Below are 49,100 nucleotides of genomic sequence, written 5' to 3'. Positions count from 1 at the left end.
AGAGTCGAATTTATATCGATACCTATTATAATCCAGTAAGAAGACATGGGACTCTAGGTGGAGTGAGTCCCATGGACTTTGAACTAATCAACTAAACCCCTGTGTCTACTTTTTAGGGGCCATATCATATCTCGTATCTCGTATCTCGTATCTCGTATCTCGTATCTCGTGTTTCTATAGCGCTTTTTGAGTGAAGAACTGTTTGTCTTCCCAGCGAAGTACCGTCAACTGACCACCCCAAACGCATCCTGTATCTAAACCAATCACATCTTTTCCTGAGTAACCTTCTAGCGCAGCCCAGTGTCCAAAAATAACTGTTTTATCCAGCTTTATACGTTGTGGTAGGTCAAACCAAGGCATTAACGGCTCAGTGGTAATTTCGCTTGGCGGAAGTTTACAGGCCATATCGAGTCGACCATCAGTAAAACAGAAGCGCATTCTAGTCAGGCTGTTAATCGCATAGCGATAGCGCTCAATCCCTTCTAAATTTTGACGCCATAAGTCAGGCGTGTTGCTGTACATATTCTCGATAAGCCATTGCCACTTATCGGATTTTAATAAGGCAGTTATCTCTCGATTTTCAATCCGTGCTCGCTCTAGATCCCATTGAGGTGAGATACCAGCATGAGACATTACGAACTCTGGATGTTCTTGAATCAAAGGCTGTTGTCTTAACCATTCGAGCAGCTGTTCTCGGTCTTCTGCATCAAGAATGGGTTGAGTCTTGTCTTTTGCTTTAGCTGGAAATAGCCCTAAAGAAACCGCAAGTAGATGCAAATCATGATTGCCTAATACAACCTTAGCTGCATCACCAAGGTTGCGAATAAAGCGTAGTGTCTCCAATGATTTAGGACCTCGAGCGACCAAATCACCAGCGACCCATAAGGCATCTTGTTGTTTGTCAAAGTTGACGGTTTCAAGCAGTAATTGAAGTTCGTCGAAGCACCCTTGGATGTCTCCGACAATATAATTCGACACAATAATTTCCTGTAGATACGGATGTACGGCTAATTAAGAATATTAGGGATCGCGAGTCTAAATGGATCAACTTCAGTTATGAAGTCGATGCCTTTGTTATCAGTCATCACATAATGACCTTGCATAACACCCACAGGAGTTTCGATGACGGTACCACTGGTGTAAGTGTATTCGTCGTTGGCTTCAATCACGGGTTGTTGCCCAACCACGCCATCACCTTCTATGGTGAGTTGTTTGCCGTTGGAGTCGGTAATCAGCCAGCGGCGAGACATTAGTTGAACCGTTGTTTTGCTGAGATTTTTGATGGTAATAATGTAGGCGAAGACGTAGCGGTTCTTCGTTGGTTCAGATTGTTCCTCTATGTATTTAGAGTGAACCTGACATTTGATACAAGGCGTAGATATATCCATATTCGCACCTTTTGTTGTTGGTATACTTTAAAGTATTACATAAAAAACAGGCTCCTCACCGAAGTGTAGGAGCCTTTTAGAATTATTTGTCAGTGCTGTGAGTGTCGTACAACCAGTTAGCCATGTCGACAAACTGCTCGAGCGTTAAATTCTCAGGACGCATGCCTGGGTTAACACCCAACTCTTCAAGTACTTCCTTGTCGATTAGGCTCTTGTAGCAGTTACGAACCGTTTTACGACGCTGGTTAAAGCCTTCACGACATACACGATCTAGCCATTTCAGATCTTTTGCCGGGTAAGGTAGCACTTCGTATGGCTGTAGGCGTACTACTGCAGAATCTACTTTCGGTGGCGGAACGAAGGCCGTTGGTGGCACTTCTAGCACAGGCGTCACTTTACAGTAGTATTGAGCCATTACCGTAAGACGACCATAAGCTTTAGTACCTGGGCCGGCCGCTAATCGGTTAACCACTTCTTTTTGAAGCATGAAGTGCATGTCTTGCACGTCTTTATGGAACTCAAAAAGGTGGAACATCAATGGTGTCGAGATGTTGTATGGCAAGTTACCGAAAATACGTAGCTTGTTGTTTGGCTTAACAAGTTGTTCGAAATCGAACTTCATTGCATCGCCTTCATAGATCGTTAGCTTATCAGCCAGATCGGGATGGTTGCGAAGACGTTCAGCCAGGTCTCTATCCAATTCGATAACTGTAAATTTATCGACAAGCTTACCCACTGGCTCAGTAATTGCGCCTAGACCAGGACCGATCTCTACCAAGTTTTGACCTGGTAGTGGGTTAATGCTCGATACGATGCCATCAATAATGTATGGATCGTTAAGGAAGTTTTGACCAAAACGTTTACGCGCTTTGTGCCCTAAGTGGACATCATTTCTCATTGCTTTTTCTCTACTAATTCAATGGCGTGCGTGAGCGCTGTTCTAAAGCTCCCTGTATCGGCTTGGCCTTTCCCTGCCAAGTCTAAGGCGGTACCGTGGTCGACTGATGTGCGAATAAACGGTAAGCCAAGCGTGATGTTCACTGAGCGACCAAACCCTTTGTATTTCAATACCGGGAGTACTTGGTCGTGATACATACCTAAAACAGCATCTGCATCTTGCAAATATTTTTCATTAAAGATGGTATCTGCTGGCAATGGGCCAACTAAATTGATGCCATCTTTTTGGCGAATTTTTTCTAGCGTCGGGGTGATGGTTTCTATCTCTTCACGTCCTAAGCAACCATCTTCACCTGCATGTGGATTCAAGCCACACACGTAGATAGTTGGTTTCTCAATAGCAAATTTTTCAACCAAATCTTTATTCAGAATTGCAATAATTTGCTCTAATCTGTCTTCGGTCACTGCTTGAGATACATAAGCTAGTGGGATGTGCGTTGTTACTAGCGCAACACGCAGCCCTTCTGTTGCCAACATCATCACCACCAGTGGTGTATTGGACTTCTCTGCAAAGAACTCGGTATGGCCGCTAAAAGCAACGCCAGCTCGGTTAATTACACCCTTGTGAACAGGGCCGGTGACAATAGCATCAAATTCATCATTCATACAGCCAATTGCGGCGGTTTCTAAAGTATTTAATACGTAATGACCGTTCGCTTCATTGAGTTGACCCGCAACGGCGACTTCAGCGAGTGGAACATGTTTCACAACTAGTGTTCCGGAGCGTTGAGGTTGCTTGGGCGCAGTTGAATCGTAATCCAACAGCTCAACCTCGATCCCTAATATTTCAGCTCGCTCTGCTAGTAGGGTTTTGTCCGCACACACCACGAGCTGATGTGGCCAGCTTTCTTGAGATAAGGCGAGAGTTAAATCGGGCCCAATTCCCGCCGGTTCACCTGCCGTAATGACAAGGCGCTTAGTTGTCATCTTGGTCATCCTCAACCATTTCAACAAAAGCACTCGCTCTTACTTCTTGTAGCCAAGCGCCAGCTTCTTCGTTGAATTTACGGTTAAATAAAATTTGGTATGCTTTGTTTTTCAAAGCAGAGTCTGTACGGTCTACTTCTCTGCGGTCTAGTACTTCAACAATGTGCCAACCATGCACGGTTTTAAATGGTGCGCTGATCTTACCTTCAGGTAGCGTTTCTACTTGGTGCTTAAATTCAGGTACATACAAATCCGGTGTTTGGTAGCCTAGTTCACCATCTTGCACTGCAGAGCCTGGGTCTTGGCTGTATTGCTGCGCAAGTTCACCAAAGCTCGCTTCACCCGCGTTAACACGACGCGTGATTTCCTTTAATTGCTCCTTGGCACCGTCGTCACTTAAGATGACGGTCGGCTTAATTAGGATATGACGAGCATTAACTTCCGTTACCGCTACCGTTTCCAAGCCTTTCACATCTTCAATTTTCAAAATATGGAAACCAACGCCGCTTCGGAAAGGACCGATGATGCTGCCTTTATTCTGCATTTTGATTTGGTCTGCAAAAATGGTAGGCATCTCTTCTTTACGCATCCAACCCCAGTCACCACCTTGTAGAGCTTTAGGGCCTTTTGAATAAGTATAAGCCATGGTGCTGAAATCTTTGCCTGAGTTAAGCTCCTCAACCACTTCTTTAGCTTGAGCTTCTAGCTCTTCTTTGGTTTGGTCATCATTAAAGCGAAGTTGGATGTGTCCGATTTTGTATTGAACGGTCGCGTTAGTCTCTTGCGCCAAGATATCCGCAAGGTTATCGACTTCAGCTGGAAGAATATTGATACGACGACGCACTAAGGCGTTACGCGCTTCACTTGCCGCAATCTCTTTTCTTACTTGTTCGCGAAATGCATTGTAACTAAGGCCTTCTTCAGCAACCGATGCTGTTAATTGTTCTACAGTCTGGTTGTTGTCTTTCGCGATGCCTTCGATTGCTTGATCAAGTCGAGCATCATCAATACGAACGCCAATACGTTCCGCTTCTTGTGTTTGAATGGTATCGATGATCAGCTTTTCAAGCACTTGCTCATTGAGCACGTCTTGCGATGGTAGTGTCTGGCCGCTTTTCTTAGCATTTGCGCGCAGCGTCTTCATTGAAGCATCGATGTCACTTTGTAAGATAACGCCTTCGTTAACGATAACTTTTACGCTGTCTAGTTCTACCGGTGCTGCGTAGCTTACTGATACAGTACAAGCCGCTGCGATGGCAATTAATGTGCGTTTCCACAATGTCATGTGTAATCCTTTAAATTTACTGACGTTTTATCAGTAAAGAAAATTAGTTGTTTAAGAAGAATGGACGGCCGTATTCTAAAGAGTTTCCAGAGCTATCAAAGCCTGAAATGTTTGATCCCGATCCCGCCGATGTACCGAAGCCCACAATACCAAAATTGACACTAAAGTTGTTTTCGTAGACAGGATCAGCATTGATGTCTGAATAGCCGCTACCAGTCCAGCTTCGGAGTTCGTTGCTATAGGTAACTCCCACGTACCAACAATCATCTTTATAGCGCAGGTTAGCTAACCACTCGATAGCAATGTTTTCGTTCATATCATGGTAGTACTGGGCGCTGGCGTACCATTTCGGAGTGAATTGATAACCTGTGACTAAACCTGCTTGTGAGATACCTTCCCGTGTAATCTCATCAATATTAGTAATTGTCTCGCCGACATTATCTTCAATGTACTCTTTAGTGACGTAGCGGTAGTTTGCTTGAACAAAACCGTTACTGTCTATTCGATATTCAATTGTACTATTAGCTAGTTGCATTTCTGCTGAGTCGATATCGTATTGAACGCCACCATGGTAAAAAAGGTAGTCATCGTAATTAAAGTCGACCTCAACTGCCCAAGATGAATAATTAGATTTTTCTGTTGAATCGTTGTTGCCAGTTGATTGCTTTGTTTCTTTATCGATATAAAAAATTTGACCGAAAGAAATATTAAGACGTTCTTTGTACTCGTCATCAAAGAAGCGAGAAGACGCACCATAGCTTAGCTGATTTGCAGATGCTATAAAATCAACCCCACTGTATTTCCTACTTCTAAATAAGCCGTAATAATCTGTCTGTAAAAGAGTAGTATCGTAGCGAGCAATGTTATTTTGTTCTTCTTCGGGAACGTAAAGGTATTGAACTTGTGGTTCAAGAGTTTGTGTGTACCCGTTCATTAATGTAGTGTCGCGCTCAAGTACAATACCGGCATGACTTCTAAATTCGGGTATAACTCTGCTAACACTTTCTTCTAAATCAGCATACTCTGCTACAGATGTATCTACACCACTCAGGTCTTGGTTATAGTATGTTCCAAGTAGGCGAGCCTCGGTTGTCCATGTACCCCAAGTTGTACTTAATGGTACTTTTAACCCTGGTTCTATGTGCAATCGTGTTGCTGTTGGTTTTCCTTTTGCATCTGTATCAAATTGAGAGATATGACTAATCATATCCACCTCTACAGAGTCCCATATAATAGGAGCGTAATAGTTAAATGTTAGCTGCGGCATTAAACGATAGGCTTGGTTATCTCCATCGGTAAGTACTTGGAAGTCACGAACTGCGATGGATGCATCCCAGTTTAGAGATCGGTAAGTAACTTGTCCTGATTGTAAAAGCTGACCGTCTTCTCTATTACCGATATTTGAATCCACATCTGAAAAATAATTAACATCACTAACCTTTGAATAGTCGATGTCAAACTTCCATGCTTGTTGATAGATCCCTTCAAAGTTGAACTGCCCACCCCAACGACTGCCTTGTTCCGGGTATTTATCATCACTTTCTAGGAACTCAAACTTTAAGTTACTTTCACCAAAATCACTTAAATGACGGAACTCGTTATTCAGTTGCGTTCCACGTTCTGCCATATATTTAGTTGTGATAAGTAGATCGTAGTTTGGTGCTATATTCCAATAAAATGGTACTTCGGTTTCGAAACCATCACTAGAGCCGTATGAAATCGTTGGGTACAAAAAGCCAGTTTTACGTTTATCACCCACTGGAACGGTGAGATACGGCAGATAGAAAACAGGAACATCTAGAATTTCAAAACGCGGATTGTAGAATGTGGCTTCTTCTTCATCTTGATCGAGTTCAATACTAGAAGCTTTTAACCTCCATGATTTATCACCTAGTGGGCAGGATGTGATAGATCCGTCTTCCATGGTATAAACCGCTTTGCCAGTGCGAGATATATATTGGGCATCTCCTCGGCCTGGTTCACAAAGAAACTGATATTGAGTGTTCTCTAATTCGATTTGATCAGTATTTAGATTATTTGTCGCTTTATCGGAAATGGATTTTATTTGACCATCACTAAAGTTTACGTTGCCTTCAGCTACAACGATATTTTCTTGTTGGTGTAGGGTCACATTATCAGCAAGGATGATCTTGTTCCCTTGCGTAACTCTTACGTCACCCGAATAGATTGCCTTGTCACCATTGATAGCTTCTAAGCGATCTGACTCAACATGAGCGGGTAGCTGTGTCTCGTTTTCTGCAGCGGGCTCGATCAAGCATTGATCTATAGAGGGCATTTCCTGCACACTACTATCGGTGATTGTTTCAGCTTGAGTTGTCGACACGTATAATGCCGTACTTATAGACGCGGCTAACAAGGTGCGGGAAAAAGATTGCATGAAGTTGAACTATCCTGTGTCACTAGATGAAGGGTTGATCTAGTATCAATCCAATTAATAAAGCATTTTCCTTATGATAAAGGAAATATTAGCATTCAGCATCATCAGACAGCGTTACTCAGATAAAATTCATAGATAGAGAACACATAATGCAAATATTTGGCAAAATTTTGGGCGCGTTTTTTGGCTTTTTATTTGGAGGGCCGCTCGGTTTAGTTTTTGGTCTGTTTTTAGGGCATCAATTTGATAAGGCTCGACGTTTAAGCCAATCGGGCTTCAATAGCTCTGGTTTTGGCCGAGGTCCAAGCCAAGCTGAAAGACAAAACGAGTTTTTCAAATCTGCTTTTGCAGTTATGGGACACGTTGCTAAAGCTAAGGGGCAGGTTACACCAGAAGAGATTCAGCTCGCTTCTACAATGATGGAGCGTATGAACCTGCATGGTGAACAACGTAAAGCGGCTCAAGATGCTTTCCGCGATGGCAAAGAGAGTGACTTTCCATTAAGTGATGTACTTGAGCGTGTGAAAATCTCATCGGGTGGTCGTTTTGATCTTCTGCAGTTCTTTTTGGAGCTACAAGTCTCTGCCGCATTTGCTGATGGAAGCTTGCACCCAAGTGAGCGTCAGGTTCTTCATAAGATAGCGCAAGGGCTTGGATTTTCTGCAGAGCAGCTAGAACGCCGCTTGCAGATGCAAGAAGCAGCGTTCCGGTTCCAACAGCAAGGTGGAAGCTTTGGAGGCCATCAAGGGCATGGGCAGTCATCAGGTTGGCAACAAGCTTCACAACAGAATCAGCTTGGCGACGCATATAAGGTTCTTGGTGTGAGTGAAAGTGCCGAAGGCAAAGAGGTGAAGAAAGCCTACCGTAAACTGATGAATGAACATCATCCAGACAAATTGATGGCGAAGGGTTTACCGCCAGAGATGATGAACGTCGCGAAAGAGAAATCACAAGAAATTCAAAATGCTTATGACCTAATTAAGAAGGTCAAAGGTTTTAAGTAATCGAACATTAGATCTAGTAATAACAAAATTACTCGGTTTTTATTGAAGGGAATTATATGACGGTAACGTATAAGGATGTTTTAGAGTTTTGGTTCGATGAGCTGACGCCTAAGGACTGGTTTACTGGCGGTGAAGAAATTGATGTTTTGATTAAGACTCGATTCTCTGAATTACATAAAGTCGCTGTACAAGGTGAGCTGTTTGAATGGCGTCAAACCGCGGAAGGTCGTTTGGCTGAGATTATCGTTCTGGACCAGTTTTCTCGAAATATTGGCAGAAGCAGTCCGGCTGCATTTTCAGCAGACCCGATGGCACTAGCTTTAGCTCAGGAAGCGGTCGCTGGTGGTTTCGATCATCAGTTGAATCAACAACAAAAAAGCTTCCTGTATATGCCTTATATGCACAGTGAGTCTTTGCTGATGCATGAACAAGCGGTTCTGCTTTTTTCCCAGACAGGCTTAGAGAATAACTTGGATTTTGAGTTTAAGCATAAAGTGATTATTGATCGCTTTGGTCGCTACCCTCACCGTAATGAGGTGTTAGATAGAGCTTCGACTCCCGAAGAGGTTGAGTTCTTGCAGCAACCTGGCTCAAGCTTTTAACTGTTGAAATCCGGTTCAATAGATAAAAAAGAGGTTAGAGGTTAATAAAAACCTCTAGCCTCTTTTTTGTTTTGCTTCATTCATGAGCTTTAACGCTAAAACTAGTTTGCTTGGTTAAGTGACCAATCATAGTCATAACTGATTTTTTCAGTGTTCGTCACCGGCTTTGTTCGATACTGGTCTAGGTGTTGAATGAGTTGCTTTTCTGTACCAAAATCCACAGCAAACCATTCGTAGATGGATGACAATTCAAGATCATTACTGTTGACTAGCACACCTCTATCACTGTTTATAAACTCGGTCGCCGCTTGTTCTAGTAGCATTTCTGTATTGTCAGCAATAAAGGCCTGAGGCTGTAAGTTAGGGCAACCTAAACTCGCGCAATTTACCGCGTAATGCGTGCGCGGATCTTGCCAAATCGGTCTTAGGATTCGATGTTCAATATCATTGAGTGTCAGCGACTTTCTATTTACCTTCACTACATCATCTCCCCACGGTCCAAAGCTAAACAGTCCGCCGAGCTTGGTGATGGATTTTATTGGGTAGGCATCAAGAATTAAATCGACAGTCACGGCGTTATATAGATTAACCCAGTAGGCATACTGCTCCGCTCTTGAATAGTCGAGTGGGTTGATCTGCTCAAGTCGGTTTATGTACTGGTTTAACTTTGTCTTGTCTGAAGAGCTCACCGCTTGATATCTCACTAGGGTGTGCTGTCCTTGTTTTACTAAGTAGCTATCGAGGAATTGCTGCCAATCTTGATGAGACACCTGTGTTGAGTTCGCTTCATTACTTTGGTTCCAGTATGGCCAAAGTTCGGATTTAGGTGCAGACCAAGCTAAGGTTGAGAAAAGTAGGCTGACAATAAAAAGTAGTTGTTTCATGGCATTCTCCTGATGACTGACTACTAAGACCTTATGCTTTACGATTTTCTTTCATAGCTCTTCAGTTAAATAGCGGAACTGCTCTAAATAAAGGGCAGAGCTTAATAAGCACATTAAGTTAAGCTAAAAGCTCAGCCAAATAAAAAAGGTTGGCACTAGGCCAACCTTTTTTATGAACACAAAACTATGTGACTCTACTTCAAGACTTCTTTATTTCAGGAAGCTAGGAATCTTAGCTTCAAATTCTGAAATCTTATCTGCGTGTTGAAGCGTTAGGCCGATGTTATCTAGGCCATTCAGCAAGCAGTGACGACGGAACTCATCAATTTCAAACGAGTATTCTTTTCCATTGGCAGTGACTTTTAGTGCTTCAAGATCAACTGTAATTTCTGCGCCTTCGTTTGCTTCAACGAACTGGAAGATTTCATCAACTTCCTGCTCTGTAAGACGAACAGGAACCATCTGGTTATTGATCGAGTTACCGTAGAAAATGTCTGCAAAGCTTGGCGCGATCATCACTTGAATACCGTAATCTGCAAGCGCCCAAGGTGCATGTTCACGAGATGAACCACAACCAAAGTTTTCACGAGCCAGTAGAATTGAAGCGCCTTTATAGCGTGGTGCGTTCATTACAAACTCAGGGTTTGGCTGTTGGCCTGCGTCATCTAGGAAGCGCCAATCGTGGAATAAGTGCTTACCAAAACCGATACGGTTCACTTTCTGTAGAAACTGCTTTGGAATGATCGCATCAGTATCGATGTTGGCCGTATCTAGAGGAACGACTAATCCGGTGTGTTGTTGAAAACCTGACATGTTAAATCCTCTAATTAAAGTTCACGAATATCGACAAAGTGACCAGCGATTGCTGCTGCTGCTGCCATTGCTGGGCTAACTAGGTGCGTACGACCATCACGGCCTTGGCGACCTTCAAAGTTACGGTTTGATGTAGAAGCACAGCGTTCTTGTGGACCTAGACGGTCATTGTTCATTGCAAGACACATAGAGCAGCCTGGTAGGCGCCATTCAAAACCTGCTTCGATGAAGATCTTATCTAGGCCTTCAGCTTCAGCTTGCGCTTTTACTTGCTCAGAGCCTGGAACGATCAATGCTTGAACATGTTTCGCTACTTGGCGGCCTTTTGCTACGGCAGCAGCTGCACGCATGTCTTCGATACGAGAGTTAGTACAAGAACCCACGAAGACTTTATCGACGTTGTAATCCGATAGCGATTTACCCGCTTCAAGACCCATGTAAGCCAAAGCTTTTTCTGCAGATGCCTTTTCAACAGGGTCTGCGAAGCTTTCTGGTGCAGGGATTGGTGTGTCTACTGAGATCACCTGGCCTGGGTTAGTACCCCAAGTGACTTGTGGTTTGATGTCAGCCGCTTCTAGCGTTACAACAGCATCGAACTCTGCATCAGCATCGGTTTTCAATGTGTTCCAGTATTCAATAGCGGCTTCTAAGTCTTCGCCTTGTGGAGAGAACTTACGACCTTTGATGTATTCGTAAGTGGTTGCATCTGGAGCAATTAGACCCGCTTTAGCGCCAAGCTCGATCGCCATGTTACATACCGTCATACGACCTTCCATTGTAAGGTCAGTAATTGCTTCACCGCAGAATTCAACCACATAGCCTGTACCGCCAGCGGCTGTTGTCTTGCCGATGATAGCTAGTACGATATCTTTTGCAGTAATGCCTTCAGCGACTTTGCCTTTTACTTCGATTTTCATGGTTTTAGCGCGAGCTTGTTTTAGCGTTTGAGTTGCTAGAACGTGCTCAACTTCTGAAGTACCGATACCGAATGCTAATGAACCAAATGCACCGTGTGTTGCTGTGTGTGAGTCACCACATACGATGGTCATGCCCGGCAGAGTAATACCTAGCTCAGGGCCCATTACGTGAACAATACCTTGGTATTTGTGGTTTAAGTCGTAAAGCGTGACACCAAACTCTTCACAGTTTTTCGATAGCGTTTCCATTTGGATACGAGCCATCTCACCAGAAGCGTTGATGTCTTTCGTTTGTGTCGATACGTTGTGATCCATGGTTGCAAAAGTTTTGCCTACTTGGCGAACTTTACGACCTTTTTCACGCAGGCCATCAAAGGCTTGTGGCGACGTTACTTCGTGGACTAAGTGGCGATCGATATAAAGAATTGGCGTTTCGCCTTTTGCTGCAACTGCAACGTGAGCGTCATAAACTTTTTCGTATAAGGTTTTTGCTTGCTGGTTTGTCGACATAGCTTTTCTTCCTTGGGAGCATCAGTCCCAGTGTTTGTTTCTAGCCAAGTCATACTGTTTAAGCTGACTTGGCTTGATATTATTCTTATGTACTTACTTCTAATCTAAGCATCTAGCTTATGAAGCTAAGATGTACTCAGCGATCTTGTCACCCATTTCAGAGGTAGTCAGCGCTTGGTTTTTGCCTGCAAGGTCAGCGGTTAGCTCGCCTGCAGAAAGTGCTTTAGACACCGCTGTTTCGATATCTTGAGCTGCGGCTTCTTCACCTAAGCTGTAACGAAGCATTAGCGCCGCAGAAAGAATTTGCGCTACTGGGTTCGCGATGTTCTTGCCTGCGATATCTGGCGCGCTGCCACCTGCAGGTTCGTATAGGCCGAAGTTGCTTTCGTTCAAGCTTGCAGAAGGAAGCATGCCCATAGAGCCGGTGATCATTGCACACTCATCAGAGATGATGTCACCGAAGATGTTCGAACAAAGCATCACGTCAAACTGAGATGGGTCTTTGATTAGCTGCATGGTCGCGTTGTCGATGTACATGTGGCTCAATTTCACATCTGGGTAGTCTTTCGCGACTTCTTCAACCACTTCACGCCATAGAATAGAGCTTTGTAGAACGTTCGCTTTATCGATTGAGTAAACGTTTTTGTTACGTAGACGAGCAGATTCAAACGCAATCTTTGCAATACGTTCGATTTCGTAACGGTGGTAAACCTCAGTATCAAAGGCTTTTTCAGTTGCGCCTTCGCCTTCACGACCTTTAGGTTGGCCGAAGTAGATACCGCCTGTTAGTTCACGAACAACAACGATGTCGAAACCATTACCTGAAATATCAGCACGTAAAGGAGAGAAAGACTCTAAACCCTTGTGGATTTGCGCTGGACGTAGGTTACAGAACAGTTGGAAATGCTTACGCAGAGGAAGTAGGGCACCACGCTCTGGTTGATCGTTTGGTGGAAGGTGTTCCCATTTAGGACCACCAACTGAGCCAAAAAGTACCGCGTCAGATTCTTCACAGCCCGTGACTGTCGCTTCTGGAAGTGGACAGCCGTGATTATCAATTGCAATACCACCAACATCATACTCTTCGCGAGAAAAGCTAATCGCGTGCTTCTTTTCGATCGCGTCTAACACTTTATGTGCTTGTTGCATTACTTCTGGGCCAATGCCATCACCAGGTAGTACGGCAATTTTGTATGATTTATCTGTCATGTTAATCCTTTAATTCTTGTTACTGAGCGGTTTGGCTCGTTTTAAATTTTGTCCCTAAAGCCAACAACATCGGCTCTAGGGCTCTGTTATTGGGGTCTTAAACTGTCGCGAATTTTTGCTGCTTCATTTCAGCAATAGTGTCTGCGCGTTGAATGCTATTGATAACGTGTAGCAACGCTTGACCAGAAGCTTCAACGATATCCGTTGAAACGCCCGTACCGTGGTACTTACGGCCTTTATAGTTAGCAATGATGTCAGCTTGACCTAAGCCATCTTCGCCTTCACCTTTCGCAGTAAGGTCGAATTTATCCAACGCGATTTCGTAGCCTGTTAAGCGGTAAATACATTGGTATAAAGCATCAACAGGACCGTTGCCGACAGCCGCTTCGCATTTCTCTTCATCACCACATTGCAGCTTGATGCTGGTGGTAGACATAACACTACCAGATTGTACGCTTAGGTAGTTAAGTTTATAGAAGTCATCTTCATCACGTAGATTCGCGAAGTGCATTAATGCTTCTAGGTCGTAATCGAAGACTTGTCCTTTACGGTCAGCAAGCTTCAAGAAGTCTTCGTACAATGAATCTAGGTTGTACTCATTATCTTTATAACCCATTGCGTCCATGTGGCTCTTAACTGCCGCACGGCCACTACGGCTGGTTAGGTTCAAGGCTTTGTTTTTCAAACCAATCGACTCAGGTGTCATGATCTCGTAAGTGTTTTTGTTCTTAAGCATGCCGTCTTGGTGGATACCTGAAGAGTGGCTAAATGCATTTGCACCAACGATGGCTTTATTGTCTTGAATTGGCATGTGGCAAAGTTGGCTAACCAACTTACTGGTACGGTGAATCTCTTTATGATCCAAGCCGGTGTGAACCCCCAAAAGCTCTTGACGAGTTTTGATGATCATTGCGATTTCTTCTAAAGAACAGTTACCCGCACGTTCGCCAATACCATTGATTGTGCCTTCAATTTGACGAGCGCCCGCTTGCACAGCAGCAATTGAATTTGCAACCGACATGCCTAAGTCATCGTGACAGTGAACAGAGATGATAGCTTGGTCGATATTTGGTACGCGATCGAATAGCGTTTTGATGATGCCACCAAACTCATTCGGTACTGTGTAGCCAACGGTGTCTGGAATGTTGATGGTTTTCGCGCCCGCGTTAATCGCGGCTTCAACCATGCGACATAGGTTATCGATAGGGGTACGACCTGCATCCTCACAAGAAAACTCCACATCGTCAGTGTAGTTACGCGCATGTTTGACGGCTTTCACTGCCATCTCGACAACATCGTCGTAGCTGCGGCGTAGCTTATCTTGTACGTGTACCGTCGATGTTGAAATGAAAGTGTGAATACGGAATTGGTCCGCTACTTTTAGTGCTTCTGCAGCGGCGTCGATATCTTTAGCAACTGCACGAGAAAGTGCACAAATACGGCTGCCTTTGATGTGTTTTGCAATCGTTTGAACCGATTCAAAATCACCTGGAGAAGAGATAGGGAAGCCAGCTTCGATAACATCGACACCCAGTCTCTCAAGAGCATAAGCGATCTGTAACTTCTCTTTTACCGTAAGGCTTGCTGCCAATGCTTGCTCGCCGTCACGTAAGGTAGTATCAAAAATTATTACTTGATCGTTCATGGGTGCTTCCTTATATCGATAATGAATCGATTGCTATCCAAATTATTATTAAGAATGATGTTCTTTTAAAAGTGCCAGTTACAAAAAAACCCGCTCAGTGCGGGTTTTAATATTTGTGTAGTTCTTGACCCACAACTTACCCGCGCGATTGGTTCACGATAAGGAGAAGTTTCAGCAGTAGAGAAGAAGAAAAAATCATTACACAAATATCCGTAAATAAACTGTTAACACCATATTTACCGTAATTTATTCTGAGCGTCAAACAAGAAAATCCAATATCAGCGTACATTGGCAGTGTTTTGGTTTGGTTTGTGCTGTTTTTCATCTCCTCGTTGGCTAAATCGACTGATTGGTGGTTTTGTATTGGCGGGTTAGTTTATCGTTTGGCTGATGTGTAGGTTAAAACTTTGTAGTAAATCTTTTTGATGGAACGATTCACCAAAAAAATTATAAGTGTGACCCAATTAATTAATCACTTGATTAAATAGTGAGTAATTAATCTTCTACTGTTACGTCTGTTTATCTCTATAATTAATCGGATGATTAATTATAGAGATGGATTTTTGCCATGACGGCACGAAAAGCGGGGCGGCCTCAGCAGAACTTAGATGTTCGACAGTTATTGATTGAGCATGCTCGCGATCTGTTTGTTGTTCAGCCATACGACAAGGTCTCGACACGCCTGATCGCTGAGCGTGCGGGTGTGAACATTGCGATGATCCGTTATTACTTTGGCAGTAAGGCTGGGTTATTTGAGGCGATGCTACGTGAAACCCTACGACCGATGCAGCTACAAATGCAGAAGTTAGTTGAAGAGAGCAGTCATGAAAACTTTCTCGATTTAATGCGGACTTACTACAAAGAGATGGTCAAGGTGCCCAAGTTTCCTCGCTTGATTGCCCAAGTGATGAATATGCCTCCCTCGGAAGTGCAAAGAGAGTTGCTCGAAAAGGTTTTCCTCGATGTGGCGAAGCCAGCCCAAGATGTCATTTTTGAAAAGTTGGTGGCACAAGGTGTCTTGAGAAAAGAGATGGATCCCAAGCTCTGTCGCGTGTCGTATATAAGCTTGATGGTATTTCCATTCATTGCGCCGCCCCCTTTATTAGCAATCCATGGTATTGAGATTAATGAAGAATTTCTTAACCGTTTAATCGAACACAACATTCAATTGATGACAGAAGGCTTTATAAACACGCCTAGCCCTTCTTCCGTGCAGGACCAAAGATAATGAAAATAAATAAAAAACTACTCTTCTTTCCGGCACTTGCGGTTGGTGTCATTGGCCTTGTGGTTGCGATTAACTTGAAGCCGGATCTTCCAACCAAGCCTGCGGGTGATAGAGCTCGTTTAGTTGACACAGTAAGCCTAGAGCAACAACTGATAGCACCGTTAGCGGTTGGTTTTGGCAAAGTGGTGCCGAAAGTCGAATGGAAAGCGATTGCCGAGGTGACAGGACAGATCGTTTATCGTCATCCGGATCTTGAGAAAGGTCAGGTGATCCCTGCGGGAACGGTCGTGCTCAAGGTTGATCCACTGGATTACGAATTGAAGCTGATACAAGCAGAGGCCGATCTTAAATCAAGTCAAACCTCATTAGCGAAATTAAATCAAGAAGAAGACAACCTGAATCAGACTCTTAAGATCGAAAAGAATCGCTTAGTGATCAGCAACAAAGAGCTACAACGTAAACAAGATCTGCGTAAGAAAGGGCTGACTTCTCAATCGGATGTCGACCTGCAACAGCAAAGTGCACTGTCTCAACAGAAGCTAGTGTTGGATATCGCGAACCAAATCGCTTTAATGCCTGATGAAAAACGAGTTGCGGAAGCGGTGATAAAGGTCAATGTGTCTAAAGTGAAAGAGGCGCAGCGATCTCTCGATAAGACCACCATCATTTTGCCAAGAGCGATGCGAATTGCTCAGGTTGATATCGAACAAAATCAAGTGGTTAACCTTCAGCAAGAGATGTTTGTTGCTCACGGGATTAATGTCATGGAAGTGGAGGCGCAACTTTCTATTCACGATATGCAAACTTTAGCCTCGAGCTTTAATCAGTTCCCTCGCGATGCTGCAGGGATCCCTAATCCTTATGAAGCGCCAATCAAAGCGACGATTCAACTTAACAGCGGCAACCTGAACCTGAGTTGGCCTGCGAAGGTGGCAAGAATCAGTGAGACGGTTGATGAAAACCAAGCGACAGCAGGGATTATTCTCGAGATCGCTCAAGACTATTCACAACTGCAGCCAAGCAATGCGACCCCGTTGGTCAACGGCATGTTTGTAAAAGCTGAGATTGAAGGTGTTGCGAATCTAAGTTGGGTGGTTCCAGAGCGAGCATTGCACGGTGACAAGGTTTACCTGATGGATGACAATCAGCGCTTGCAAGTGGTGAATGTTGAAGTGCTTTATCGCAGAGATAACCAAGTGGTTGTGAGTGGCGAGCTACAAACTGGAGATAAATTGGTTCTTAATGACATCCTGCCAGCTATCGAAGGCATGTTACTGAAAGAATCGAACTCTGAAGAGGTTAAGCTTGAATCTGATACTCAGGAGAGTGCGTCATGATCAAGTTCTTTTCTAGGCACCCAACAGCGGCAAACTTGTTGATGCTTGGGTTATTGATCATGGGTATCAGCTCATTATCAACCATCAAGCGTGAAACCTTCCCCGCTTATGAGCCGCCTTATATTATGGCTGCCATCGTTTATCCCGGTGCATCACCACAAGAAGTGGAAGAAAGCTTGTGTGTACGAATGGAAGATGCGATAGATGGTTTAGCCAACATTGAAGAAACTCAGTGTGAAGCTATCGAAGGTAGCGCACGTCTAATCCTGAAGTTGAATGAGAAAGCGGATATTGGCCGAATGCTGGTGGACGTACAAACTCAAATCAATTCGATCAATGACTTTCCAAGCGAGATTGAATCTCCGGTTGTTCAAGAGCTGGATTGGAATGAACCGGTTGTTGATATCGCGATTACAGCCGAAACCTCATGGCCAGAGCTTAAGGCCTACGCTGAAGACCTCAAACGTATCATGAAGCTTGATTATGATGTTTCACTGGTCGATGTTAGCGGCTTCTCTGATCATCAATACCGTGTGGAACTGGATACCCAAGCCATTCGCCAGTTAGGTTTGAGCGTCGGCGATATCGCAGACCAAATTGGTCGTCAGAATGTAAAGCTGCCGAGTGGTAACGTTGAAACACCAGATAAAAACTTCCTGATTCGTTTTGATGAAAGACGTATCACACCTGTTGAATTAGAAAGTATCGTCGTTGGATCTGCGCCGAATGGTTCAGTGATCCGTTTGAGGGATATCGCGAAGATCACCGATCGCTTTGAACTGGATGAACAGAAGGTTTTGTTTGATGGCAAGCCATCGGCTCTGTTGAAAATCAGTAAAAACAAAGAAGATGATGCGCTACGAATCAAAGAGAATGTAACACGATTCGTTGAAGATCAAAGCGCGATTGCCCCTGATGGTGTGACGCTACAAATGACCAACGATCTCTCTTCTGTGCTGTGGGATCGCCTCACCATGATGGTACGTAACGGCTGGCAAGGTATTGTGCTGGTATTTGCCACCATGTGGCTGTTCTTCAGCTTACGCTATTCATTCTGGGTTGCGGCTGGTTTGCCTGTTGCCTTTCTTGGAGGCTTGTTCTTAATGGCGAACTTAGGTTTGTCGATTAACATTATGTCGCTGGTCGGACTGTTGATGGCGATTGGTATCATGATGGATGACGCCATCGTGATTGCCGAATCGATAGCGTCCCATTTAGATCGGGGGCAAAACGTTGATGATGCGGTGTACAACGGCGTTAAGAAAGTGCTTCCCGGAGTCTTATCTTCTTTCTTAACTACGGTGTGTATTTTCGGTAGCTTGTTGTTCCTCGATGGAGAGATGGGCGCGGTACTTAAGGCTGTTCCTCAAGTATTGATATTAGTGCTCTCGTTGAGCTTGATTGAAGCCTTCCTGATTCTACCTAATCACTTGTCTCATTCGTTACACAAAGAAAAGAATGACAAGCCAGCGCTGCGCTTCAAAGTGGTGTTGCTTGAAAAATTTGAGAACTTCCGCAATACAACTTTGATGAACATGGTCGAGAAGGTCGTGACGTTTCGCTATGCCTTTATGGGCGGAGTGCTGACACTGTTGTTACTTTCTATTGCCTTGATTGCGGGTGGTGCTGTTAAGTTCCAACCCTTCCCCGAATTGGATGGAGACATCGCTGAAGCGCGTATCATTCTTCCGCCGGGTGCGTCATTGTCTCAAACCGAGAGAGTCGTCGATAAAATAGTCGCGTCTGCTGAACGTTTGAACGTGCAGTGGAGTGAAGAGGTCGAAGAGGGCAATGAGTTGGTGGAACACATCACGAGCCAATTCAATGCTAATGCTGATGCCAGTGAGTCAGGCCCACATTTAGCCACTGTGCGTTTAGACTTACGCGGTGCAGAGAGCCGTAACACGGTTATCGATGATTTCATCAATGCATGGCGCGAAGATATCGGTGAGCTGGCGGATCCTATTTCATTAGTGTTCAAGCAGCCAACCATGGGGCCGGGTGGTCGTGCTATCGAGATCCGTGCCAAACATGATGATCTGGCTGAATTGAAGTCTGCTTCTCTGGAGATTCAGGAATACCTCAATCAGTTTGACGGGGTGCATGGTGTGCTTGATGACATGCGCATGGGTAAAGAAGAGATCTTAGTCAAGCTGCGCCCTGGAGCCGAAACCTACAATGTGAATGGGCAGATGATTGCTTCTCAGTTGCGTGCTGCATTCTTCGGGCAAACGGCGGATGAGATTCAAATCGGTGTTGAGAACATCTCGATTGAGGTGCGTCTTGATAAGGAACAAGCGGGCGACATACAGCAGCTGGCTAACTTCCCGATCATTACCGCCGACGGCAGTCAGATCCCGTTAGCAACGTTGGCGACATTAGATTTCCAACGTAACTACGTGCGAATTCAGCGTATTGATGGGCTGAGAACCATCAGCATCTTTGGTGATATTGATAATAAGAAGGCGAGCTCGTCGGCGATTTTGGCTCAGTTCCAAAAAGATGAAGCAGCCAAGCTTATTCAGAAGTACCCAGGCTTGCGCTTTGATTTCGAAGGGGAAGCTAAAGATGCGGCTAAGACTGGAGCCTCGATGGGCAAAGGCTTCTTGCTCGGCTTATTCGGCGTGTTTGCGATTCTTAGCTATCAGTTCCGAAGCTACTTAGAGCCTGTGGTCGTGATGTTAGCCATTCCACTCGCCTTTATTGGGGTGGTCGTTGGGCACTGGATACTTGGGCACTCTTTGAGTATGCCAAGCATGATGGGCTTTGTGTCGCTTGCCGGGATTGTGGTTAATGATTCCATCTTGTTAGTCCAGTACATTCGTCACCATGTCGATGAGGGAGATAGCGTGCATGACTCGGTGGTGAAAGCCAGTCGCGAGCGTTTCCGAGCGGTATTTTTGACCTCAATGACGACCGCAGCTGGTTTGCTCCCGCTGTTGACGGAAACCAGCTTGCAGGCTCAGGTTATCCAGCCATTGGTCATTTCGATTGTGTTTGGCATATTTGCCTCGACCTTACTGGTGTTGTTTATGATCCCTGCGGCCTACGCGATACTGGCGGACTTTGGTTTAGTGAAAAAGCATGAGCCATTAGCGCTATAACCTTTAGCGCTATAACCTTTAGCGCTATTATCATTAGCGAGCACTATTATCATTAGCGAACGCTATAACCATTAACACGATAGAAGTAGCGTTTGCTTGCTTATATACAGAAGTAAAAACATAGAAGAATAAAGCGGCCTTGGGTCGCTTTATTTTTATCGGCAGTTTCTAGGCCCTATCAGCTTGCTTAGCGAAAGCGGTCAATTCGCCTCAAAATTCATTTTAGTTCATTCAAAACGTCACTTAACTGTCATTTCAGGGGCATAACTTGAGCCTTAACTGAATAAGGATTGTTAAGGAGGTTGTATGCGTACTATCGAACCTATTGTCCGCTGGGATGTGGCATTTTCTGTTTTTTGTTTAAAGAACCGTTATAGCGGACAACAGGCGACACTCAGTAAGGCGGTGTCTCATACCGGGGATGGTCATCTATACGTGTTGATTGCTTTGATTGCGCTGTTAGTTGATGGCTATACAGGTCGTGAATTTTTAATGGTTGGTCTAGCCGCTTTTGCGATAGAGCTACCGATTTATTGGTTAGCCAAGAACACCCTTAAGCGCCGTAGACCCGCCGAATTCTCTTCATTGCTTTATTCCCATATTGTGCCATCTGATAAATACAGCCTCCCTTCTGGGCATTCCGCTGCGGCTTTTGTTATGGCGACTCTAATCGGACATTTCTATCCGAGCTTATATCTCTTTAGCCTGATTTGGGCGGCAGTGATTGCTGGCTCTCGAATCCTACTTGGTGTGCACTTTTTAACGGACGTACTGATTGGCGCAGCCTTGGGCATCGCTTGTACTAGCCTTGCTATCAGTTTCATCCTGTAATCATTTTTTGGCAACAACCACTGCCGAGCTTAAGTGGCAAACATAAAGGAACATGCATGAAAATTTTATATGGCGTACAAGGCACAGGGAATGGGCACATCGCTCGAGCGAGAGCAATGGCTGTGGCTTTTCGTCAGCAAAATATCGATGTCGACTTTCTGTTCTCTGGGCGAGACGAGAGCAAGTACTTCTCGATGGAAGCATTTGGTAATTATCAGACCCGCAGCGGCTTAACCTTTTACAGTGAGCAGGGGCAGGTTAAATACGGCAAGACATTCATCAAGAACAACATCTGGCGATTTCTCAGTGAGATTAATCAGATCGATTTGACGCCTTATGACTTAGTGTTGAATGACTTTGAACCTGTGACTGCATGGGCAGCTAAGAGGCAAGGTGTGCCATGCATTGGCATAAGCCACCAGAATGCGTTCCGCTACGATGTACCCAAAGAAGGGGGCAACTGGATTGAACATTCGGTGATTCAACATTTCGCCCCAACTGAGCATTCGATTGGTTTGCATTGGTATCACTTTGAACAACCAATACTGCCGCCTATCGTTCACACGCTGGCTGGTGATCAACAAACCAAAACAGCACAAGACTTTACGTTGATCTATTTGCCGTTTGAGGATCTTGAGTCGATCTCGGATCTGTTGATGAAGTTTATTTCGCACAACTTTGTCTGTTATCACCCGAATGTCATTGAGCACGGTCGAGTCGAAAATATTGAGTTCAAACCACTGAGTCATACCAGCTTCCAATTCGACCTCAATCAATGCTCTGGTGTAGTGGCTAATGGCGGTTTTGAATTGCCATCGGAAGCCCTAACCTTGGGCAAGAAATTGCTTCTCAAACCACTTGAGGGGCAGTTCGAACAACAGAGTAATGTTGCGACGCTTGAAGCGCTCGGGTTGGCTCAAACCATGAGCTTTTTAGATGCGGCTACCTTGCGTGGTTGGCTCGGTGAAAAGCAGGCCGAAGTGGTTACTTATCCCGACGTGGCAAGTGCACTTGTTGAGTGGGTGTTAGCGGGCAATTGGTCCAACCAAGATGACTTAAGAAAGCAACTTTGGGACAAGGTAGATTTTCCTAGTTATGCATCGCTCACTTAACTCATAAGTGTTATTTCTGAATCAACTAGCCAAACAATTCATGAGTTCAATAAATTGTAACAAATGTAACCAAACGATAGAACAGCTAAATAAGTCGAAATGAAACTCATAAGTGATGCATTTTATGTTTTTTTATAACTCTATAAATAATTGATTTTTAGATGTTATTTAATCATTAAGGTAAAATAAAATTATTCTTTATCAATCTTGTTGGTAGCTCGAGATTTATTGGTTAATAGTAATGGTAATCCGAAAAACATCGGTCTGATAAATATAAGAATTAGTGGTTATCTATTCCTATACCATTACCAATTTAACGCTGTCGAACCGACAAGAGGCAACTTGAATGTTAGAGAAAAAAGACGCAATGAGTGCTATTGCAAGCTACAGAATGGAAAGCACACTTCGTGGAGTCGACTTAAATCTTTTGACTGTATTTGATGCAGTTATGCAAGAGCAAAACATTACACGTGCAGCTCATAATCTGGGTATGTCTCAGCCTGCTGTAAGTAACGCTGTTGCTCGTCTAAAAGTGATGTTTAACGACGAACTATTCATGCGTCAAGGTCGTGGTATTCAGCCGACTCAACGTGCTCGTCAGTTGTTTGGTCCAATCCGCCAAGCACTACAGCTAGTACGCAATGAACTGCCAAGTTCTGTGTTCTCTCCAGAGTCGTCTTCTCGTCTGTTCAAACTTGCGATTTGTAGCCCTTGTGACATGCGTTTTGCACCTAAGATTATGTCGACAATCAACGACCAAGCACCTAGCGTTAAACTGCACATGGATGCAGAATTCGATCGTCAACTTTCTGAGCGTATGCGCTACCAAGAAATCGACTTCGTTATTGATTACGCTCGTTTTGATGAGCAGGGCTTTTCAAGCACTGAGATCTTCCAAGACGAATTAGTTGTTGTTGCTTCTGCTTCTCACCCACGTATCAACGGTGAAGTTTCAGCGGCAGAGCTGCTTAACGAAAAGCACGCAAAATTGTCTCGCATTCACGGTCAACGTAGCTTCTCTGAGCAAGCTTACCGTGACCTAGATTGCACGCCTTTCTACGAAGGTACGAGCTTGAGTAACGTTCTTTACGTTGTTGGTCAATCTGAATTAGTGACGATTGCACCTCGTTGGATGGTAGAACATGCAGCAAATAAAGAGCAGCTTCAGATTCTAGATTTCCCATTCGATAATGCGGCAATTTCAGGCTTCCTAAGCTGGCACGAATCAAGTGAAAAGGATAAAGGACACATTTGGTTACGAGATCAGTTAATGATGATCTGTGGCGAAGTAGTGGCGCTTAACTAAGCACTAATCCCTATGATTTATAAGCCCTAAGCTGGGAGTCTGGCTTAGGGCTTTTTTGTACCTGCTATTTTTGTTGATAGAAAACTTAGCGTGAGACGTACTATTACTTATAACTTTGAGCTTCATCAGTTGCCTTTTCCATGATCAGAGGTACACTTGTGCGCTCAAAAAAGCTTACAGGTGTAAGCCAAAGGTAAAGAGATGGCCAATTTAGATTTTCATATCGTAAAAAGACTTCGTGACCAAATTGCCCAAGGTGGCAACCGTACAGCTTTGAAGCATAAAGTCGACAATGTATGGCAAGGTATTAGCTGGGAACAGTTTGGACAACAGATCGATACGCTTTCGTTAGCACTGTTGGCTCACGGACTGAGAGTTCAGGATAAGATAGGCATCTTTTCGAACAATATGCCTCAGTGGACTGTGGCAGATTTTGCATCTTTACAAGCGCGTCTTGTAACGGTACCAATCTACCCAACCAACACAGCGGCGCAGTCTTCTTACATTATCCAAGATGCAGATGTGAAGATCTTATTCGTTGGCGAGCAAGCTCAATTTGATGCGGCGGTTAGCCTTTTTGAAGAGTGTGAACAGCTAGAAGTTGTTGTGGCGATGTCTGCTGATATCGACACTCAAGAACATAGTTTTGCTGTTTCATGGCAGGACTTCATGGCTCGTGGTGTTGAAGCTCAACAAGCGGAACTTGACGTTCGCTTAGCTGATGCAAACATGGATGACTTACTGACCCTTATCTATACCTCTGGCACGACAGGCCAACCAAAAGGTGTGATGCTTGATTACACTAATATTGGCTATCAATTGAAAGGTCACGATGAACGTCTTAGCTTAACTAAAGATGACGTATCACTGTGTTTCTTACCTTTGTCACACGTATTTGAGCGCGCTTGGACTTTCTATGCCCTTTATAAAGGTGCAACCAACTGTTACCTGCAAGACACGATGCAAGTACGCGATGCTCTAAGTGATGTAAAACCGACAGTAATGTGTGCAGTTCCCCGTTTCTACGAGAAGATTTTCTCAGCGATTCACGAGAAGGTATCTAAAGCACCGTTTATCCGTAAAGTGCTGTTTACTTGGGCGGTCAATATGGGAGCGAAGCTTTCTGTTTGTCACCAAGAAGGTCGTACTCCATCATTCATGCTGAAGAAGAGCCATGCGCTTGCCGATAAGCTTGTGTTATCTAAACTGCGAGCTCTGTTAGGCGGAAACATTAACTTTATGCCATGTGGTGGTGCGAAGCTTGATGAAACCATTGGTCGCTTCTTCCACGCGATTGGTATCAACGTAAAACTTGGCTACGGCATGACAGAAACCACGGCAACAGTATCGTGCTGGGATGACCGCTGTTTTAACCCTGATTCGATTGGTATGTCGATGCCGGGTGCTGAAGTCAAAATTGGTGCGAAGGACGAGATTCTTGTTCGTGGTCCAATGGTGATGCGTGGCTACTACAAGATGCCCGAAGAGACCGCTAAGACATTTGACGAGCACGGTTTCCTAAAGACTGGTGATGCGGGACATTTTGATGAAAATGGTAACCTGTTCATTACTGATCGTATTAAAGAATTGATGAAGACCTCTGGCGGTAAGTATATTGCACCGCAAGTGATTGAAGGCGCGATTGGTAAAGATCACTTTATCGAACAGATTGCCGTTATCGCTGATACGCGCAAATTCGTTTCTGCGTTGATCGTTCCTTGTTATGACTCGCTAGAAGAGTATGCCAAAGAGCTGAATATCAAGTATCACGACCGTGTTGAGCTTGTTAAACATCACCAGATTGTCGAGATGCTAGAGAAGCGCGTGAATGACTTACAGAAAGAGTTGGCTAAGTTTGAGCAAGTGAAGAAATTCAAGTTGCTGCCAAAAGCATTTTCTATGGATGATGGCGAACTGACACCTACTCAAAAATTGCGTCGTAAAGTTATCAACGATAAGTATCAAGACGAAATCGAAGAAATGTACAATGAAAAGCCTAAAGATAAGTAGTTTTCTGCTTAGATAAATTTTCAGTTGTTTAAAAATCCCCCTACGAATGTGATTGCATTTTTAGGGGGATTTTTTATGCCTGCTGACACAGCACAATGTGCGAAAGCGCACACCAATAAGGGCGTAATTAATCGATAAACCGTGATTCATTTGAATATTAAGCTCTTTTTTTTAGGTGTTAATTGGTTTTTAAATCTAACTATTGGGTTTGGTTTGGGTTTTATTTAATGCTTTCAGCTAATAGTTGGTTTTTTGACGTAATTATCGGATAACAGGTGTTAGACCAGATGATAATAAAGCGTTAAAGTTGTTTCGTATTACTGTTTGTTGTTATCACGACAGACAGCCATAGCCGAAAAAGTGGAAGTATTTCGAATTAGGCTACGAATAAGCCCTAGACTATGAAAAACCAGCCCAACATGTTCACCAAATATGGTTGGAAACTGGTGAGGAGAGCAATATGACAACAAAACCTGAAACAGCCATGTCATCCGGCGCTGAAATGTTATCCGGCGCTGAGATGGTGGTGCAGTCTCTAATTGAAGAGGGTGTAGAACAAATCTTTGGTTACCCAGGTGGTTCTGTACTTGATATCTATGATGCGCTGCATGCTAAAACTGCTGAAATTAAACACGTATTAGTACGACACGAACAAGCCGCTACCCATATGGCAGATGGCTATACTCGTTCTACCGGTAAGCCGGGCGTGGTACTTGTGTGTTCTGGTCCAGGTGCGACCAATACCGTTACTGGTATTGCCACAGCCTACATGGACTCAATTCCAATGATAGTTATTTCTGGTAACGTACCAAATAGCTTAATTGGTAATGACGCCTTCCAAGAGTGTGACATCGTGGGTGTATCCCGTCCGATCGTTAAACACAGCTTCCTCGTTAAGAAAGCGGAAGATATCCCTGAAGTCGTTAAAAAAGCATTCTATATTTCAACGACAGGACGTCCTGGTCCTGTGGTTATTGATCTGCCAAAAGACATCTTAAACCCACAAATCAAGCTTCCTTATGAATACCCAGAAACGATCAAAATGCGTTCATATAACCCAACGGTTACGGGTCATAAAGGTCAGATCAAAAAGGCGCTAAAAGCCCTTCTTGAAGCGAAGAAGCCGGTACTTTATGTCGGTGGTGGTGCGGTTATTTCTGAGGCAGATAAGCCGCTGTTAAAATTAGCAGAGGCACTGAATTTACCCGTGGTAAGCACCCTAATGGGGCTTGGCGCTTTCCCTGGTACCCATAAAAACTCTTTGGGTATGTTGGGCATGCATGGTTTGTATGAAGCCAATATGGCGATGCACAATGCGGACTTGATCTTTGGTATTGGCGTACGTTTCGATGATCGAACCACCAATAACCTAGATAAGTACTGCCCTGATGCGAAGATCATGCACATTGATATCGATCCATCTTCTATCTCTAAGAACGTTAAAGTGGATCTACCGATTGTAGGTTCCGCGGAAAAAGTACTAGAGAGCATGGTTAACCTGCTTATTGAGCAAGGTGGAACTAACGATGCAGAAGCGATGGAAAGCTGGTGGAGTGAAATTAAACAGTGGCAAGAGCGTGACTGCTTAGCGTATGACAAAACGTCTGGTCGTATTAAACCGCAACAAGTTATTGAAACACTTCATAAAGTAACCAATGGCGATGCCTATGTTGCTTCTGATGTAGGTCAACACCAAATGTTTGCTGCTTTGTACTACCCGTTTGACAAGCCACGCCGTTGGATTAACTCTGGTGGTCTAGGCACGATGGGCTTTGGCCTACCTGCTGGTATGGGCGTTAAGTTTGCGAAACCTGATGAAGAAGTTGTGATTGTTACTGGTGACGGCAGTATTCAAATGAATATCCAAGAGCTGTCGACTGCGCTGCAATACAATATTCCCGTTAAGATTATTAACCTTAACAACCGTTTCTTAGGCATGGTAAAACAGTGGCAAGACATTGTTTATCAAGGTCGTTACTCTAATTCATATATGGACTCTGTTCCTGATTTTGCTGCGATTGCCGAGGCTTATGGCCACGTTGGCATGCGTATTTCATCTCCGGATGAACTGGAATCAGGTTTGGAAAAAGCACTGGCGATGAAAGACCGTTTGGTATTTGTCGATATCAGTGTGGATGACACCGAGCACGTATACCCAATGCAGATCAAAGGCGAGGGTATGGATAACATGTGGCTAAGCAAAACGGAGAGAACATAATATGAGACACATCCTTTCACTATTAATGGAAAACCAACCAGGTGCACTTTCTCGAGTGGTTGGCTTGTTTTCTCAGCGTGGCTACAACATCGAGTCTTTGAATGTATCTCCTACGGATGATCCAACGCTTTCTCGTCTGAACGTCACCACTAACTCGAGCGAAATGCAGCTTGAGCAGATCCAAAAACAGCTACACAAGTTAATCGACGTACTTAAGGTACAAGAAGTGTCTGAGCTTGAGCATATCGAGCGTGAACTTTTGATGGTAAAAGTACGCGCTAGCGGCTTTGCTCGTGCTGAAGTGAAACGCACAGCGGATATCTTTCGTGGCCAAATCGTTGATGTGACGGCTTCGCAATATACGGTTCAAATGGCTGGCACTAGCGAGAAGCTGGATGCTTTCATTCAGGCATTGTCTGAAGTAACGGAAGTACTTGAAGTGGCTCGAAGTGGGGTTGTTGGCATCGCACGTGGTGAACGAGCGTTGAAAGCCTAAACAAGAAGTATTTAAAAAATAGTTTTAAAGCCGCTTTTTTAAGCGGCTTTTATTTTGTTAATTTCCTAGAGTGCTATAATATTGCGCTCTCTTTTTCTTCCTGAGCTAGTAATGCGAAATAAAAAATCAATAATTACATTACTAATCATCTCAATCACACTCTGTTCAGCTGTCGCTTTATATTACTTGCAGCGATATAAAGAAGTGAAGCAGCAGAGTTTTGACTACTCGGCCAAGCAAGCCGTCCATCAATTGGTGTACGCCAAGCGAGACTATGATCTTCTTAAGACTCAATTAGCCTCGGTGATGGGGTTGCTCAGTCACAGTCAAAGTCTTGTCAATTTTGCTGAATCTCCGTCGGAACAAACCAAAGATCTACTCGAAGAAGTTTGGCAGTCTGTCTTAGTGAACCAGAAGTGGTACACGAAGATTCATCTGTTGGACATTACGGGCAAAGAGCTGGTGCGCGTTAATTACTCGGCTGATACCGGGAGTGTGGCGGTCCCTCAAGAGCTACAAGACAAGTCTGATTCTAGCTATTTTCAACATGCACAAAATCTTGAAGCCGAGCAAATTGGTGGCTGGGGGATTGAACTTGAAACGGAGCATGGTGAGCTAACCTTCCCTTATGTACCTGTAATCCGTGTATTTACTCCTGTTGAAACACCAGAAAAACGCGTTGGTTACCTTGTTATCAATTTGGATGTATGGGGCTTATCGTCACGTCTTAGCTTTTCACCTGATAATGACCTAAGAGCGGAAATCATTAATGAATCCGGTTATTACATTGCGAGTAATAACAGCAGTAAGCTGTTTGGTGATTCTATCCCTGAAAGAAAAGGGTATAACCTGAAACACATCGCACCACAAACGTGGGAAGCGATTAACAACGATCAGGTTGGACACGTTTTTGAAGATGGTAACTTGTTTGCGTTTAACACCGTTATGCTCGCGAATAATCAAAAAGCTCACTTGCTGATTCAACTCAATCAGAAGCAGTTGATGGATAGGGCTGAACAGAGTCTAAATGATCTCTCTCAAGAAGAAGTTTTTGTATTACTGACGGTACTTGTTTTTGCGTTTCCGTTTGCATATTTAGTGACCCATTATCGACGTCGGAGCTTAGAAAGTAAGTTGGCGCGCGCCGCATTGAGTGGTATGTCTGCCGTGATGATCTCTGATAAGCAGCATCGTACTATGATGATCAACAACGAGTTTGAGAACATGACGGGGTACAGCAAAACTCAAGTTATCGGAAAGAACGCATTGCAGCTATTGCTTGAGAATACCGACCAAGAGCTCTCAAGTTCTGATATCTGGAGTCATTTAGAGCAAGAAGAAGTCTGGGAAGGTGAAGTAGAGTGTAAGAACAAACTGCGTATTCCTTTCACCGCGATCATGAGAGTCCAGGCGGTTAAAAATAACTCTGGAAAGGTCAGCTATTATATTACTTCCTTAGTCGATATTTCTGTTAGGAAGGAGCTTGAGGTGCGTTTGAGGATCTTAAGTGAACGAGATTCTTTGAGTAACCTTTGGAACCGCCGCAAGTTCGAAGAGCAGCTCGCGTATTATTCTCGCTTGGTCGAGCGTTACCCTAATGAAGCGACCACTTGCTTAGCTTTAGTCGATATTGATAACTTTAAACGAATCAATGACGAACTTGGCCACGATGAAGGCGACCGAGTGATTGCAAGTGTTGCAAGGCTTCTACAAGACAGTCTACGCAGTACTGATTTTGTTGCTCGCGTTGGGGGGGAGGAGTTTGCATTACTGATGCCACACACCTCACTGCCGGAAGCGAAACGTGTGTTGGATCGATTACGAATAGAAATAGAGCTATCCTCAGGGACTAAAGTGACGGTGAGTGTCGGTTTCACTGATTTGACAAGCAACAGCACTCGCTCATACAAATGTGCCGATGTTGGGCTCTACGAATCTAAATCGTCTGGGCGCAATACCGTCTCTATGTGCCCTAGTCATGCTGATGTCGCTTAATCTTTCATTACTCGATTAGTTTTTAATATTTCACTTGGCTTTCAACAGACTTAGCCCTTAAAAAGATTTACGTTTTAAGTGACTAACCACTTTCCTATCAAGCCATCTTTCTCGCTTCGTATCTTTTAAAGCTAGCCTTCAGCAGTTCCTTTCAACATCTATAATAGGAATCTCACTTTTGAGGCGACCTATGTCACAAGTCTTATGTAGTTAGACTAAAGTCTAATGCTGATGAAAATTTGAGCTAAAATAAACAATAAGTAAACTACCTTGCTTCAGGTTGCGTCGTGTTAAGCGAACCAATAAACAGAGTGTTTACCCGATATAAAAGGGATGACACCGTTAACTTAATTCAGCTGGTTAGCTCGCCTTATCAATGGCTTGAGAGATAGCAGTAGAATTAGGTTAGCTGTAGCAAGAGTTTGGGGATCATACTGTCTGGTTAAAAGAGGCGTGGTATGTTTGTCGATTTTTTAGTGAGGTTAACCATAGGCACATTGGTCATTCTTGGCTTTCAACTGAGTGCACTGTATTTTTTACCTATGGTTGTACTGCTCAATACTCACCACAAAGAGTTTTTTGGGTGGTAGTTCAGTCGTGATACTGGAAGCAAAAAACGGAGCCGTTGGGCTCCGTTTTTATTTGGTTAGAATCTATCTTGGCGTTATGCCGCTTCGATAACTTCTTCAATTCGTTTCATTGAACCGAGTAAATGTTGATCAAGTAACTCTGTTGCTTGTTCTGCATTCTTAGAGAGTACTAGCTTCATGATCATTTCGTGCTCATCAATATTGAACAGATCATCAGATGCTGTTTCAGCTGACATTGCTAAGAAGCGGTAACGTTTAACTTGGTTAATAAGTTCATCAAAGAACTTAAACATGTTCTCTGAATCAGCACCTTCAAGCAACGCGACATGGAATTGTTGGTGGCGTTCTTCCCATTCAACAGAATCAAATTCTTCTTCTACGTTCTGAAGGCGTGATAGTTTGTGGTAAGAGGTCAACACTTCTAATTCCCAGCTTTCATCGCCAGCTGAGATCGCTTTTTTAAGCAGAACGGAAGAGACCAGTCGAAGGCTTTCGTATAGGTCATTGAGTTCTTTCTTTGATACTGGAGATACCCAGCAGCCTTTCTGTGGCTCTAGCTTTACGTATTTACTCCAAGATAACTGCACTAAGGCTTCACGAATTGGAGATGCGCCTACGTTGTATCGTGCTTTTAGATCAGCAACAACGAGTTTTTGGCCAGGGGTTAACTCACCATTGAGAATATCTTGGCGAATCATCTTTGATACTTTGTCTGTGAGCGTAGGACTAGACATTACAAACCTCATGCATATTTGATTCTAGTCTGCTAATCCGTCTCTTAGAAAGAGCCCATGGAAGTTAACAGTACGTGATTCTACTGTGATTGATAATACAGCGTACTGAAAAGTTAGGCAAGATTTGTTTCATAAAAAAAGAGGGCCGAAGCCCTCTTTTATATTTTTATGCGAATCGGTTCATTCTTATAGAACGTGAACAGATGCCGTGTTTGTAGTACCAGAAGCTACTAGAGCGCCAGAAACCATTACTACGATATCGCCTTTGTTACCTAGGCCAGATTGTAGAGCGATTTCTTTACCGTTGATGTAGAACGTGTCTGTGTTCTCGATAGAGTCAACAAGAACTGGTTTAACACCTTTAGTAAGAACTAGCTGTGCAGCTGTCTTTTCGTTAGTTGTTAGAGCAAGGATGTTTGCAGTTGGGAAGTACTTACGTACTGAACGTGCAGACTTACCGCCTTCAGTTGCAACAACGATTAGAGGAGCCGCTAGCTTCTCTGCTGTGTCTACCGCACCTTTACATACTGCTTCAGTAATGCGTAGACGTGGGCTGTCTAGACGAGAACCTAGCTCAGCTTTAAGAGCTGAATCAGTGCGGTTCGCGATTTGAGCCATGATAGTTACAGCTTCAACTGGGTACTTACCTTTAGCAGTTTCACCAGAAAGCATTACTGCATCAGTACCATCCATGATTGCGTTCGCAACGTCACCCGCTTCAGCACGAGTTGGACGTGGGTTGCTGATCATAGAGTCAAGCATTTGAGTTGCAGTGATAACCATCTTACGTGCGCGGTTACACTTCTCGATCATCATCTTCTGAGCGAAGATTACTTCTTCAGCTGGGATTTCAACACCTAGGTCACCACGAGCAACCATGATGCCGTCAGAAGCTTCAAGGATTGAATCGAAGTTATCTACACCTTCTTGGTTTTCAATCTTAGAAATGATGTGGATGTTCTCGCCGCCGTTAGCGTTTAGAAGCTCACGGATTTCTTTAACGTCGTCTTCTTTACGGATGAAAGAAGCAGCGACGAAATCAACGCCTTGCTCACAACCAAACTTAAGGTCAGCTTTGTCTTTCTCAGAAAGAGCTGGAAGTTGAACAGAAACGCCAGGAAGGTTAACACCTTTGTTTTCGCCTAGAGCACCGTTGTTAAGAACTTTACACTTAACTTCAGTTTCTGTTGTTGCGATAACTTCCATTTCGATTAGGCCGTCATCAACAAGGATAGTGTTACCAGCAGTTAGGTCTTTAGCGAAACCTAGGTAAGTTACTGCTACTACGTCTTTGTTACCAACAACTGTTGCGTCAGTTGTGAAAGTGAACTCTTGACCAGCTACTAGATCTACGTCGTTACCATCTTCAAGTTTGATAGTACGGATTTCTGGACCTTTAGTATCTAGAAGGATAGCAAGTTGCTCACCTTTTTTTTCCATTACTGTACGGAAGTTCGCGATACGAGTGCCGTGTTCTGCGAAGTCACCGTGAGAGAAGTTAAGACGCATAACGTTCATGCCAGCATCTACTAGTTCAGTTAGCTTCTCTACAGATTCAGTTTTAGGGCCAATCGTACATACGATTTTGGTCTTTTTCATGGAAGGTACTCTCCGGTAAGTATTGTTACAATTTGAAATTTATTTAAGGTCTGAAGATTGGTCCGCTACATCAACATTTTGTGCCTGTTGTGTAAAAGCGCGGGACTTCCAATATGTCCTTCAGAGTTGTAAGTCTTTCATCAATTTTAGTCATTTTATGACCAAAAGATTTTGATTCAATATCGGTTTTATGTGACTTACCCCACTATATAAGAGGTAAGTTGCAAAAAAATAACAGTCAGTTTTGTAATTTTTTTTCTTTTCGGGTGCGGATTCTACCACCTAATCAGTTCAATATCACTGCTTAACAATTGTCTTAGGACAAGGTTTTATCGCTATTTATTAATTTTTTGGATCAAAATAAATGGACTAAATAGTTTCGTTGTAACTATAATATGTTTCAAATCGAAACTTACTGGCCTTTTTTAAATGTCGAAACGAAACACCCAGCTCAGAAGACATGCTATTTCTAACCTCGTTAATGAAAAGGGGGAGGTTAGTGTTGATGAACTATCCGCTAAATTCGAAACCTCAGAGGTCACGATTAGAAAGGACTTAGCGTCTTTAGAGAAAAACGGTCAGCTTTTGCGCCGTTATGGTGGTGCGATTTCATTACCGAAAGAGGTTGTGAACGAAGAACTGGGTCCACAAGTTTCGACTCGAAAGATTTCATTAGCGAAAGCCGCTGCAGATCTAATTCGCGACCATAATCGCATTGTGATCGATAGCGGTAGCACGACAGGAGCGCTAATTCAGCAGCTCAATAGCAAACGTGGTTTGGTTGTAATGACCAACTCGTTGCATGTTGCTAATGCACTTAATGAGTTGGAAAGCGAACCAACACTGCTAATGACCGGCGGCACTTGGGATACCCATTCGGATTCTTTTCAAGGCAAAGTCGCAGAATCAGTACTTCGAGCTTACGATTTTGATCAACTATTTATCGGGGCTGATGGTATCGACCTTGATAGAGGCACAACTACGTTCAATGAATTGGTTGGCCTAAGTAAAGTAATGGCTGAAGTGTCACGAGAAGTGATCGTGATGGTTGAGTCGGAAAAGGTGGGACGAAAGATCCCGAACTTAGAGCTGGCATGGGAACACATTGACATCTTAATTACCGATACAGACTTAGGCGAAGAATCCAAAGCAAGTATCGAATCACATGATGTTCGAGTGATCCTGACCGATCCAGCGTAAAAACAAATTTAAGTATTATGCATTTACCTTCCTATAATTGATCTTAATAAAGATCTGGCCTTTGCTTGCTGCCAATAGGAATAAAACGAAATTGATGGAGTGAAACTATGTGTGGAATTGTTGGTGCAGTAGCACAGCGTGATGTAGCCGAAATTTTAGTAGAAGGCCTTCGCCGCCTAGAATACCGAGGCTACGATTCAGCGGGTGTCGCTGTAGTTGATAGCGAATCTAACCTAACTCGTGTACGCCGCCTTGGTAAAGTACAAGAGCTAGCAGACGCCGTCGATCAACAACATGTCATTGGCGGTACTGGTATCGCTCATACACGTTGGGCGACACACGGTGAGCCTTCTGAAGCAAACGCACACCCACACATGTCGGGCGATATTGCCGTTGTACACAATGGCATTATCGAAAACCACGAAACACTGCGCGCTCTGCTGCAAGAGCGTGGCTACGTGTTTACTTCACAAACAGATACTGAAGTTATCGCTCACTTAGTTGAATGGGAACTTCGTACGTCAGCTTCTTTGGTTGAAGCGCTTCAAAAGACAGCGAAACAATTAGACGGTGCATACGGCACAGTGGCGGTTGATCGTAAAGATCCTAGCCGTATCGTTGTTGCTCGTTCTGGTAGCCCAATCGTTATCGGTTTTGGTGTGGGCGAGAACTTCCTTGCTTCTGACCAACTAGCGCTATTAAGCGTAACTCGTCGCTTCATGTACTTAGAAGAAGGTGATGTTGCTGAGGTGACTCGTCGTGATGTAACAGTATTTGATGTGGCGGGCGAGCGTGTTGAGCGTGAAATCGTTGAATCAAACGCAGAACACGATGCAGGTGACAAAGGCCAATACCGTCACTTCATGCAGAAAGAAATCTTTGAGCAGCCAACAGCATTAATCAACACAATGGAAGGCCGTATCTCTGACACTTCTGTAATCACTAATGCAATCGGTGTTAAAGCGGAAGAGATTCTAAGCAAGGTTGAACACGTGCAGATCATCGCATGTGGTACGTCTTACAACTCAGGCATGGCAGCTCGTTACTGGTTTGAATCTCTAGCCGGCGTAAGCTGTGACGTAGAGATTGCTTCTGAATTCCGTTACCGTGATTTCGTTGTTCGTCCGAATAGCCTATTGGTGACTCTGTCTCAGTCTGGTGAAACGGCTGATACGCTTGCTGCACTTCGTCTTGCAAAAGAGAAGGGTTACATGTCAGCAATGACTATCTGTAACGTTGCAGGTTCTTCGCTAGTTCGTGAATCTGATTTTGCCTTTATGACTCGCGCAGGAACAGAGATCGGCGTAGCTTCAACTAAAGCCTTCACAACACAGCTAGCGGCAATGCTGATGATGGTAACTTCAATTGGTCGTCTACAAGGTCGCATCAATGAAGAGAAAGAAGCAGAGATCGTTCAAGCACTGCATCAACTGCCTGCTGATATCGAGAAAGCATTAGCGTTTGATAAAGAGATCGAAGCGCTAGCACCTGATTTTGCTGATAAGCATCACACACTGTTCTTGGGTCGTGGTGAGTTCTACCCAATCGCGATGGAAGCGTCTCTGAAACTGAAAGAGATCTCTTACATCCACGCAGAAGCATACGCGGCTGGTGAGCTTAAGCACGGTCCTTTGGCTCTTATCGATGCAGATATGCCTGTAGTCGTTATTGCACCAAGCAACGACTTATTAGAGAAGCTGAAATCAAACGTTGAAGAAGTACGTGCTCGTGGCGGTCTACTTTACGTATTCGCAGATGAAGATGCAGGCTTTGAAAGCGATGAGAACATGAAGATCATCAAGATGCCTCACGTAAGTGAAGTAACAGCACCTATCTACTACACAGTACCGATGCAGCTGTTGTCTTACCACGTAGCACTAATCAAAGGTACCGATGTTGACCAACCTCGTAACCTAGCGAAAGCGGTTACGGTTGAATAATCGTTAGCTTGTCTAAGAAAATTAGATAATAAGAAGCCCATCCTGTGATGGGCTTTTTTGTGTCTGTTAGCTAACGATCAGCGTTAGATCTAGCTTTAACGGCATTAAGCATTAAGTGCTTGCTCTAGGTCAGCCAAGATATCGTCAATGTGTTCAATACCGACCGACAGACGAATCATCTCTGGTGACACACCTGCTTGCTTTTGTTCCGCTTCGCTTAATTGACGGTGTGTTGTAGAAGCAGGGTGACAAGCGAGAGATTTTGCATCGCCGATGTTCACCAAGCGCTTGAATATTTGCAGCGCATCATAGAAACGAACACCGGCTTCATAACCATCTTTCAAGCCAAAAGATAAAATGGCAGACGGCTTACCTTGCATGTACTTCTCAGCCAATGGGTAGAACTCAGAGGTTGGTAACCCCGCGTAGCTTACCCAACTCACGTTCTCATGTTGCTTAAGGTATTCTGCTACTTTCAGTGCATTCTCGGTGTGTCGCTCCATACGTAGCGACAACGTTTCTAGACCCTGCATCAACATGAAGGCATTCATGGGTGATAGTGCTGCGCCTGTATTACGTAATGGAACGGTTCGAGCGCGGCCAATAAATGCGGCTTCGCCAAAGGCTTCGGTATACACCACACCGTGGTAAGAAGGTTCTGGTTGATTAAAGACCGGGAAGCGATCTTTGTGTTCTGCCCATGGGAATTTCCCTGAATCGACAATAACACCCCCCAACGTTGTTCCGTGACCACCAACGTATTTGGTGAGTGAGTGAACCACAATATCGGCACCAAAGTCGATAGGTTTGCATAGCACTGGTGTAGCCACCGTATTATCAACAATCACAGGTACGCCTTGTGCGTGAGCAAGCTCAGCAACACGTTCTAAGTCGATAATATTGCCTGCTGGGTTACCGATACTTTCACAATAAACCGCCTTGGTCTTTTCATCGATCAATGCCGCTAAGCTTTCAGGTTTGTCGTCTTTGGCAAAGCGAACTTCTATCCCTTGGTTTGGTAGCATATGAGCAAATAGAGTGTAAGTACCGCCGTAAAGTTGAGGTGTTGAAACGATATTGTCACCGATTTGTGCCAACGTTTGAATCGCGTAGTTGATCGCCGCGCTGCCTGCACTCACCACTAAGCCTGCAATACCACCTTCTAAGGCTGCCATGCGCTTTTCTAGTACATCATTGGTTGGGTTCATTATACGAGTGTAGATATTACCTGGTACCGCAAGGTTAAACAGGTCGGCGCCGTGTTGTGCGTCATCGAATTCGTAAGCAACGGTTTGGTAAATAGGAGTCGCAACCGATTTGGTTGTTGGATCAGTGTCGTAGCCGAAGTGAATCGAGAGCGTTTCGTCTTTCATGAGTCTTCCCTGAACTATTGAATGATTTGTGTACTCTCATATTGCCGATTTTTTTATAAAAGAAAAGTATGTTTAGTCACATAGAAGAAATTGGACGAATGGGACAGAGCGTTGAGCTAGAAGATAAAGGACTAGAAAAGCAAAAAGCCAGAGCAGCGTGAACTGTTCTGGCTTTTCTAATTTGGTGGCCCCTCCCAGATTTGAACTGGGGACCGAACGATTATGAGTCGTGCGCTCTAACCACTGAGCTAAGGGGCCGTAGGGCATAGATTATAGGGGAACCAATCAATGGTGTCTAGACACTATGAGGGGCAATTCCGCTTACATCTTAGCCACTTAAATCACGTAGGCACAAAAAAGGTGAGCCAACGCTCACCTTTTTTATTTTATGCTTAAAAGCTAACCACACTAAAGCGTGTAATTACTCGTCTAGGAAGCTACGCAGAGTTTCTGAGCGGCTTGGGTGACGAAGTTTACGCAGTGCTTTTGCTTCGATCTGACGGATACGTTCACGAGTTACGTCGAACTGCTTACCAACCTCTTCAAGAGTGTGGTCAGTGTTCATGTCGATACCGAAACGCATACGCAGTACTTTCGCTTCACGAGGAGTTAGGCCTGCAAGAACGTCTTTAGTTGCGCCGCGTAGGCTGGTTGCCGTTGCAGAGTCTAAAGGCAGTTCTAGCGTTGTATCCTCGATGAAATCACCTAGATGCGAATCTTCGTCGTCACCGATTGGTGTCTCCATTGAGATAGGCTCTTTAGCGATTTTCAGTACTTTTCGGATCTTGTCTTCAGGCATTTGCATGCGCTCAGCCAACTCTTCCGGAAGCGGTTCACGACCCATCTCTTGTAGCATTTGACGAGAGATACGGTTTAGTTTGTTGATCGTTTCGATCATGTGAACAGGAATACGGATAGTACGAGCTTGGTCGGCAATCGAACGAGTGATTGCTTGACGGATCCACCAAGTAGCGTAAGTAGAGAATTTGTAACCACGACGGTATTCAAACTTATCTACCGCTTTCATCAGACCGATGTTACCTTCTTGGATCAGATCCAGGAATTGTAGGCCACGGTTTGTGTACTTCTTAGCAATCGAGATTACTAGACGTAAGTTCGCTTCAACCATCTCTTTCTTCGCACGACGAGCTTTCGCTTCACCGATAGACATACGACGGCTGATATCTTTGATGCTTTGAACAGTAAGAGACGTTTCACGTTCGATGATATCCAGCTTTTGGATAGAGCGACGGATGTCGTGTTCGTTACGTTTGATCTTTTCTGCGTATGGCTTGTCTGAAGCAAGAACTTCGTCCAACCATACTTCGCTAGATTCATTGCCAGTAAATAGAGCAATGAAAGATTTCTTCGGCATTTTGCCGTACTCAACCGTTTGACGCATGATTAGGCGTTCTTGAGTACGTACGCGATCCATTGAAGTACGCAGTTCGTTTACTAGGTAATCAAACTGTTTTGGCGTCAGACGGAATTCTTTGAATACGTCTTGCATCATTGTTGTTGCAAGCGTTGCTTTCGGGCTTTCGTGGCCGTATTCATTGATTGCTAGTTGACGGTTTTGGTAGCTAGTGCGAAGCGCTGTGAATTTCTCAAGAGCAAGCTCAGGATCAATACCTGTATCTTCCTCTTCTTCTTCCTCGTCGTCTTCTGCTTCTTCTTTGTCTTCGTCTTCTAGATCAGTTTTAGCGAGCTCTGAACCGATGTGAGTCGCCGTTGGCGCAGCTGTGCCATCGTCGTCTGGGTCAACAAAGCCATTGATTAGATCTGTTAAGCGAATCTCTTCAGCGAGTACGCGGTCAAACTGTTCCAAGATGTATGGAATCGTGCCTGGGTACTCAGCAACAGATAATTGAACGGTATTGATACCATCTTCAATACGCTTCGCAATGTCGATTTCGCCTTCACGAGTCAGTAGTTCAACTGTACCCATTTCACGCATGTACATACGAACTGGGTCAGTTGTACGGCCAATCTCGCTTTCTACGCTTGAAAGCGCAGCAGCAGCAGCTTCAGCTGCATCTTCATCTATATTGGCATCGTCATCATTAAGAGCTAGATCATCAGCGTCAGGTGCAGTTTCTACTACCTTGATACCCATGTCATTGATCATTTGAATGATGTCTTCTACCTGTTCAGAATCCACGATTTCTGCAGGTAGGTGGTCGTTTACTTCGGCGTAGGTCAGATAGCCTTGTTCCTTGCCTTTAATAACAAGTAATTTTAGCTGTGACTGCGGATTTTGATCCATAGATGATATCCAACTTCAGGTCTGGTGAAGGACGTTGCATTCTCAAATGCAAACCAATTATGTTAACAAATTTATTAAATGCTGACTAATCAAACAGGGTTACGCTTTTAGATCTAGCATTAAAGCTAGTAGCTCCCTTTTTTCTTCGGCTGATAAACCGACACTTCTTGCTTTGGCCTGCAGGTTTTCAATTTGTTTTTCAACGCACTGGGCAAGGATATTGTCCAATGAGTCTAAAAATATGTCTTCTTGATTGTCTTCGTCGAGGGGGATTTCCCAGCTCGCGAGACGAGACAGAAGTGCCTCATGTTTGTTCTCTCGCCAATGTTCTAATAATTGGCCTGTGCTGATATGGGGGTTCACTCGGCAGATATCAAGTACTTCGACGAATAAACTTAGTCCAGGCAGCTGTAAGCCTTTGACACTTGATAAATCCGGTACCATATCAGCATAGCTCGGATTTTGGATAAGCAAAGCGATAACTTCACGCATTGGAGTGCGCTTGAGCTCTTTATGCGGTTGAGGTGTCGGGTTCTTTGTGTGAACGCGAGCACGCCTCAATTGATTATCAAATCCAGTTCGCTCATCGAGCAATTTTTCGAGCAGTTCTTGGAAGTAACTGTCAGGAATTTTACTAATCAAGGCGCTGGCATGTGCACGCAGTGCCGATTTTCCTTCTGTTGTTCCTAAATTCAGCTTGTGTATTTCAATCAGGTTATCGAACAAATAGGTCGAAAGCGGCGTCGCATTGTGGACGAGCTGTTCGAAAGCAGCCTGACCGTGTTCTCTAATATAGCTGTCTGGGTCTTCACCGTCTGGCAAGAACAGAAACTTGAGTGTGTTACCTGTTTTCAGGTATTCAAGCGCATTTTCTAGTGCGCGCCACGCGGCCTCTTTACCTGCTCTATCACCATCGTAACAACAAACCACAGTATTGGTCTGGCGGAACAACATCTGAACGTGGTCACCGGTTGTTGAGGTACCCAGTGATGCCACTGAGTAATCGACACCGTATTGCGCTAGTGCGACAACATCCATATAACCTTCAACCACAAGTACTTGAGGCGGTTCACGGTATGCTTGTAACACTTCATAAAGGCCGTAAAGCTCTTTACCTTTATGGAAGATCGGCGTTTCTGGCGAGTTTAGATACTTTGGTGTGCCGTCTTCTAAAACACGACCACCAAACCCGATTACTCGGCCTCGACGGTCACGAATCGGGAACATCACGCGTCCACGGAATCGATCGTATCGGTTGCCTTTATCGTTTTCTATCAACATGCCGCCAGTAACGAGCATGTCTTGAGCTTCTTTTTGTTGGCCAAAGTTCTTACGAACCAAGTCCCATTCATCAGCGACGTAGCCAATCCCAAACTTCTGTACGATTTCACCAGAAAGGCCGCGATTTTTTAGGTAATCAATCGCAGGCTTGTTCGCTGAGATTTTTAGCTGAGAGCGGTAAAAATTACTGATGCCGCCCATCAAATCGTAGAGGTTACGTTTTTGTTCGCTGTTGGCTCTTGGCGCCGTGGATATTTCACCGCTGCGCTGTTCCCTAGGAACATCAAGCCCTAAAAATGAGGCCAGCTCTTCAATCGCTTCAACAAAATCGAGACGTTCGAACTCCATAATGAAGTCGATAGCATTGCCATGTACGCCACAACCAAAGCAGTGATAAAACTGTTTTTCTTGGCTTACGCTGAAAGAAGGGGTCTTTTCGTTGTGAAATGGGCAACAAGCACCATAGTTTTTGCCTTTTTTCTTAAGTTTCACGCGTGCGTCCACAATATCGACAATGTCGAGACGCGCTAGGAGATCATCGATGAAACTACGCGGGATGTGTCCTGCCATAAAACCTTAGAAAAATGCACTAACTGAGAGTGTGGATAATAATAGTTTGAATAGGTTACAGATACAAACAAGCCGTGCGTTCCGAAGGATTGCACGGCTTGTTGCAATTTGATTTGGGATTAAGCGAGTTTAGAACGAACTAAACCACTAACTTTACCCATATCTGCACGCCCTTGAATTTGTGGTTTTAAGATAGCCATTACTTTACCCATGTCTTGCATGCCCGCAGGTTGAGCTTCCGCGATTGCGCTATCAAGTAGTGCAATAACTTCTTCTTCAGTTAGCGGTTGAGGCATAAAGCCTTCAAGTACCGTAATTTCTGCTTTTTCCACGTCAGCAAGATCTTGACGATTTGCCGATTCATATTGAGCAACAGAATCGCGACGTTGCTTAACCATTTTAACTAATATAGCAATAATGTCGTCGTCGTTCAGAGTGATCCGTTCGTCAACTTCACGTTGCTTAATTGCTGAAAGAGCTAAGCGGATAGTGCCAAGGCGCGGTTTGTCCTTGGCTTTCATCGCTAATTTTTGCTCTTCTTTGAGTTGTTCAATAAGAGCCATAACTCAGTCCTTATGGATTAAGTTATTAGTACAGACGAACGCGACGTGCGTTTTCGCGAGCTAGCTTTTTAGCGTGACGCTTTTGAGCTGCTGCTTTAGCGCGTTTGCGAACTGTAGTTGGCTTTTCGTAATGCTCACGACGACGCACTTCAGAAAGGATACCTGCTTTTTCACAAGAGCGCTTGAAACGACGTAGTGCAACGTCGAACGGTTCGTTTTCACGTACTTTAACTATTGGCATATGCCTTTCACCTCAGGGGTTATTCATTATCGCTGGTTACTCAGTACCAAATCAGAGAAGTTACCCATCGAGCTAACTCTCTATTCGCGTTTGGCCATTAACCAGCTTGATCAAAAATGGTGCGGAATTTTAATCCGATCACAGTGGCTTTGTAAAGCACTTTGTCGATTATAGTCTGTACAATATTTGTTTGAAGAGCTTAGGCAGGGTAATATTGCGCTAATTTCCCATTTTAGACGAAAGCGTGCCGAGAAAATTATGCGCATTATTGGTATTGAAACCTCTTGTGATGAAACAGGAATCGCAATTTATGATGATGAGCAAGGGCTGCTTTCTCATCAGTTATACAGCCAAGTAAAACTGCACGCCGATTACGGTGGTGTGGTACCTGAGCTAGCGTCGCGTGACCACGTAAAAAAAACCATTCCACTGATTAAAGCGGCATTGGCAGAAGCGAACCTAACGTCGAAAGACATTGATGGCGTGGCTTACACAGCAGGTCCCGGTTTGGTTGGTGCATTGCTTGTGGGTGCAACGATTGGTCGCAGTATTGCTTATGCGTGGGGCGTGCCTGCTGTGCCAGTGCACCATATGGAAGGTCACCTTCTTGCGCCAATGCTAGAAGACAATCCTCCACCATTCCCATTTGTTGCTCTGCTGGTTTCTGGCGGTCATACCATGATGGTCGAAGTAAAAGGCATTGGTGAATACCGAATCCTTGGTGAATCGATTGATGATGCGGCGGGTGAAGCGTTTGATAAAACCGCGAAGCTGATGGGCTTAGATTACCCGGGTGGCCCGTTGTTATCTCGACTTGCAGAAAAAGGGACTCCGGGGCGTTTTAAGTTCCCACGTCCAATGACCGATCGCCCAGGGCTAGATATGAGCTTTTCTGGTTTGAAAACGTTCGCGGCAAATACCATTCGCGCTAATGACAATGATGACCAAACTCGTGCTGATATTGCTTACGCGTTCCAAGAAGCCGTTTGTGCGACCTTGGTAATCAAGTGTAAGCGTGCCTTGGCGGAAACGGGCATGAAACGTATCGTGATTGCTGGCGGTGTTAGTGCCAACAAACAGCTACGTATTGAGCTTGAAGCGCTGGCGAAGAAAATCGGTGGTGAGGTTTACTACCCACGCACTGAGTTCTGTACTGATAATGGTGCGATGATTGCTTACGCGGGTATGCAACGCCTTAAAAATGGTGAAACGGCTGATTTGTCTGTTCATGCCACGCCGCGTTGGCCAATTGACCAACTAGAGCCAATTGCTTAACCAGTAGCAATCGTTCAACGAGAAACCGTCGATCAACAAGAAACAATCGATCAACAAAAGCTAAGCGCAGAATAAACCAGTGTGTTTCGATAAACGGTCGCCTTGTGCGGCCGTTTTTATATCCTAGCTTACCGACTATATGTCGATAAATAATTGCTAATAGAGATTAGGGAAGAACAATGAACAAGTTTACAGTAGACAATCAGTCGATGGCGTACCTGGATGAAGGTCAAGGCCCTGTTGTTGTGTTAGGTCACAGCTACCTTTGGGATAGTGCAATGTGGAAGCCGCAGATCGATGCATTAAAAACTCAGTATCGCTGTATTGTTCCAGAGCTTTGGTCTCATGGTGAGTCACAAGCTGCACCAGTTTCGATGCGTAACTTGAAAGATTACGCTCAGCACGTTTTGGCTCTGCTTGATCATTTAGAGATCGAAGAATTCTCTGTGGTTGGCTTATCGGTTGGCGGTATGTGGGGAACAGAGTTGGCGGAGTTAGCTCCCGCACGAATCAAGTCTCTGGTACTTATGGATACCTTTGTTGGTTTAGAGCCAGAAGTTGCTCATGCTAAATACTTCAGCATGTTAGACACCATTACTCAAACCAAAATGGTTCCTCAGCCGATTGTAGAAGCGGTTGTTCCACTGTTCTTCGCCAATGATGCTCAAACTAACTCACCAGCTTTAGTGGAAGGTTTTACTCAGCAGCTATTATCACTTGAGGGTGAGAAAGCAGCAGAAGTCGCACGAATCGGTCGAATGGTGTTTGGGCGTCGCGATATGATTGAAGCGGTAGAGAACTTTGCTCTGCCTGTTTTGATTGCCGTTGGACAAGAAGATAAGCCACGTCCGGCACTTGAGTCATACCTAATGCACGATTGCATTACGGGCAGTGAGTTAGTGGTGATTCCTGGTGCTGGTCATATTAGCTCGCTAGAGCAACCCGAGTTTGTGAACACAATGCTGAAGACGTTTTTAGATAAACATCTGCTGTAAGCTCTTAAAGGCTGAATAGTCTTGATCGACAGAGACTTGTGTCGGTTTAAATTTATCCCAGTTTAAAAATGATTCGGCTTAGACATGACAGTTTAAGCCGATTTTTTTTGCCCGAGTTTGGGTTCACTGCCATCGAGTAGGCGACGAATATTCTGATGGTGACGTAGGACGATCAAACAACACAACATGGCCACAGGCAGTGTGTATTGAGGTTTGACTAACCAAGCGTAGAAAGGTGCGAGCAACACAGTAACCAGTGCCGCTAAAGAAGAATAACGAAACAAAAATGCCACAACCAACCAAGTCGCCATGATCATGCCCGTTAGATCGAATCCAATTGGGGCGATGGCTCCGAGTGCTGTTGCGACGCCTTTACCACCTTTAAAGTGGAAGAATATAGGGTACATATGACCAAGGCATGCAGCAATCGCCACGACGCCTAAAATGATCGAGTCGATATTGAGGTAGTAGCCAAGCCAGACTGGAATGGTGCCTTTAAGCATGTCACAAAGTAGCACGGCTGCAGCGGCGCCTTTGCCGCCAACACGCAATACATTGGTGGCCCCTGGATTGTTGGAGCCTACCGTTCTTGGATCAGGAAGTCTTAAGACTCGGCATATCAAGACCGCACTCGAAATTGAACCTAGCAAATAGGCTGCAATGATCATGATAAGTGCCAAAGGGGTCATGTTTTTCCTTAAACGGTTATAAGTCTAACGATGGGAAAATAATGCTCAATCCAAGAGTAATTGATATCATATCTGGAATTACACGAATAATACGTTTTTTTCCCCCATATGGGTATCCGACCTCTAAAAGGACAAGTCATGGCACTGGATAAAGTTTTCATTGAACAGCTAGAAGTAATTACAACGATCGGTGTTTACGATTGGGAACAAGAGATCAAACAAAAACTTGTGCTTGATATTGAAATGGCTCATGACAACCGCCCGGCAGGTAAGAGTGATGATGTTGTCGATGCTTTGGATTACTCGACAGTCAGCACTGCCGTACTTGACCACATTGCGAATGGCCGATTCCTATTGGTTGAGCGTGTGGCAGAAGAAGTCGCTGAATTAATCATGACTCAGTTCTCAGTGCCTTGGATTAAAATCCGTTTAGCGAAGCCTGGCGCAGTGCCACAAGCAAAAGCAGTCGGTGTGATCATCGAACGAGGTCAAGCATGACAATAGCCTATGTTGGTGTTGGCACGAACATAGACCGCGACAAGCATGCAAGGGTGGCATGGACAGAGCTTCAATCGTTAGGGACTAACCTTAAATGCTCTAAGATCTATCATTGTGAGCCTGTAGGGTTTGAAAGCCATTCGTTTTATAACTTTGTGATAGAGCTCGACACATCACTCTCATTGACTGAATTTTCACAGCAACTTCGTAAAATTGAGTTTAAATGGGGTCGCTCTCAAGATGCGCATAAACTTCAAGACCGAAAGCTCGATCTTGATATTGTGCTGTTTGGAGACGTGGTTTCTGAAAGGGAACCAGAATTACCACGCAGTGATATCTATAAATATCCTTTTGTAACACAACCACTTTATGATCTCTGTCCTGCGAGAGTGATCCCGCAAGATGGAAGAACCGTCAGTGAAATATGGCAGAAGATGCAGCAATTAGATTCGCTCTCTGTCGTAGATATAACACTATAATTTTTAAGGTAAGTAATGAGTTATTTTGAAGCGTTTATGTTGGCGTTGGTGCAAGGCTTTACTGAGTTTTTACCTATTTCCAGTTCTGCACACTTAATCCTTCCTTCGGCTGTTTTAGGTTGGGAAGATCAAGGTTTGGCTTTTGATGTGGCTGTCCACGTTGGTACTTTGGCCGCAGTAGTTATCTATTTCCGCAAAGAAGTGGCCTCTCTTTTGAGCGCATTCTTTGGTTCCGTGTTTAAAGGTGATCGTAGTAAAGAAGCGAAGCTCGCGTGGATGATCATTCTCGCGACGATTCCCGCGTGTATCTTTGGTTTGTTGATGAAAGATATTGTTGAGCTTTATTTGCGCAGTGCGTGGGTGATTGCGACGACAACGATTATTTTTGGTCTGTTGCTATGGTGGGTGGATAAGAACTCAAGCCTGCGTGATGACGAATACCAAGCGGGTTGGAAAAAGGCGCTGTTTATTGGTCTTGCTCAAGCAATGGCGATCATCCCAGGTACGTCTCGCTCTGGCGCAACGATTACCGCAGCACTTTACCTTGGTTTCACACGTGAAGCCGCGGCTCGATTCTCTTTCCTAATGTCTATCCCAATCATCACTCTGGCGGGTGGTTACTTAGGTCTGAAGTTAGTGACTAGTGGTGACCCTATCCATGTTGGCACCTTGCTAACGGGTATCGTGGTTTCTTTCATCAGTGCTTATATCTGTATTCACTTCTTCTTGAAGCTTATCTCACGTATGGGTATGACACCGTTTGTTATCTACCGCCTGATTCTAGGTTTTGGTCTATTTGCTTTCTTGATGATGCAGTAGCATTCGACTTACGTAGACAAATGTTCCGCTCTACAGATTGAAACGAAAAACCCGCTTAGTCGCGGGTTTTTTAATGCATGGTAAGCAGCGCTATGGCGATTAATTATCAGCGATTTCTGATAGGGCATTTTCAATTGCGATGGATCTACGTTTCTCTTGTTCTTCTCGAATATCTTTACCTTGAAAACCATCGGCAATGATCACTTTGACTTCGACTTGAAGCGCTGCTTGGTAAGCGACTTCAAAACGCGCTTTCTGAGGGTAAGGCTGATCTTCTAACCCTTTACGACCAGCATGATCGGCTTGGCAGCAAAGCAGTATGTCGTTGAGCCTGTCTGGTTTACGCCAAACATCAAACTTGTTCAGAACCTTGAGAAAGGTGGTTGGCTTGAGCTCGCCTGCGCGATGGATATTAGAGTGTTGCTCGCAAACTAACAGTGCGAGATCTCTGAATTCATTGGGCACTCTGACTCTTTCACACAGCTTCTTAATGATTTTTAAGCCTGTATGGCAATGCATTTTGTGGCTTGGCCACTCACTTTCTGGCGTGACGCCTTTACCTAAATCATGTACTTGAGCGGCAAAACGCACGGGTAATGATGAGCTTAATCGAGCAGCTTGTTGAGCAACCATCAGAGTGTGGATGCCCGTGTCGATCTCAGGGTGCCATTTTTCAGGTTGAGGCACACCAAACAGCGCGTCAATTTCAGGCAACACAACAGCCAATGCACCACACTCTTTCAGTACAGAAAGGAACACTTCAGGATGCGGAGTGCTAAGGGATTTATGCCACTCTTGCCAAACTCGCTCTGCCGTAAGATGTGCCAGTTCACCGGATTGGACGATCTCGCTCATCATCACCATGGTTTCTGGTGCAACCGTAAAGTTGAGATGATGGAGTTTGGCGGCGAAGCGAGCCACACGCAGCACACGCAGAGGATCTTCAACAAAAGCATCCGAGACGTGTCTTAGAACACGATCAGAGAGATCTTTCTGGCCATGGTAAGGATCGTAAAGCTGGCCTTTATCGTCTTGAGCAATGGCGTTGATGGTCAAATCTCGACGCATGAGATCTTCTTCCAAACTCACATCTGGTGCAAAGTAACATTCGAAACCCGTATAGCCAGAACCTGATTTTCTCTCGGTACGAGCCAGTGCGTGCTCTTCTTTGGTTTTTGGGTGTAAGAATACAGGGAAATCTTTCCCGACAGCAGTAAATCCAAGGCTTTCCATTTCTTGAGGGGTACTTCCTACCACGACCCAATCTCTATCATAGCTATCAATATTGAGCAGTTTATCGCGTACCGCTCCACCGACAAGATAGCGTTGTACCCCATTCTCTTTTGGTAGGCTATCGAATATTTGCAACTTATCACCTCGAAATGTTTTATCACTGCTGGACTTTACTGCAAGCAATGGTACTTTCCATTAATCGTAATTATAGGGCAGCACATGTATAAGGAATATTTTGGCTTCGTTGAGATGCCATTTTCGATTGTACCAAATTCTCGCTACTTGTTTTTAAGTCAGCGTCACCAAGAAGCGATGCAGAACCTACAAGCCGGTTTAGGCGAAGGAGGGGGCTTTGCGATGCTTACTGGTGAAGTCGGTACAGGAAAAACAACGGTCGCCAAAGCGATGTTGTCATCACTCGATAATCAGACTCAAGCTGGCCTTATACTTAACCCTACGTTTTCGAATACGGATTTACTGGAAGCTATCTGTGATGAGTTTGAGGTTGAGTACCCTGAACAAGCATCGTTGAAACAGCTGAGTCAGGCCATTCATCACTTCCTGCTCGATAGTCATGCT

41 protein-coding genes and 1 tRNA gene (1 of these 42 only partly in view) are annotated in these 49,100 nt (G+C 44.4%); 21 read left to right on the top strand and 21 right to left on the bottom strand.

From position 1 onward, the window contains the following. Positions 1-174: 174 nt before the first annotated feature. From L3V33_RS21560 to lptD, 6 genes are all read right to left on the bottom strand, one after another. Positions 175-978 (bottom strand): symmetrical bis(5'-nucleosyl)-tetraphosphatase, encoded by an 804-nt coding sequence (locus L3V33_RS21560; protein WP_237291176.1) that lies wholly within the window; start codon positions 976-978, stop codon positions 175-177. A 29-nt stretch (positions 979-1,007) separates the two neighbouring features. Then, positions 1,008-1,388 carry a Co2+/Mg2+ efflux protein ApaG gene (gene apaG, locus L3V33_RS21555; protein WP_004735899.1) on the bottom strand — a complete coding sequence of 127 codons (381 nt, stop codon included), beginning with the start codon at positions 1,386-1,388 and terminating at the stop codon, positions 1,008-1,010. An 82-nt stretch (positions 1,389-1,470) separates the two neighbouring features. Further along, positions 1,471-2,286, bottom strand: coding sequence for a 16S rRNA (adenine(1518)-N(6)/adenine(1519)-N(6))-dimethyltransferase RsmA (gene rsmA / locus L3V33_RS21550; protein WP_237291175.1), 816 nt, complete (start codon positions 2,284-2,286; stop codon positions 1,471-1,473). Further along, positions 2,283-3,272 carry a 4-hydroxythreonine-4-phosphate dehydrogenase PdxA gene (gene pdxA, locus L3V33_RS21545; protein ID WP_237291174.1) on the bottom strand — a complete coding sequence of 330 codons (990 nt, stop codon included), beginning with the start codon at positions 3,270-3,272 and terminating at the stop codon, positions 2,283-2,285. Before pdxA ends, rsmA begins: the two co-directional genes overlap by 4 nt. Then, positions 3,262-4,557 (bottom strand): peptidylprolyl isomerase SurA, encoded by a 1,296-nt coding sequence (gene surA, locus L3V33_RS21540; RefSeq protein ID WP_237291173.1) that lies wholly within the window; start codon positions 4,555-4,557, stop codon positions 3,262-3,264. Before surA ends, pdxA begins: the two co-directional genes overlap by 11 nt. A 43-nt stretch (positions 4,558-4,600) precedes the next feature. Continuing rightward, positions 4,601-6,955, bottom strand: coding sequence for an LPS assembly protein LptD (lptD, locus tag L3V33_RS21535; RefSeq protein WP_237291172.1), 2,355 nt, complete (start codon positions 6,953-6,955; stop codon positions 4,601-4,603). A 149-nt stretch (positions 6,956-7,104) separates the two neighbouring features. On the opposite strand from lptD, the gene djlA reads away from it, so the two are divergent. Next, the gene (gene djlA, locus L3V33_RS21530) at positions 7,105-7,959 is read left to right on the top strand and encodes a co-chaperone DjlA (protein WP_237291171.1); all 855 of its coding nucleotides are present in this window, start codon (positions 7,105-7,107) and stop codon (positions 7,957-7,959) included. 56 nt (positions 7,960-8,015) lie between these two features. Beyond that, entirely contained in the window at positions 8,016-8,561 is a 546-nt protein-coding gene (locus tag L3V33_RS21525; protein ID WP_102384626.1) for a DUF924 family protein, read from the top strand. A 101-nt stretch (positions 8,562-8,662) separates the two neighbouring features. Here L3V33_RS21525 and L3V33_RS21520 read toward each other — a convergent pair whose 3' ends face one another. The 5 genes from L3V33_RS21520 to leuA form a co-directional block, all read right to left on the bottom strand. Then, positions 8,663-9,445: a DUF547 domain-containing protein gene (locus L3V33_RS21520; RefSeq protein ID WP_237291170.1), complete on the bottom strand. Its 783-nt coding sequence runs from the start codon at positions 9,443-9,445 to the stop codon at positions 8,663-8,665. A 210-nt stretch (positions 9,446-9,655) separates the two neighbouring features. Beyond that, on the bottom strand, positions 9,656-10,258 hold the full coding sequence (leuD, locus tag L3V33_RS21515) for a 3-isopropylmalate dehydratase small subunit (RefSeq protein ID WP_237291169.1): 603 nt from the start codon (positions 10,256-10,258) through the stop codon (positions 9,656-9,658). Positions 10,259-10,272: 14 nt separating this feature from the next. After that, positions 10,273-11,685: a 3-isopropylmalate dehydratase large subunit gene (leuC, locus tag L3V33_RS21510; RefSeq protein ID WP_102513544.1), complete on the bottom strand. Its 1,413-nt coding sequence runs from the start codon at positions 11,683-11,685 to the stop codon at positions 10,273-10,275. Between the two features lie 117 nt (positions 11,686-11,802). Next, positions 11,803-12,894 (bottom strand): 3-isopropylmalate dehydrogenase, encoded by a 1,092-nt coding sequence (leuB, locus tag L3V33_RS21505; protein WP_102298541.1) that lies wholly within the window; start codon positions 12,892-12,894, stop codon positions 11,803-11,805. Positions 12,895-12,991: 97 nt separating this feature from the next. Next, entirely contained in the window at positions 12,992-14,539 is a 1,548-nt protein-coding gene (leuA, locus tag L3V33_RS21500; protein WP_065207191.1) for a 2-isopropylmalate synthase, read from the bottom strand. A gap of 568 nt (positions 14,540-15,107) precedes the next feature. Here leuA and L3V33_RS21495 point away from each other — a divergent pair. The 11 genes from L3V33_RS21495 to L3V33_RS23200 all read left to right on the top strand — a co-directional run bounded on the left by L3V33_RS21495 (position 15,108) and on the right by L3V33_RS23200 (position 30,766). Then, entirely contained in the window at positions 15,108-15,767 is a 660-nt protein-coding gene (locus L3V33_RS21495) for a TetR/AcrR family transcriptional regulator (RefSeq protein ID WP_065207192.1), read from the top strand. After that, the gene (locus L3V33_RS21490; protein WP_237291168.1) at positions 15,767-17,104 is read left to right on the top strand and encodes an HlyD family secretion protein; all 1,338 of its coding nucleotides are present in this window, start codon (positions 15,767-15,769) and stop codon (positions 17,102-17,104) included. The genes L3V33_RS21495 and L3V33_RS21490 overlap by 1 nt, the downstream gene beginning before the upstream one ends. Beyond that, on the top strand, positions 17,101-20,208 hold the full coding sequence (locus L3V33_RS21485; protein WP_237291167.1) for an efflux RND transporter permease subunit: 3,108 nt from the start codon (positions 17,101-17,103) through the stop codon (positions 20,206-20,208). Before L3V33_RS21490 ends, L3V33_RS21485 begins: the two co-directional genes overlap by 4 nt. Before the next feature lie 306 nt (positions 20,209-20,514). Beyond that, complete coding sequence (locus tag L3V33_RS21480) at positions 20,515-21,039, top strand: phosphatase PAP2 family protein (protein ID WP_237291166.1); 525 nt, start codon at positions 20,515-20,517, stop codon at positions 21,037-21,039. A gap of 56 nt (positions 21,040-21,095) precedes the next feature. Beyond that, positions 21,096-22,151, top strand: coding sequence for an MJ1255/VC2487 family glycosyltransferase (locus L3V33_RS21475; protein WP_237291165.1), 1,056 nt, complete (start codon positions 21,096-21,098; stop codon positions 22,149-22,151). Between the two features lie 346 nt (positions 22,152-22,497). Continuing rightward, complete coding sequence (gene leuO / locus L3V33_RS21470) at positions 22,498-23,457, top strand: transcriptional regulator LeuO (RefSeq protein ID WP_060983006.1); 960 nt, start codon at positions 22,498-22,500, stop codon at positions 23,455-23,457. 201 nt (positions 23,458-23,658) lie between these two features. Next, complete coding sequence (locus tag L3V33_RS21465; RefSeq protein ID WP_237291164.1) at positions 23,659-25,467, top strand: long-chain fatty acid--CoA ligase; 1,809 nt, start codon at positions 23,659-23,661, stop codon at positions 25,465-25,467. A gap of 460 nt (positions 25,468-25,927) precedes the next feature. Then, a complete protein-coding gene (locus tag L3V33_RS21460) occupies positions 25,928-27,685 on the top strand; it encodes an acetolactate synthase 3 large subunit (protein ID WP_054541385.1) in 1,758 nt (585 codons plus the stop codon). 1 nt (position 27,686) lies between these two features. Next, on the top strand, positions 27,687-28,181 hold the full coding sequence (gene ilvN / locus L3V33_RS21455; protein ID WP_004735875.1) for an acetolactate synthase small subunit: 495 nt from the start codon (positions 27,687-27,689) through the stop codon (positions 28,179-28,181). Positions 28,182-28,292: 111 nt separating this feature from the next. Next, positions 28,293-30,176 (top strand): diguanylate cyclase, encoded by a 1,884-nt coding sequence (locus L3V33_RS21450; RefSeq protein ID WP_237291163.1) that lies wholly within the window; start codon positions 28,293-28,295, stop codon positions 30,174-30,176. A gap of 458 nt (positions 30,177-30,634) precedes the next feature. Continuing rightward, on the top strand, positions 30,635-30,766 hold the full coding sequence (locus L3V33_RS23200) for a hypothetical protein (protein ID WP_004735873.1): 132 nt from the start codon (positions 30,635-30,637) through the stop codon (positions 30,764-30,766). Positions 30,767-30,840: 74 nt separating this feature from the next. Here the strand turns inward: L3V33_RS23200 and L3V33_RS21445 are convergent, their stop codons facing one another. After that, positions 30,841-31,512 (bottom strand): FCD domain-containing protein, encoded by a 672-nt coding sequence (locus L3V33_RS21445; RefSeq protein ID WP_017080206.1) that lies wholly within the window; start codon positions 31,510-31,512, stop codon positions 30,841-30,843. Between the two features lie 174 nt (positions 31,513-31,686). After that, positions 31,687-33,099, bottom strand: a complete 1,413-nt coding sequence (pykF, locus tag L3V33_RS21440) for a pyruvate kinase PykF (RefSeq protein ID WP_054547842.1) — start codon at positions 33,097-33,099, stop codon at positions 31,687-31,689. 429 nt (positions 33,100-33,528) lie between these two features. On the opposite strand from pykF, the gene L3V33_RS21435 reads away from it, so the two are divergent. Both L3V33_RS21435 and glmS read left to right on the top strand, forming a co-directional pair. Then, positions 33,529-34,299, top strand: a complete 771-nt coding sequence (locus L3V33_RS21435; protein ID WP_004736011.1) for a DeoR family transcriptional regulator — start codon at positions 33,529-33,531, stop codon at positions 34,297-34,299. A 107-nt stretch (positions 34,300-34,406) separates the two neighbouring features. After that, the gene (gene glmS / locus L3V33_RS21430) at positions 34,407-36,239 is read left to right on the top strand and encodes a glutamine--fructose-6-phosphate transaminase (isomerizing) (RefSeq protein WP_004736010.1); all 1,833 of its coding nucleotides are present in this window, start codon (positions 34,407-34,409) and stop codon (positions 36,237-36,239) included. A gap of 104 nt (positions 36,240-36,343) precedes the next feature. On the opposite strand, the gene L3V33_RS21425 is transcribed toward glmS, so the two are convergent. From L3V33_RS21425 to rpsU, 6 genes are all read right to left on the bottom strand, one after another. Then, positions 36,344-37,612, bottom strand: a complete 1,269-nt coding sequence (locus tag L3V33_RS21425; protein WP_017080208.1) for an aminotransferase class V-fold PLP-dependent enzyme — start codon at positions 37,610-37,612, stop codon at positions 36,344-36,346. Between the two features lie 182 nt (positions 37,613-37,794). Further along, positions 37,795-37,870 (bottom strand) — tRNA-Ile (locus L3V33_RS21420). A 163-nt stretch (positions 37,871-38,033) separates the two neighbouring features. After that, complete coding sequence (gene rpoD, locus L3V33_RS21415) at positions 38,034-39,878, bottom strand: RNA polymerase sigma factor RpoD (RefSeq protein ID WP_237291162.1); 1,845 nt, start codon at positions 39,876-39,878, stop codon at positions 38,034-38,036. 99 nt (positions 39,879-39,977) lie between these two features. After that, positions 39,978-41,729 (bottom strand): DNA primase, encoded by a 1,752-nt coding sequence (dnaG, locus tag L3V33_RS21410; RefSeq protein ID WP_017080230.1) that lies wholly within the window; start codon positions 41,727-41,729, stop codon positions 39,978-39,980. 119 nt (positions 41,730-41,848) lie between these two features. Beyond that, on the bottom strand, positions 41,849-42,292 hold the full coding sequence (locus tag L3V33_RS21405) for a GatB/YqeY domain-containing protein (protein WP_009847797.1): 444 nt from the start codon (positions 42,290-42,292) through the stop codon (positions 41,849-41,851). Positions 42,293-42,317: 25 nt separating this feature from the next. After that, a complete protein-coding gene (gene rpsU / locus L3V33_RS21400; RefSeq protein WP_004396009.1) occupies positions 42,318-42,533 on the bottom strand; it encodes a 30S ribosomal protein S21 in 216 nt (71 codons plus the stop codon). 258 nt (positions 42,534-42,791) lie between these two features. Between rpsU and tsaD the strand changes: the two genes are divergently transcribed. Together tsaD and L3V33_RS21390 are read left to right on the top strand one after the other, a co-directional pair. After that, the gene (tsaD, locus tag L3V33_RS21395) at positions 42,792-43,808 is read left to right on the top strand and encodes a tRNA (adenosine(37)-N6)-threonylcarbamoyltransferase complex transferase subunit TsaD (protein WP_010434613.1); all 1,017 of its coding nucleotides are present in this window, start codon (positions 42,792-42,794) and stop codon (positions 43,806-43,808) included. Positions 43,809-43,987: 179 nt separating this feature from the next. Next, complete coding sequence (locus L3V33_RS21390) at positions 43,988-44,803, top strand: alpha/beta hydrolase (RefSeq protein WP_171308571.1); 816 nt, start codon at positions 43,988-43,990, stop codon at positions 44,801-44,803. 92 nt (positions 44,804-44,895) lie between these two features. Here the strand turns inward: L3V33_RS21390 and plsY are convergent, their stop codons facing one another. Further along, entirely contained in the window at positions 44,896-45,492 is a 597-nt protein-coding gene (gene plsY, locus L3V33_RS21385; RefSeq protein ID WP_004735970.1) for a glycerol-3-phosphate 1-O-acyltransferase PlsY, read from the bottom strand. A gap of 138 nt (positions 45,493-45,630) precedes the next feature. On the opposite strand from plsY, the gene folB reads away from it, so the two are divergent. Genes folB through L3V33_RS21370 form a run of 3 tightly spaced genes read left to right on the top strand, consistent with a single transcriptional unit; the run spans position 45,631 to position 47,288 of the window. Then, on the top strand, positions 45,631-45,990 hold the full coding sequence (folB, locus tag L3V33_RS21380) for a dihydroneopterin aldolase (RefSeq protein ID WP_004735969.1): 360 nt from the start codon (positions 45,631-45,633) through the stop codon (positions 45,988-45,990). Next, positions 45,987-46,469 (top strand): 2-amino-4-hydroxy-6-hydroxymethyldihydropteridine diphosphokinase, encoded by a 483-nt coding sequence (gene folK, locus L3V33_RS21375; protein ID WP_108150470.1) that lies wholly within the window; start codon positions 45,987-45,989, stop codon positions 46,467-46,469. The genes folB and folK overlap by 4 nt, the downstream gene beginning before the upstream one ends. Before the next feature lie 15 nt (positions 46,470-46,484). Next, entirely contained in the window at positions 46,485-47,288 is an 804-nt protein-coding gene (locus L3V33_RS21370) for an undecaprenyl-diphosphate phosphatase (protein ID WP_237291161.1), read from the top strand. Between the two features lie 99 nt (positions 47,289-47,387). On the opposite strand, the gene L3V33_RS21365 is transcribed toward L3V33_RS21370, so the two are convergent. Continuing rightward, complete coding sequence (locus L3V33_RS21365) at positions 47,388-48,704, bottom strand: multifunctional CCA addition/repair protein (protein WP_237291160.1); 1,317 nt, start codon at positions 48,702-48,704, stop codon at positions 47,388-47,390. A gap of 36 nt (positions 48,705-48,740) precedes the next feature. On the opposite strand from L3V33_RS21365, the gene L3V33_RS21360 reads away from it, so the two are divergent. Beyond that, a protein-coding gene (locus tag L3V33_RS21360) for an ExeA family protein (RefSeq protein WP_186733150.1) crosses the window boundary here: on the top strand, positions 48,741-49,100 show its 5' portion. Its footprint extends 1,311 nt past the window's final position; only the first 360 of its 1,671 coding nucleotides appear in the window; the start codon lies at positions 48,741-48,743; its stop codon lies off the right edge, out of view.

It is taken from the genome of Vibrio sp. A2-1 (genome assembly GCF_021728355.1).
In the GTDB taxonomy this organism is placed as follows: domain Bacteria; phylum Pseudomonadota; class Gammaproteobacteria; order Enterobacterales; family Vibrionaceae; genus Vibrio; species Vibrio splendidus_K.
Note: the sequence above shows the minus strand (reverse complement) of the source record. Positions and strands in the feature narration are given on the sequence as shown.

Coding starts and splice junctions, on each gene's coding strand:
- rsmA (WP_237291175.1), bottom strand. CDS start 2,286: ATGAGAAATGATGTCCACTTAGGGCACAAAGCGCGTAAACGTTTTGGT.
- leuD (WP_237291169.1), bottom strand. CDS start 10,258: ATGTCAGGTTTTCAACAACACACCGGATTAGTCGTTCCTCTAGATACG.
- L3V33_RS21445 (WP_017080206.1), bottom strand. CDS start 31,512: ATGAGGTTTGTAATGTCTAGTCCTACGCTCACAGACAAAGTATCAAAG.
- L3V33_RS21390 (WP_171308571.1), top strand. CDS start 43,988: ATGAACAAGTTTACAGTAGACAATCAGTCGATGGCGTACCTGGATGAA.
- leuO (WP_060983006.1), top strand. CDS start 22,498: ATGTTAGAGAAAAAAGACGCAATGAGTGCTATTGCAAGCTACAGAATG.
- L3V33_RS21480 (WP_237291166.1), top strand. CDS start 20,515: ATGCGTACTATCGAACCTATTGTCCGCTGGGATGTGGCATTTTCTGTT.
- glmS (WP_004736010.1), top strand. CDS start 34,407: ATGTGTGGAATTGTTGGTGCAGTAGCACAGCGTGATGTAGCCGAAATT.
- L3V33_RS21435 (WP_004736011.1), top strand. CDS start 33,529: ATGTCGAAACGAAACACCCAGCTCAGAAGACATGCTATTTCTAACCTC.
- surA (WP_237291173.1), bottom strand. CDS start 4,557: ATGACATTGTGGAAACGCACATTAATTGCCATCGCAGCGGCTTGTACT.
- pykF (WP_054547842.1), bottom strand. CDS start 33,099: ATGAAAAAGACCAAAATCGTATGTACGATTGGCCCTAAAACTGAATCT.
- pdxA (WP_237291174.1), bottom strand. CDS start 3,272: ATGACAACTAAGCGCCTTGTCATTACGGCAGGTGAACCGGCGGGAATT.
- lptD (WP_237291172.1), bottom strand. CDS start 6,955: ATGCAATCTTTTTCCCGCACCTTGTTAGCCGCGTCTATAAGTACGGCA.
- rpsU (WP_004396009.1), bottom strand. CDS start 42,533: ATGCCAATAGTTAAAGTACGTGAAAACGAACCGTTCGACGTTGCACTA.
- ilvN (WP_004735875.1), top strand. CDS start 27,687: ATGAGACACATCCTTTCACTATTAATGGAAAACCAACCAGGTGCACTT.
- L3V33_RS21490 (WP_237291168.1), top strand. CDS start 15,767: ATGAAAATAAATAAAAAACTACTCTTCTTTCCGGCACTTGCGGTTGGT.
- rpoD (WP_237291162.1), bottom strand. CDS start 39,878: ATGGATCAAAATCCGCAGTCACAGCTAAAATTACTTGTTATTAAAGGC.
- L3V33_RS21475 (WP_237291165.1), top strand. CDS start 21,096: ATGAAAATTTTATATGGCGTACAAGGCACAGGGAATGGGCACATCGCT.
- djlA (WP_237291171.1), top strand. CDS start 7,105: ATGCAAATATTTGGCAAAATTTTGGGCGCGTTTTTTGGCTTTTTATTT.
- L3V33_RS21460 (WP_054541385.1), top strand. CDS start 25,928: ATGACAACAAAACCTGAAACAGCCATGTCATCCGGCGCTGAAATGTTA.
- apaG (WP_004735899.1), bottom strand. CDS start 1,388: ATGGATATATCTACGCCTTGTATCAAATGTCAGGTTCACTCTAAATAC.
- leuC (WP_102513544.1), bottom strand. CDS start 11,685: ATGTCGACAAACCAGCAAGCAAAAACCTTATACGAAAAAGTTTATGAC.
- folB (WP_004735969.1), top strand. CDS start 45,631: ATGGCACTGGATAAAGTTTTCATTGAACAGCTAGAAGTAATTACAACG.
- plsY (WP_004735970.1), bottom strand. CDS start 45,492: ATGACCCCTTTGGCACTTATCATGATCATTGCAGCCTATTTGCTAGGT.
- leuA (WP_065207191.1), bottom strand. CDS start 14,539: ATGAACGATCAAGTAATAATTTTTGATACTACCTTACGTGACGGCGAG.
- L3V33_RS21370 (WP_237291161.1), top strand. CDS start 46,485: ATGAGTTATTTTGAAGCGTTTATGTTGGCGTTGGTGCAAGGCTTTACT.
- L3V33_RS21425 (WP_017080208.1), bottom strand. CDS start 37,612: ATGAAAGACGAAACGCTCTCGATTCACTTCGGCTACGACACTGATCCA.
- L3V33_RS21485 (WP_237291167.1), top strand. CDS start 17,101: ATGATCAAGTTCTTTTCTAGGCACCCAACAGCGGCAAACTTGTTGATG.
- L3V33_RS23200 (WP_004735873.1), top strand. CDS start 30,635: ATGTTTGTCGATTTTTTAGTGAGGTTAACCATAGGCACATTGGTCATT.
- tsaD (WP_010434613.1), top strand. CDS start 42,792: ATGCGCATTATTGGTATTGAAACCTCTTGTGATGAAACAGGAATCGCA.
- L3V33_RS21525 (WP_102384626.1), top strand. CDS start 8,016: ATGACGGTAACGTATAAGGATGTTTTAGAGTTTTGGTTCGATGAGCTG.
- folK (WP_108150470.1), top strand. CDS start 45,987: ATGACAATAGCCTATGTTGGTGTTGGCACGAACATAGACCGCGACAAG.
- L3V33_RS21520 (WP_237291170.1), bottom strand. CDS start 9,445: ATGAAACAACTACTTTTTATTGTCAGCCTACTTTTCTCAACCTTAGCT.
- L3V33_RS21405 (WP_009847797.1), bottom strand. CDS start 42,292: ATGGCTCTTATTGAACAACTCAAAGAAGAGCAAAAATTAGCGATGAAA.
- L3V33_RS21495 (WP_065207192.1), top strand. CDS start 15,108: ATGACGGCACGAAAAGCGGGGCGGCCTCAGCAGAACTTAGATGTTCGA.
- L3V33_RS21450 (WP_237291163.1), top strand. CDS start 28,293: ATGCGAAATAAAAAATCAATAATTACATTACTAATCATCTCAATCACA.
- dnaG (WP_017080230.1), bottom strand. CDS start 41,729: ATGGCAGGACACATCCCGCGTAGTTTCATCGATGATCTCCTAGCGCGT.
- leuB (WP_102298541.1), bottom strand. CDS start 12,894: ATGACAGATAAATCATACAAAATTGCCGTACTACCTGGTGATGGCATT.
- L3V33_RS21465 (WP_237291164.1), top strand. CDS start 23,659: ATGGCCAATTTAGATTTTCATATCGTAAAAAGACTTCGTGACCAAATT.